Source organism: Kribbella sp. NPDC051952 (assembly GCF_040680855.1).
Classification (GTDB): domain Bacteria; phylum Actinomycetota; class Actinomycetes; order Propionibacteriales; family Kribbellaceae; genus Kribbella.
The window spans coordinates 56318-113386 of sequence record NZ_JBFAXQ010000017.1 but is presented as its reverse complement, the minus strand read 5'-3'; the positions used below and the strand labels follow the sequence as shown (position 1 = coordinate 113386).

55 protein-coding genes and 2 tRNA genes (2 of these 57 only partly in view) are annotated in these 57069 nt (G+C 67.6%); 34 read left to right on the top strand and 23 right to left on the bottom strand.

Annotated features, from left to right (window positions below; all coding sequences use genetic code 11):
* Positions 1–501, top strand: the 3' portion of a protein-coding gene (locus AB0L70_RS28315; protein WP_363689363.1) for a GNAT family N-acetyltransferase. Its footprint begins 384 nt before the window's first position; 501 of the gene's 885 nt are visible here — the last part of the coding sequence; its start codon lies off the left edge, out of view; its stop codon occupies positions 499–501.
* Here AB0L70_RS28315 and AB0L70_RS28310 read toward each other — a convergent pair.
* Entirely contained in the window at positions 498–953 is a 456-nt protein-coding gene (locus AB0L70_RS28310; RefSeq protein WP_363689361.1) for a MaoC family dehydratase, read from the bottom strand. The two genes, AB0L70_RS28315 and AB0L70_RS28310, sit on opposite strands and share 4 nt — an antisense overlap.
* 49 nt (positions 954–1002) lie before the next feature.
* Positions 1003–1758, bottom strand: a complete 756-nt coding sequence (locus AB0L70_RS28305; protein WP_363689359.1) for an SDR family oxidoreductase — start codon at positions 1756–1758, stop codon at positions 1003–1005.
* 144 nt (positions 1759–1902) lie between these two features.
* On the opposite strand from AB0L70_RS28305, the gene AB0L70_RS28300 reads away from it, so the two are divergent.
* Genes AB0L70_RS28300 through AB0L70_RS28285 form a run of 4 tightly spaced genes read left to right on the top strand, consistent with a single transcriptional unit; the run spans position 1903 to position 3584 of the window.
* The gene (locus tag AB0L70_RS28300; RefSeq protein ID WP_363689357.1) at positions 1903–2277 is read left to right on the top strand and encodes a thioesterase family protein; all 375 of its coding nucleotides are present in this window, start codon (positions 1903–1905) and stop codon (positions 2275–2277) included.
* Positions 2274–2693 (top strand): acyl-CoA thioesterase, encoded by a 420-nt coding sequence (locus tag AB0L70_RS28295; RefSeq protein WP_363689355.1) that lies wholly within the window; start codon positions 2274–2276, stop codon positions 2691–2693. The genes AB0L70_RS28300 and AB0L70_RS28295 overlap by 4 nt, the downstream gene beginning before the upstream one ends.
* 15 nt (positions 2694–2708) lie before the next feature.
* The gene (locus tag AB0L70_RS28290; RefSeq protein ID WP_363689353.1) at positions 2709–3128 is read left to right on the top strand and encodes a globin; all 420 of its coding nucleotides are present in this window, start codon (positions 2709–2711) and stop codon (positions 3126–3128) included.
* 27 nt (positions 3129–3155) lie between these two features.
* Positions 3156–3584 carry an OsmC family protein gene (locus AB0L70_RS28285; protein WP_363689351.1) on the top strand — a complete coding sequence of 143 codons (429 nt, stop codon included), beginning with the start codon at positions 3156–3158 and terminating at the stop codon, positions 3582–3584.
* Positions 3585–3645: 61 nt separating this feature from the next.
* Here AB0L70_RS28285 and AB0L70_RS28280 read toward each other — a convergent pair whose 3' ends face one another.
* Positions 3646–4308, bottom strand: coding sequence for a mechanosensitive ion channel domain-containing protein (locus AB0L70_RS28280; protein WP_363689349.1), 663 nt, complete (start codon positions 4306–4308; stop codon positions 3646–3648).
* Between the two features lie 128 nt (positions 4309–4436).
* Here AB0L70_RS28280 and AB0L70_RS28275 point away from each other — a divergent pair, with 128 nt between their 5' ends.
* The 7 genes from AB0L70_RS28275 to AB0L70_RS28245 all read left to right on the top strand — a co-directional run bounded on the left by AB0L70_RS28275 (position 4437) and on the right by AB0L70_RS28245 (position 10329).
* Complete coding sequence (locus tag AB0L70_RS28275) at positions 4437–5438, top strand: hypothetical protein (protein WP_363689347.1); 1002 nt, start codon at positions 4437–4439, stop codon at positions 5436–5438.
* A gap of 63 nt (positions 5439–5501) precedes the next feature.
* Positions 5502–7619 carry a 4-alpha-glucanotransferase gene (gene malQ / locus AB0L70_RS28270; RefSeq protein WP_363689345.1) on the top strand — a complete coding sequence of 706 codons (2118 nt, stop codon included), beginning with the start codon at positions 5502–5504 and terminating at the stop codon, positions 7617–7619.
* A gap of 116 nt (positions 7620–7735) precedes the next feature.
* Positions 7736–8338, top strand: a complete 603-nt coding sequence (locus AB0L70_RS28265; protein ID WP_363689343.1) for a lytic polysaccharide monooxygenase — start codon at positions 7736–7738, stop codon at positions 8336–8338.
* Between the two features lie 81 nt (positions 8339–8419).
* Positions 8420–8923 (top strand): hypothetical protein, encoded by a 504-nt coding sequence (locus AB0L70_RS28260; RefSeq protein ID WP_363689341.1) that lies wholly within the window; start codon positions 8420–8422, stop codon positions 8921–8923.
* Positions 8924–9066: 143 nt separating this feature from the next.
* Positions 9067–9348, top strand: coding sequence for a hypothetical protein (locus AB0L70_RS28255; RefSeq protein WP_363689339.1), 282 nt, complete (start codon positions 9067–9069; stop codon positions 9346–9348).
* Positions 9335–9736, top strand: coding sequence for a DUF5130 family protein (locus tag AB0L70_RS28250; protein ID WP_363689337.1), 402 nt, complete (start codon positions 9335–9337; stop codon positions 9734–9736). Before AB0L70_RS28255 ends, AB0L70_RS28250 begins: the two co-directional genes overlap by 14 nt.
* Positions 9733–10329, top strand: coding sequence for a GNAT family protein (locus AB0L70_RS28245; protein ID WP_363689335.1), 597 nt, complete (start codon positions 9733–9735; stop codon positions 10327–10329). The genes AB0L70_RS28250 and AB0L70_RS28245 overlap by 4 nt, the downstream gene beginning before the upstream one ends.
* Here the strand turns inward: AB0L70_RS28245 and AB0L70_RS28240 are convergent.
* The 3 genes from AB0L70_RS28240 to pepN form a co-directional block, all read right to left on the bottom strand.
* Positions 10299–10868, bottom strand: a complete 570-nt coding sequence (locus tag AB0L70_RS28240; RefSeq protein WP_363689333.1) for a hypothetical protein — start codon at positions 10866–10868, stop codon at positions 10299–10301. The two genes, AB0L70_RS28245 and AB0L70_RS28240, sit on opposite strands and share 31 nt — an antisense overlap.
* A gap of 457 nt (positions 10869–11325) precedes the next feature.
* Positions 11326–11856 (bottom strand): hypothetical protein, encoded by a 531-nt coding sequence (locus AB0L70_RS28235; RefSeq protein WP_363689331.1) that lies wholly within the window; start codon positions 11854–11856, stop codon positions 11326–11328.
* Positions 11857–11935: 79 nt separating this feature from the next.
* Positions 11936–14509 carry an aminopeptidase N gene (gene pepN, locus AB0L70_RS28230; RefSeq protein ID WP_363689329.1) on the bottom strand — a complete coding sequence of 858 codons (2574 nt, stop codon included), beginning with the start codon at positions 14507–14509 and terminating at the stop codon, positions 11936–11938.
* Between the two features lie 111 nt (positions 14510–14620).
* Between pepN and AB0L70_RS28225 the strand changes: the two genes are divergently transcribed.
* The 3 genes from AB0L70_RS28225 (at position 14621) to AB0L70_RS28215 (ending at position 16606) form a co-directional block, all read left to right on the top strand.
* Positions 14621–15217: a DsbA family protein gene (locus AB0L70_RS28225; protein ID WP_363689327.1), complete on the top strand. Its 597-nt coding sequence runs from the start codon at positions 14621–14623 to the stop codon at positions 15215–15217.
* Between the two features lie 107 nt (positions 15218–15324).
* The gene (locus AB0L70_RS28220) at positions 15325–16131 is read left to right on the top strand and encodes a hypothetical protein (RefSeq protein ID WP_363689325.1); all 807 of its coding nucleotides are present in this window, start codon (positions 15325–15327) and stop codon (positions 16129–16131) included.
* 10 nt (positions 16132–16141) lie between these two features.
* A complete protein-coding gene (locus AB0L70_RS28215) occupies positions 16142–16606 on the top strand; it encodes a ribose-5-phosphate isomerase (protein ID WP_363689323.1) in 465 nt (154 codons plus the stop codon).
* Here AB0L70_RS28215 and AB0L70_RS28210 read toward each other — a convergent pair.
* Positions 16573–16770, bottom strand: coding sequence for a hypothetical protein (locus AB0L70_RS28210; protein WP_363689321.1), 198 nt, complete (start codon positions 16768–16770; stop codon positions 16573–16575). The genes AB0L70_RS28215 and AB0L70_RS28210 overlap by 34 nt on opposite strands.
* Positions 16771–16780: 10 nt before the next feature.
* Here AB0L70_RS28210 and AB0L70_RS28205 point away from each other — a divergent pair, with 10 nt between their 5' ends.
* The 5 genes from AB0L70_RS28205 (at position 16781) to AB0L70_RS28185 (ending at position 20229) form a co-directional block, all read left to right on the top strand.
* Entirely contained in the window at positions 16781–17608 is an 828-nt protein-coding gene (locus AB0L70_RS28205; RefSeq protein WP_363689319.1) for a DNA-formamidopyrimidine glycosylase family protein, read from the top strand.
* 63 nt (positions 17609–17671) lie between these two features.
* Positions 17672–18778, top strand: coding sequence for a PP2C family protein-serine/threonine phosphatase (locus AB0L70_RS28200; RefSeq protein ID WP_363689317.1), 1107 nt, complete (start codon positions 17672–17674; stop codon positions 18776–18778).
* A gap of 36 nt (positions 18779–18814) precedes the next feature.
* Positions 18815–19279 (top strand): hypothetical protein, encoded by a 465-nt coding sequence (locus tag AB0L70_RS28195; RefSeq protein ID WP_363689315.1) that lies wholly within the window; start codon positions 18815–18817, stop codon positions 19277–19279.
* 25 nt (positions 19280–19304) lie between these two features.
* Positions 19305–19733, top strand: coding sequence for an SRPBCC domain-containing protein (locus AB0L70_RS28190; protein ID WP_363689313.1), 429 nt, complete (start codon positions 19305–19307; stop codon positions 19731–19733).
* A 55-nt stretch (positions 19734–19788) separates the two neighbouring features.
* Positions 19789–20229, top strand: coding sequence for a nitroreductase family deazaflavin-dependent oxidoreductase (locus tag AB0L70_RS28185; protein WP_363689311.1), 441 nt, complete (start codon positions 19789–19791; stop codon positions 20227–20229).
* Here AB0L70_RS28185 and AB0L70_RS28180 read toward each other — a convergent pair.
* The gene (locus tag AB0L70_RS28180) at positions 20226–20780 is read right to left on the bottom strand and encodes a DUF6609 family protein (protein WP_363689309.1); all 555 of its coding nucleotides are present in this window, start codon (positions 20778–20780) and stop codon (positions 20226–20228) included. The two genes, AB0L70_RS28185 and AB0L70_RS28180, sit on opposite strands and share 4 nt — an antisense overlap.
* Positions 20781–20912: 132 nt before the next feature.
* On the opposite strand from AB0L70_RS28180, the gene AB0L70_RS28175 reads away from it, so the two are divergent.
* The 4 genes from AB0L70_RS28175 to AB0L70_RS28160 all read left to right on the top strand — a co-directional run bounded on the left by AB0L70_RS28175 (position 20913) and on the right by AB0L70_RS28160 (position 24745).
* Complete coding sequence (locus AB0L70_RS28175) at positions 20913–21641, top strand: CDP-alcohol phosphatidyltransferase family protein (protein ID WP_363689307.1); 729 nt, start codon at positions 20913–20915, stop codon at positions 21639–21641.
* Position 21642: 1 nt separating this feature from the next.
* Complete coding sequence (locus AB0L70_RS28170) at positions 21643–22479, top strand: hypothetical protein (protein ID WP_363689305.1); 837 nt, start codon at positions 21643–21645, stop codon at positions 22477–22479.
* A 183-nt stretch (positions 22480–22662) separates the two neighbouring features.
* The gene (locus AB0L70_RS28165) at positions 22663–23547 is read left to right on the top strand and encodes a hypothetical protein (protein ID WP_363689303.1); all 885 of its coding nucleotides are present in this window, start codon (positions 22663–22665) and stop codon (positions 23545–23547) included.
* 46 nt (positions 23548–23593) lie between these two features.
* Positions 23594–24745, top strand: a complete 1152-nt coding sequence (locus AB0L70_RS28160) for an AAA family ATPase (RefSeq protein ID WP_363689301.1) — start codon at positions 23594–23596, stop codon at positions 24743–24745.
* 4 nt (positions 24746–24749) lie between these two features.
* On the opposite strand, the gene AB0L70_RS28155 is transcribed toward AB0L70_RS28160, so the two are convergent.
* The 6 genes from AB0L70_RS28155 to AB0L70_RS28130 all read right to left on the bottom strand — a co-directional run bounded on the left by AB0L70_RS28155 (position 24750) and on the right by AB0L70_RS28130 (position 33866).
* Positions 24750–25613 carry a hypothetical protein gene (locus AB0L70_RS28155; protein ID WP_363689299.1) on the bottom strand — a complete coding sequence of 288 codons (864 nt, stop codon included), beginning with the start codon at positions 25611–25613 and terminating at the stop codon, positions 24750–24752.
* Positions 25614–25838: 225 nt separating this feature from the next.
* Complete coding sequence (locus AB0L70_RS28150; RefSeq protein WP_363689297.1) at positions 25839–27722, bottom strand: ABC transporter ATP-binding protein; 1884 nt, start codon at positions 27720–27722, stop codon at positions 25839–25841.
* Positions 27719–29383 carry an ABC transporter ATP-binding protein gene (locus tag AB0L70_RS28145; protein ID WP_363689511.1) on the bottom strand — a complete coding sequence of 555 codons (1665 nt, stop codon included), beginning with the start codon at positions 29381–29383 and terminating at the stop codon, positions 27719–27721. The genes AB0L70_RS28150 and AB0L70_RS28145 overlap by 4 nt, the downstream gene beginning before the upstream one ends.
* A gap of 346 nt (positions 29384–29729) precedes the next feature.
* Positions 29730–30944: an MFS transporter gene (locus AB0L70_RS28140; protein ID WP_363689295.1), complete on the bottom strand. Its 1215-nt coding sequence runs from the start codon at positions 30942–30944 to the stop codon at positions 29730–29732.
* A gap of 64 nt (positions 30945–31008) precedes the next feature.
* Positions 31009–32781, bottom strand: coding sequence for a hypothetical protein (locus AB0L70_RS28135; RefSeq protein WP_363689293.1), 1773 nt, complete (start codon positions 32779–32781; stop codon positions 31009–31011).
* A gap of 23 nt (positions 32782–32804) precedes the next feature.
* Positions 32805–33866, bottom strand: coding sequence for a MoxR family ATPase (locus tag AB0L70_RS28130; RefSeq protein ID WP_363689291.1), 1062 nt, complete (start codon positions 33864–33866; stop codon positions 32805–32807).
* Positions 33867–34010: 144 nt separating this feature from the next.
* On the opposite strand from AB0L70_RS28130, the gene AB0L70_RS28125 reads away from it, so the two are divergent.
* Positions 34011–35885, top strand: a complete 1875-nt coding sequence (locus tag AB0L70_RS28125) for a hypothetical protein (protein WP_363689289.1) — start codon at positions 34011–34013, stop codon at positions 35883–35885.
* A 34-nt stretch (positions 35886–35919) separates the two neighbouring features.
* On the opposite strand, the gene AB0L70_RS28120 is transcribed toward AB0L70_RS28125, so the two are convergent.
* The gene (locus AB0L70_RS28120; RefSeq protein ID WP_363689287.1) at positions 35920–38970 is read right to left on the bottom strand and encodes a S8 family serine peptidase; all 3051 of its coding nucleotides are present in this window, start codon (positions 38968–38970) and stop codon (positions 35920–35922) included.
* Between the two features lie 497 nt (positions 38971–39467).
* Positions 39468–39538, bottom strand: a tRNA-Gly gene (locus AB0L70_RS28115).
* Positions 39539–39657: 119 nt separating this feature from the next.
* On the opposite strand from AB0L70_RS28115, the gene AB0L70_RS28110 reads away from it, so the two are divergent.
* From AB0L70_RS28110 to AB0L70_RS28080, 7 genes are all read left to right on the top strand, one after another.
* Positions 39658–39730, top strand: a tRNA-Pro gene (locus AB0L70_RS28110).
* A 76-nt stretch (positions 39731–39806) separates the two neighbouring features.
* Positions 39807–41204, top strand: coding sequence for a trigger factor (gene tig / locus AB0L70_RS28105; RefSeq protein ID WP_363689285.1), 1398 nt, complete (start codon positions 39807–39809; stop codon positions 41202–41204).
* Between the two features lie 129 nt (positions 41205–41333).
* Positions 41334–41477, top strand: a complete 144-nt coding sequence (locus tag AB0L70_RS28100) for a hypothetical protein (RefSeq protein ID WP_363689283.1) — start codon at positions 41334–41336, stop codon at positions 41475–41477.
* Positions 41478–41643: 166 nt separating this feature from the next.
* Positions 41644–42267, top strand: coding sequence for an ATP-dependent Clp protease proteolytic subunit (locus AB0L70_RS28095; RefSeq protein ID WP_131349683.1), 624 nt, complete (start codon positions 41644–41646; stop codon positions 42265–42267).
* Positions 42268–42297: 30 nt separating this feature from the next.
* Entirely contained in the window at positions 42298–42909 is a 612-nt protein-coding gene (locus AB0L70_RS28090) for an ATP-dependent Clp protease proteolytic subunit (protein ID WP_363689281.1), read from the top strand.
* A gap of 261 nt (positions 42910–43170) precedes the next feature.
* Entirely contained in the window at positions 43171–44466 is a 1296-nt protein-coding gene (gene clpX, locus AB0L70_RS28085) for an ATP-dependent Clp protease ATP-binding subunit ClpX (RefSeq protein ID WP_363689279.1), read from the top strand.
* Positions 44467–44570: 104 nt separating this feature from the next.
* The gene (locus AB0L70_RS28080) at positions 44571–46196 is read left to right on the top strand and encodes an alpha/beta hydrolase (protein ID WP_363689277.1); all 1626 of its coding nucleotides are present in this window, start codon (positions 44571–44573) and stop codon (positions 46194–46196) included.
* On the opposite strand, the gene AB0L70_RS28075 is transcribed toward AB0L70_RS28080, so the two are convergent.
* Genes AB0L70_RS28075 through AB0L70_RS28045 form a run of 7 tightly spaced genes read right to left on the bottom strand, consistent with a single transcriptional unit; the run spans position 46159 to position 55088 of the window.
* Positions 46159–47466 carry a glutamate-1-semialdehyde 2,1-aminomutase gene (locus AB0L70_RS28075; RefSeq protein WP_363689275.1) on the bottom strand — a complete coding sequence of 436 codons (1308 nt, stop codon included), beginning with the start codon at positions 47464–47466 and terminating at the stop codon, positions 46159–46161. The two genes, AB0L70_RS28080 and AB0L70_RS28075, sit on opposite strands and share 38 nt — an antisense overlap.
* Before the next feature lie 22 nt (positions 47467–47488).
* Positions 47489–48862 (bottom strand): hypothetical protein, encoded by a 1374-nt coding sequence (locus AB0L70_RS28070; RefSeq protein WP_363689273.1) that lies wholly within the window; start codon positions 48860–48862, stop codon positions 47489–47491.
* Complete coding sequence (locus AB0L70_RS28065; protein ID WP_363689271.1) at positions 48855–49655, bottom strand: amidohydrolase family protein; 801 nt, start codon at positions 49653–49655, stop codon at positions 48855–48857. Before AB0L70_RS28065 ends, AB0L70_RS28070 begins: the two co-directional genes overlap by 8 nt.
* On the bottom strand, positions 49652–50521 hold the full coding sequence (locus AB0L70_RS28060) for an amidohydrolase family protein (protein ID WP_363689269.1): 870 nt from the start codon (positions 50519–50521) through the stop codon (positions 49652–49654). The genes AB0L70_RS28065 and AB0L70_RS28060 overlap by 4 nt, the downstream gene beginning before the upstream one ends.
* Positions 50514–52718 carry a heparinase II/III family protein gene (locus AB0L70_RS28055; RefSeq protein WP_363689267.1) on the bottom strand — a complete coding sequence of 735 codons (2205 nt, stop codon included), beginning with the start codon at positions 52716–52718 and terminating at the stop codon, positions 50514–50516. Before AB0L70_RS28055 ends, AB0L70_RS28060 begins: the two co-directional genes overlap by 8 nt.
* Positions 52715–53770 (bottom strand): Gfo/Idh/MocA family oxidoreductase, encoded by a 1056-nt coding sequence (locus AB0L70_RS28050; RefSeq protein ID WP_363689265.1) that lies wholly within the window; start codon positions 53768–53770, stop codon positions 52715–52717. The genes AB0L70_RS28055 and AB0L70_RS28050 overlap by 4 nt, the downstream gene beginning before the upstream one ends.
* Positions 53771–53774: 4 nt before the next feature.
* Complete coding sequence (locus AB0L70_RS28045; protein ID WP_363689263.1) at positions 53775–55088, bottom strand: sugar ABC transporter substrate-binding protein; 1314 nt, start codon at positions 55086–55088, stop codon at positions 53775–53777.
* Positions 55089–55320: 232 nt separating this feature from the next.
* Between AB0L70_RS28045 and AB0L70_RS28040 the strand changes: the two genes are divergently transcribed.
* Positions 55321–56202, top strand: a complete 882-nt coding sequence (locus AB0L70_RS28040; protein ID WP_363689261.1) for a sugar ABC transporter permease — start codon at positions 55321–55323, stop codon at positions 56200–56202.
* On the top strand, positions 56202–57069 hold the 5' portion of the coding sequence (locus AB0L70_RS28035; RefSeq protein WP_363689259.1) for a carbohydrate ABC transporter permease. 26 nt of this gene lie beyond the right edge of the window; the window shows 868 of its 894 coding nt (coding positions 1–868); it begins with the start codon at positions 56202–56204; the stop codon falls past the right edge of the window. Before AB0L70_RS28040 ends, AB0L70_RS28035 begins: the two co-directional genes overlap by 1 nt.

Below are 57069 nucleotides of genomic sequence, written 5' to 3'. Positions count from 1 at the left end.
CAGGTGCACTACGCGGGCATCGATCCGCGGAAGGCGCCGGCCATCCCGGAGGTGCCGACCGGCGTCGAGCTGGTCCCGCTGGTGGAGGTCGACCCACGGAAGCTGTACGCGGCCGATGAAGTTGCCCAGCGCACCAAGCCGGGGGATGCCAAGATCACCTCCCGGCCGTACGAGGACTGGCTGGCCGACATCTGGGAGTCGCCGAACATGGTCCTCGACCTGAGCGTCGCGGCCCTGTACCAGGACGAGATCGTCGCGTTCACCCTGGGCCGCGGCGATCACACCCGGATCTGGTCCCAGATGACCGCGACGATGCCGGAGTACCGCGGCCGCGGCCTGGCCAAGCTGGTCAAGTCGGCCGCCCTGCATCGCGCCCGCGAAGCCGGCGTCCAGGGCGCCTACACCGCCAACTACGACGGCAACACCCCGATGATCGCCGTCAACGAATGGCTGGGCTACGACCGCGTGGCCACCCACGCGGTCATCATCTGCCCGCTCTAAGGAACCAGCAGTACGACGGTTTCGGCGACGCAGGCCGGTTTGGTCGAGTTCTCGAGCTCGATCACCCAGTTGAGGGAGACCTGGATACCGGCCGGGGTCTCGACGGCGTTGGCGATCGAGGCGCCGGCGCGGATGCGGCTGCCGACCGGGACGGGCGACGGGAAGCGGACCTTGTTGACGCCGTAGTTGAGCTTGGCGGTGACTCCGTTGATGGACAACAGCTCTTCACCGAAGCGCGCGATCAGGCTCAGGGTGAGGTAGCCGTGGGCGATGGTTCCGCCGTACGGGCCCTGCTTGGCGCGCTCGACGTCGACGTGGATCCACTGGTGGTCCCCGGTGGCGTCGGCGAACGTGTTCACCTGCTCCTGGGTGATCTCCAGCCAGTCGGTCTCGCCCAGTTGGGTGCCGACGGCATGCACGACCTCGTCGACACCGGTGAACGTCTGCGGCATTCGCTGCTCCTCTAGTGCGGTGTCCAGTTCCGGGGTCTAGTTCCGGGGTCTAGTTCCGGGGTCCGCCGGCGACGTACAGGACCTGACCCGAGACGAAGCCAGCCTCTTCGCTGCAGAAGAACGAGGCCGCGGCGGCGATGTCCTCCGGCTTGCCGGTCCGGTTCACCGGGATGGTCGCCGCCGTCGCCTTCTTGAACTCCTCGAAGTCGACTCCCACCCGGGCCGCGGTGGCCGCGGTCATGTCGGTCTCGATGAACCCGGGTGCGATCGCGTTCGCGGTGACGCCGAACTTGCCCAGCTCGATCGCCAGCGTCTTGGCCAGGCCCTGCAGACCGGCCTTCGCCGACGCGTAGTTCGCCTGGCCGCGGTTGCCCAGTGCCGAGGTGGAGGACAGGAAGACCATCCGGCCGTAGCCGGCGTCGACCATGTGCGCCTGGCAGGCCTTCGACATCAGGAAGCTGCCGCGCAGGTGGACCGACATGACCGTGTCCCAGTCGTCCTCGGACATCTTGAACAGCAGGTTGTCCCGCAGTACGCCGGCGTTGTTCACCAGGATCGTCGGTGCGCCGAGCTCGGCGACCACCCGTGCGACCGCGGCCGTGACCTGGTCGGACTTGCTCACATCGCAGCCGACCGCGATCGCCGTACCGCCGGCGTCGGTGATCGCCTTCACGGTGCCGGCGCAGGCGCCCTCGTCGAGGTCGAGGACGGCGACCGCGTTCCCGTCCGCGGCAAGCCGCTGCGCGACGGCCGCGCCGATTCCCCGGGCGGACCCGGTCACGATCGCCACTCGCTGCTCGCTCATCGCCCACTACTCCTTCGGTCCCGTGCTGTTGCCGGAGATGACATTACCCACGCTCTGTCACCCCGGCAGTACCGTGGATGCGATGATCGCCGTGTGGATCATCACAACCGCCATGTTTACTACTGTCCGCTCCGGTGGGGGGACATGGATGCCTTGGGCCACGTGAACAACGGCCGGTATGTCGATTACCTCCAAGACGCCCGTGTGGACTTCCTGTTCCGGACCGCCAAGGATCTCGGTGCCGACAACCTGGAGACCGGTCTGCTGGTCGCGCGGCACGAGGTGCAGTACCGCGCCCCGCTGCACTTCCGGGCCGAGCCGGTCCGGATCGAGCTGTGGATCAGCGAGATCAAGGCCGCGTCGTTCACCGTGGACTACGAGATCCTGGACGCCGAACCCGAGCGGACCACGTACGTCGAGGCGCGGACCCGGCTCGTCCCGTTCGACTTCGCCGCCAACCGCCTCCGCCGGATCACCCCGGTCGAACGCGAGGCCCTGTCGAAGCTGGTGGGCGCATGAGCTTCACGCATCCGGTCCTGGTCCGCTGGTCGGACATCGACTCGTACGACCACGTCAACAACGTCCGGTACTTCGACTACCTGCAGGAAGCCCGGATCGCGTTCCTGGCCGAGGTTCTCGGCACGCCGGCCGACCCGTTCTCCCAGCACCCGTGTGTCCTGGTCAGCCAGACGATCGACTATCTGCGCCCGATCCTGCTCCGGCATCCGCCGTACGACGTCGACGTCTGGGTGGACGCCGTCGGTACGTCGTCGTACACCCTCGGCTCGTGCATCGTCGACCGCAGCGGCGAGAGCGACGACGTGTACGCGAAAGCGGTCTCGGTGATCGTCGCCGTCGACCCGGAAACCCACGCCAAACGACCACTCTCAGACCCCGAAAGAGCAGCCCTGCTGAAGCACGTTGTGACGACTTGAGAGACTAGATCCGACATGACTGAGCAGCAGAGCTTCTATGACGCCGTCGGTGGGGCGGATGCCTTCCACCGGTTGGTGGCGGCGTTCTACCGCGGTGTGGCCGCCGACCCCGAACTACGCGCGCTGTACCCGGAGGAGGACCTCGGTCCGGCCGAGGTGCGCTTCCGGATGTTCCTGGAGCAGTACTGGGGTGGCCCCAAGACGTACTCCGAGCAGCGCGGACACCCGCGGCTGCGGATGCGGCACGCCCCGTTCGCCGTTACCCCGAGCGCCCGGGACAAGTGGCTCGGCCACATGCGCACCGCGCTGGACGAGCTCGCCCTGACACCTGAACAGGACGAGCAGATCTGGACCTACATGGTGATGGCGGCGCACAGCATGGTGAACACCGACGAACCGAACTACCCGGGCGCGATCGACGTGTCCGGCGCCTGAACCTCTCTCTAAGGAGACAACACGAGCATGGCAACCACGCGCACGGCCAAGGCCCACTGGGAAGGCTCGCTGATGGAGGGCGCCGGGCAGGTCGCCCTGGAGTCGTCCGGTGTCGGCACCTACGACGTGACCTGGGCCTCCCGGGCGAACGACGCGAACGGCAAGACCAGCCCCGAAGAGCTGATCGCCGCCGCGCACTCGACCTGCTTCTCGATGGCGCTGTCCCACGCCCTGGCCGGTGCCGGCAACGCGCCGGAGTCGATCGACACCCAGGCCGACGTCACCTTCCAGCCTGGCGAAGGCATCACCGGCATCAAGCTCTCCGTCAACGGCAAGGTCCCCGGCCTCACCGCCGACGAGTTCGCCGAGTTCGCCGAAGGCGCCAAGAAGAACTGCCCCGTCTCCCAGGCTCTCTCGGCCGTCCCGATCACCCTGGACGTAACCTTCACCGCCTGACCTGAGCCAACCATCGCGTCCGGTGCCCCTCCATGGGTCACCGGACGCGCTGGTTTACGGGTCAGCCCTCGTGGGTCACGGTGTCGTCTTCGGTGCGTTCGGTGGCGCTGCCTACGCCGGAGGAGGCGTTGCTGTTGGGGTCTCGGGTGGTGAGGTTGCCGACCCGGAGGACCTCGCCGTTGCGGACGTACCAGGTTGTGCCGTCCTCGCCGCGCAACGTCGTGATCCGCAGGCCGACCGCGACCACGACCCCGGTCGCCTTCTCCATGTCGATCAGGTCGCCGACGCCGTACTGGTCCTCGAAGATCATGAACACGCCGGCCAGGAAGTCCTTCACCAGCGTCTGCGCACCGAAGCCGAGCGCGACGCCGATGATGCTCGCGGACGCGATCACCGGCAGGATGTTGAATCCCAGCTCAGCGAGCACCATCACCACCAGTACGGCGCTCAGCACGATCGTGACCACGCTGGACAGCAGGGAAGCGATCGTCTCGGCGCGCTGCGTCCGGCGCTCGGTGGCCAAGGTGTTCTCGACGAAGCCCTGGCCGATCTTCGCCTTCGACAGGACCCCGGCGACGGCGCCGTTCCCGGTCCGGCGGGCGAACCGGCGGATCACCTTGTGCAGCACCCAGCGCAGCACGAAGAAACCGATGATCAGGCCGACGATCCGGGCCGGGACCACGATGATCTGGTCGGTCACCTCCAGCTTCCCGTCGTTACCCATCCGGAAGAACGTCGGAAAGGCCTCGGGAAGCGAAAACAGGGGGTGACTGACTGCGGACAGAAGGTAGCTGGTCAGAATAGGCATCTCGCCGCCCGATCTTAGTGAGTCCGACAAGGGGAGACGACTGCATGCCGAGCCGGCTGGATGACGAGTTGTCCAGACTCGTGAGCGCTGGTGTGCTGCGCCAGTACCAGGCCGACTCGATCCGGGACGCGGCGAACGCGGAGATCGACGCGGTGCTGGCGGACCCTGGACGGCCGCAGCCGAAGCCCGCGGCCCAGGAGCCGCCGGCCAAGCCCCGGACGCCGCAGCCAAGCACGCATTCGAACGCCCTGATCGAGGTCCTCGGCTACATCGGCGGCGCCCTGCTGCTCGGCGCGGTCGCACTGCTCACCCTCGCCAACTGGGGCGAGATGGGGCGGGCAGCGCGCATCAGCACCGGTACGAGCGCCGCGATCATCCTGCTCGGCGCATCCGTCGTACTCGCGCTGTTGCGCGGCCGTGGACAGCTCAGCTCGGCCCTCGCGTCGCTGGGCTGTTGTGTGGCCGGCTTCGCCACGTACGTCGCGATCGAAGGGGAGACCGGCCGGGTCGCCGGGGTGGCGGTCGCACTCGCCCTGGTCGCCGCCGGACTGTGGTGGCTGGCCGGGTCGTCGTTGCTAGTGGCAACTTTTGGGATCCTCGCGGTCGGTGTGTTGGTGATCACGGCAGATGTCCTGACTCCGGACACGGGGTCGGCCGCCAACAGCGCGGGCATCGCCGGGACCGGGTTCATCGTGGTCGCGTTCGTCTTCGGGATGCTCGGCCTGGTCCGGGACCAGGTGACCGCGTGGTCACTGGCCGGGGCGGCGATGTTCAGTTCGTCGATCTGCTGGCTGGTCCAGGAGCGTGGCGAAATCATGGCGCTGGCCGTCGGTACGGCGGGTCCGGCCGCACTCCTGGTCGCGTACGGTCGCCGGCGGCATTCGGCGTACGCCGTGGTTGCCTGCGCGATCCTGTTGGTGATCTGGCCGACCGCGCTGTACCAGCTCACCGACAACATGGGTGGCGTGGCGATCGGGCTGGTCGTCGCGAGTGCTGTGCTGCTGGTCGCCGTACTGATCCTCAGTCGCCGCCGCTCGAATGAGTAACACTGTGCCAGTAACACGCGCTGCATTGCGCGTTGTCGGTACTCATACGGCAGACTCGCTGAGGTGACTGCTCCCACTGCGGCCCTTGTCGAGCTGGCGGTTGCCCATGGCGTGGCGACGGAGTACTGGAACTGGCAGGGCGAGCATGTGATCGTCCCCAGTGAGGTTGTGTCCGCAGTACTCGCGGCACTCGGTGTGGACGCGTCGACACCGGACCGGGCCGCCGATGCGCTGGCCGAGCACCAGCAGGACCGCTGGCGTCGTACGCTGCCCGCCACTGTGGTGATGCGGGCGGGCTGGACGCCGTGGTTCGCCGTACACGTGCCGCATGGGTCCTCAGTTGAGGTCTGGGTCGATCTGGAAGACGGCGGTCAGCGGCGGGACATTCCGCAGCAGGAGCACCTGGTCGAGCCGCAGTGGGTCGACGGTGTGCAGATCGGTGAGGCGACGTTCCAGCTGCCGGGCGATCTGCCGCTCGGGTACCACCGGCTGTGTGCGCGCGTCGGGACCAGTCCGGAGATCTCCGTCAGCACGCTGATCGTGACGCCGCGCAAGCTGCAGCCGGAGAAGCTGCACCGCACCTGGGGCTGGGTCCTGCAGTTGTACTCGGTTCGCTCGCGCAGGTCCTGGGGGATCGGTGACCTGCACGACCTCGCCGACATCGCCGCCTGGTCAGCACACGACCTGGGTGCCGGCTTCGTCCTGGTCAACCCACTGCACGCTGCGGAGACGGCCGGCCGGATGGAGCCATCGCCGTACCTCCCGGCCTCGCGGCGCTTCAGCAACCCCATCTACCTCCGCATCGAGGACATCGACGAGTACGGCGACCTCGCGCCGGCCGAGCGGGATCGGGTCCGGGCTCTCAGCCTGCAGACCCGCGCACTGAGCGAGGACGCGAACGCACTGGACCGGGACACGGTCTGGGCGGCCAAGCGCGAGGCGCTGCAGGTTCTGTTCGGCGTCCGGCCGTCGATCGGCCGGATCGCGGAGTACGGCGCCTACTGTGACCGCGAGAGCCAAGGCCTGATCGATTTCGCCACCTGGGCCGCGATCGCGGACGTGCACGGGCCGGAGTGGAGCAAGTGGCCCGAGGAGCTGAGGGAACCGGGCGCACCAGCCGTTGTTGCCTTCCGCAACGAGAACCCGGACGCGGTGGAGTTCCACTGCTGGCTGCAGTGGCAGCTGGACGAGCAGCTCGCGCGGACCCAGTCGCGGGCGAAGGCGGCCGGCATGTCGCTGGGCGTCGTACACGATCTGGCTGTCGGCGTACATCCGGACGGTGCGGACGCGTGGGCGCTGCAGAGTGTGCTGGCGCAGGGCATCCACGTCGGTGCACCGCCGGATGCGTTCAACCAACAGGGGCAGGACTGGTCGCAGCCGCCGTGGCGTCCGAACGCGCTGGCCGAGACCGGGTACGCCGCTTGGCGGGACCTGGTCCGGGCGGAGATGCGGCACGGTGGTGGGCTGCGGATCGACCACATCCTCGGCATGTTCCGGCTCTGGTGGGTGACGTCGCCGGAGCGGCCGACCGAGGGCACCTATGTGCGCTACGACCACGAGGCGCTCATCGGCATCCTCGTCCTCGAGGCGACGCGCGCAGGGGTGACGGTGATCGGTGAGGACCTCGGCACGGTCGAGCCGTGGGTGCGCGACTACCTGACCGAGCGCGGCATCCTCGGTACGTCGGTGCTGTGGTTCGAGCGGGATCCACAAGGCAATCCGCTCGCCCCGGAGTTGTGGCGCGAGCTTTGCCTGGCAACCGTCACCACTCACGACCTCCCGCCGACAGCCGGCTACCTGGCCGGTGACCACGTCGAGCTGCGCAACCGGCTCGGCCTTCTGACCAGACCGGTCGCCGAAGAGCTCGCAGTGGACGAGGCCGAGCGTGACTCGTGGCTGAACGCATTGCGCGAGCGGCATCTGCTCCGGAACACCGATGGCGACGTCGAGCGCATCGTCGAGGCACTGCATCAGTACGTCGCGCACACACCGGCCAAGCTGGTTGGCGTCGCACTCACGGATGCCGTGGGGGAGCGTCGTACGCAGAACCAGCCGGGGACCACCGATGAGTACCCGAACTGGCGAGTGCCGCTCGGTGGGCCGGACGGGCAGCCGGTGATGGTCGAGGACCTTCCGAACAACCACCGACTCCGACGATTGATCGGCGCACTCAACATTTAGTAGTCAGGCGCTCACGAACGGTTGACAATAGATTTGAACGGTTGTTTTCTATTGGTCAACAAGAAGGCGCCTTCCTTCGCTGTCTCACCGCCCCAACAGTTGAAGGAGAACTTCGCATGCTGCTGCGCAATCGCAAGTTCAGCCTGTTCGGAATGGCCGCCGGTGCGCTCGCGCTGATGGTCAGCACGTCCGTTCCGTTGGCGTACGGGCACGGGTACACGACGACGCCGATCAGTCGCGCCAAGCACTGCGCGAACGGCACTGTCCAGAACTGCGGCGCGATCCAGTGGGAACCGCAGAGCACCGAAGGGCCGAAGGGCTTCCCGGCGCTGGGCCCTTCCGACGGCCTGCTGTGTTCGGCCGGCCTGTCGCAGTTCCATGAGCTGGACGACCAGCGCGGGGGAGCCTGGCCGGCGACCCAGTTGACGGCCGGGGCCGCCTACACGTTCAGCTGGCATCTGACCGCCGCGCACGCCACGACCGACTTCAAGTACTACATGACCAAGCAGGGCTGGGATCAGAACGCACCGCTGACCCGTTCGGCGCTCGATCTGAACCCGTTCCTGACCGTGGACATGGACGGCACGCGGCCGCCGAGCGACGTCTCGCACCCCGGAACGCTGCCGAGCGGCCGGACCGGACGGCACATGATCCTGGCGGTCTGGACCATCGAGGACACCGGCAACGCCTTCTATCAGTGCTCGGACGTTAATTTCTGATTCAACCGCACGTTTCGTGAATAACTTTCTTGGGAAGTGCACTCCTTGAAATAACCGCCCCATATTTCAAGGAGTGTCCCCATGAAGTCCGTACTCCGACGTGTCCTCATCCCCGTGGTCGCCGTACTGGCCGGCCTGCTGCCCGGTGTGGTGGCGGTCGAGCAGGCGTCCGCGCTGACCAAGATGACGCACTCGCAGGCGACCGCGATCTTCTCGGCCGCCGGTATCACCTGGTCGTCCAGCGGCAACTGCTCCGACTGGAACAACTCGACCTGTACGTCGTTCACCAACATCAACGACTCGACCGTGTACGGCGTCCGCACGCTGCGGCAGTCGAGTGGGTGCGCGATCCGGATCACCGGTGGGACCGAGACCGGCCACGCGAGTGGTACCTACAGCCACCGCAACGGGTACAAGGTCGACGTCGCGATCACCACGTGTGTCACCAACTACGTCCACAACAACTTCACCCGCATCGCCGACCGCGGCGACGGCTACCCCCAGTGGCGGTCGGGCGCCGGCAACATCTACGCCAACGAAGGCAACCACTGGGACATCACGTACTACAACTGCGGCGGCTGCTAAGAGCAAAAGACCAAAGAGCCGCGCTTCGCGCGGGTTGTGGTGGGAAGCAACTGCGGCGGTTGCTGAGGTTCTTGTAGGACGGGACTGCCCCAGGGTGGAGGCCCTGGGGCGGGCTCGGGTGGGGGAGTACTAGGCTTCGGGGCGTGATCACTGAAGTTTCTGGGCACACCGTGTTGGTGTTTGTCGGGATACCGGTGCTGGTGGCGTCCGTGCTGGCGTTGCTGGTGTTCGCGTCGTCCATCGCGCAGGGGCCGCGGTACCGGCCAGGTCTGTCCTGGTGGGCTCCGCCGGTCTGGATCAACGGTCCGACGGTGACCAAGCCCGACCCGGCCAACCTGCCTGAGCTGCCCGCCGGTCCGACGACCACCGCGACCGCCGGTGCCGGCGTCGCCCGTACGACCGGAGGCGCAAGTGCCAGCTGGTGACGCATTCACCCCGGACCAGCTCTACGACCTCGAGAAGGCGGTCCGGCACGCCGAGGAGGTCTCCGGCCTGCACTTCTCCGTGTACGTCGGTGGCGCGGACTCCGAGACCCGTCCGTTCGCCCTGGAGCTGCTGAACGAGCTGGACGACCCGGACCACACCGTCCTGGTGTACGTCGACCCCGCCGGCCGCCGGCTGGAGATCGTCACCGGCCCGGAGGCCAAGCGGCAGCTGTCGGACACCGCGGCCGGTCTGGCCGCGCTGACCATGCAGACGTCGTTCGCCGCCGGTGACCTCACCGGTGGCCTCGTCACCGGTGTCCAGCAGCTCGGCACGCACGCGCACCAGCCGCCGCTGCTGCACCACGCGAACGAACCGCACAAGCAGTGACCCAGGCCCTGCCGCCACACCGCATCGAGTTGGACGACGTCGTACTGCGTCCGTTCGTCGCGACTGACGAAGCGGCAGTGGCCGAAGCGATGCGGGACCCGGACATCCTCCGCTGGACCGCGGGTACGGCGGTCATCCGCACGCCCGCGGACCAGCGAGCCCGGGTTTGGCTGGAGCCGCGCATCAACGGCTGGTTGCGTGGCAACGCAGTGTTCGCCGTCGCGGACGCCGCAACGGACTACGTGCTCGCCACTGTGTCGATCCGCGACGTGAACCGGGTCCCGGATCAGGCGGTCGTCGCGTACTGGGTCAGCCCGGCCGCCCGCGGCCGCCGGCTCGCGGCCCGTGCACTCGACGCGGCTGCCAGCTGGGCGCTCGCACCCGACGGTCTCCGCCTACATCGGCTGTCGCTGGACCACTCACTCGTCAACGAGGGCTCGTGCCGCGTCGCCGTACGCGCAGGGTTCCGGCTGGAGGGCACCATGCGCGACTACTACGTCGAGCCCTCGGGCGAGCGCCATGACTCGCATCTGCACGCCCGGCTGGCGACAGATGCGGTGGATCAGCCGCCTGGAGCCGCAGCAGGCTCGTAGGTGGGGCAGGCCGGGTTGGCGTACGCACGCTGGGTCTTCGGCGCCAAGCATAAGTTGAGCATCTGCTCTGCTGTCTTCCCAGGGCCCAGGTAGACCACCCAGGTATTGACGACCGGAGCAAACGAGCTGTCCGCGACCCCCGGGTACTGCCCGTTCACCAGCATCGCCCGAGCGGGTACGCCGGCCTTGATCAGCCTCACCGCGGCACCCTTCGCGAGCTGGCTCGCGTCCATGCCGGCATCCGTCGGGTACTTGTCCAGCACCGCGATCCACTGCCCCCGCTTGAACACCGGTGACTCCGCACCCGTGTTCACCGGCGGCGGAGTCGTCGGTGCGACCTTCGGGGCCACCTTCGACGACTGCGGGTTGCGGTCCGCCTTGTTGGTGGTCGCGTCATCGGTCGCCACCGGCACCGACGGCGCCGCCGCACCGGCGTCCAGGCCCGTGCCTAGCCGCAGCCCGTCACCGCTCTCCGACGAGGTCGGCGATCCCTTGGTCAGGATGAACGCGAACACCGCGGCCAGCGCGGCCACCGCCACGACAAGCGCTCCGATCGCGCTGTGGGACCGCTTCTTCCGCGGTCGCCGCGGCGGAGCATCGCCGCGGCGTGCGGGATCCTGCTGTGCGGAGAGCTCGCGCGCGGAAGCGTCACGACGTGGCGGCTCGCTCTGACGTGCCTCGCTCTGGCGTGCCTCGCTGTGACGCGGTTCGCTGTGTCGCGAGGGAGCCTTGTGTGGCCGGCGAACCCCCCGGGCGGGCGGCTTCCGGTGATCGACGGGTGTCACGGCAAGGGCCCCTCCCCAGATTCCCTTGATGGCTGTTCGGCGCCAGCTTAAACCGAACGACCGAATAAGTGAGCGTCCTTCAGGTGGCGAGAATCCTCTTCTGTACAAGGGATCGCGGACCGCGCACATGCCCTCACCGTGTGCCGACGAGCAATCGTTTGATCCCTACAATCAGCACCCGCGCTGCCACTGTCCGGGGCCATGGACCTGACTAGGTGCCGGACGGAATGCCGTCGCGCCGGGGCCTGGGACGGGTGTCGAGGGCGTCGTCTAGCCAGCTGTCGATGTCGACGGCGGCGCTGAGGATGTGCTGCACGTACGCCGAGCGCTCATGGCTGAGGACCTCGAGTTCCCAGACGCAGGGCGCGGCACCGAGCGGGGCCGGACGCAGGTCGTCGACCTCCAGACCGCTGAAGATGCTGAGGCGGGACTGGAAGTCCTTGGCCCAGCTCTGCACGACCAGATAGACGCCGTCGTCGCCGAGATGCAGTACGACGACAGCCAGGCCGATCGCGCCCATCGCGTCGTCGAACTCGAGCTGCCGGGTCGCAGTGGCGCGAGCGGTCTCGACCATGCGGTCGTCCCACTGCCGTCCGCGGGCCGTGACGATGTAGGGCTTCACCAGACGGTGTGGATAGCGCCACGGCATCAACGGCGTGACCGGGCGGGGTCGGTACGCCTCTGCCAGTCCGGTCAGCGCAACAGCTGCCGCACCGGCCAAGGCGGGATCAGAGGCGGGCACCGACCCAGTCTTACCGCACAGAGGGCCGACACAACACTGCCGGTCTCAGCCGTAGTGGCTGAGACCGGCAGCGAGGAGGTCAGACGACGGTGTCCTTGGCCTGGGCTGCGATCGCCCGGGTGAGGTCGGCCTGGGCTTCACTGACGTAGCGCAGCGTCGGAGCGTCCACCGAGTCGGACTCGGCGGCCAGCCACGCGGTCAGGGAGTCCAGCGTCGACTGGTCGGGCAGATTGCGCGGTGACAGGTAGACGAGCACGTTCTCGCCCATGGACGAGCCGAGTCGTGTGTAGACGTCCTTGGCCGCGCCCAGGTATTTCTCGACGTACGGCCGGAGCAGGTCGTCCTGGCCGGGCTGCTGGAAGCCGATGATGGTCCGGAACTGCGTCTCGTTCGGGGTGTCCTCGGACTCCACCGCGATCCGCCAGGCGTCCGCCTTTGCCTCCGCGGTCGGCCGCGCGGCACGGGCCTGGGCGGCACGCTCCTGGCCGGTCATGGTGGTGTCGCGGGTCAGCTCGTCCTCGATCTCGTCCGCACCGATCCGGCCGAGCCGGGCCAGTGCCACGATCAGCGTCCAGCGCAGATCGGTGTCGACAACCAGGCCGGGTGGCAGGTCGCGGTCGTCCACCCAGGCGGCGAGCCGGTCGGCGCCGGACTCCGAGAAGACCGCCGAGCTGTATGCACGGGCGAAGGCGAGCTGGTGGTCACTGCCTGCCTCAGCGTCGGCGAGCAGCCCGGCCACCGCCTCCTCGAACTGAGCCCGCAGGGCGGGCCGGTTGGCGCGAGCGGCGTACGAGTTGATCGCCGTGGTTGCCTGGCCGAGCAGGGAGCGTACGCCGGTCAGGTCCGTCTCGGCCCGGATCCCGCGCAGCACGATGCCGACGTACTGGCTGGCCGGCATCTCCGCGTCCCGGGTCATGTCCCAGGCCGCACCCCAGGCCAGTGCCCGGGGCAACGACTCGGTGAACTGGTCGATCGACTCGACCAGGGTCGCCCGGGAGCGCTCGTCCAGCCGGATCTTGGCGTAGGTGAGGTCGTCGTCGTTCAGCAGGACCAGGTCCGGCTGGGCCGCACCGGTGAGCTCGGGCAGCTCGGTGCGCGGCCCGTCGATGTCCACCTCGAAGCGCTCGGTCCGGACCAGGCCCTCGTCCGTACGCCGGTACAGACCGACCGCCAGACGGTGCGGTCGCAGCACCGGGAACTTCTCCGTCGCGGTCTGCTCGATCGCGAACGACGTGAACGCACCGGACGAGTCGACCGCGAAGTCGGCGCGCAGCGTGTTCACACCGGCGGTCCGCAGCCAGCGCTCGGTCCAGTCGTCCAGGTCGCGGCCAGATGCCTTCTCCAGCGGCTTGAGCAGGTCCGTCAGCTCGGTGTTCCCGAACGCGTGGTCGGCGAAGTACTCCTTCAGCGCGGTGATGAACGTGTCCTCACCGACGAACGCGACCAGCTGCCGCAGCGTGGACGCGCCCTTGGCGTAGGTGATGCCGTCGAAGTTCACCTCGACCGCGTGGAAGTCGACCATGTCGGCCGCGATCGGGTGGGTCGAGGGCAGCTGGTCCTGGCGGTAGGCCCAGTTCTTCCGGGCGTTGCAGAACGTCGTCCAGGCACCGGCGTACTTGGTCGTCGCGACCGCCTGCGCCCAGTGGCTGGCCCACTCGGCGAACGACTCGTTCAGCCACAGGTCGTCCCACCAGGTCATCGTGACCAGGTCGCCGAACCACATGTGCGCGAGCTCGTGCAGCACCGTGTTGGCGCGGGCTTCCAGCTCCGCGTGGGTGGTGCGGCTGCGGAACAGGTACTCGTCCCGCAGCGTCACGCAGCCCGCGTTCTCCATCGCGCCCATGTTGTACTCCGGCACGAACGCCTGGTCGTACTTGTGGAACGGGTACGGCGTACCGAAGGCGTTCTCGAACAGCTCGAAGCCCTGCTTGGTCACCTCGAACAGGTCCTCGACGTCCAGTGCGTCCTTCAGCGATGGACGACACAGCAGCGACAGCGGGTACGTCCCGTTGGCGCCCTCGTAGGAGTCCGTGACGACGTGGTACGGCCCGGCCACCACCGCGGTGATGTACGTCGAGATCCGCTCGGTCGGCGGGAACTCCCAGCGGGCCAGCTCCTCACCGCTGTCACCCTGGTACGGCGTGGGCTCCGGAGTCGGAGCGTTCGAGATGACGACCCAGCGGGCCGGCGCGGAGACGGTGAAGGTGAACGGGGCCTTGAGGTTCGGCTGCTCGAAAGTGGTGAACACGCGGCGCGCGTCCGGGACCTCGAACTGGGTGTAGAGGTAGGTCTCCTTGTCGGCCGGGTCGACCGAGCGGTGCAGCCCTTCACCGGTGCGCGAGTAGAGGCAGTCGGCGACCACGGTCAGCTCGTTGCGGTCGGCGAGCCCGTCCAACTGGATGCGGGCACCGTCGTACACCGTGTCCGGGTCGAGCGCCTTGCCGTTCAGCGTCACCGTGCGGATCTTGTCCGCGATCAGGTCGGCGAAGGTGCTCGCGCCGGCCTCGGCGGCGAACGTGATGGTGGTCACCGACGGGAACGTCGGGGCGCCGGCCGGGGCGTTGGTCAGGTCCAGCTCGACGGTGTAGCTGACGTCACTGACCACGCCGGCGCGGGTACGCGCCTCGTCGCGCGTGAGGTTGGTTCCAGGCATATCGGCATCCTATGCACCCGGTAACCGGCTTGGCCGACGGTTTCCCCGCGACATCGGTCATTGGATACCAAGCCGGTATCAACGATTCTTCAATTTTGTATGATCGAGAACATGACTGCCTCCGCTGATTTCTGGTTCGACCCGGCCTGCCCCTGGGCCTGGATGACGTCTCGCTGGATGCTCGAGGTCGAGCAGGCGCGCGATGTGAAGACGACCTGGCACGTGATGAGCCTGGCCATCCTGAACGACGAACGTATGGAGCACGACGAGAACTGGGACCGCCTGATCGGCCGGGTCCGGGTGCTGATCGCCGCCGAGCAGGCGCACGGCAACGAGGTGCTGCTGCCGCTGTACACCGCGCTCGGCCGCCGGATCCACAACGAGGGTCGTGGTGGCAAGGACGACGCCGTACTGGCCGAGGCCCTCGAAGAGGTCGGCCTGCCCGCCTCGCTGCTCGAGGCCGCCGGCTCCGACCGGTACGACGACGCCCTGCGCAAGTCGCACCTCGCCGGCATGGACCTGGTCGGCATGGAGGTCGGTACGCCGGTCATCGCCGTCGAAGGCACCGCGTTCTTCGGCCCGGTCGTGACACCCGCACCGAAGGGTGAGGCGGCCGGAAAGCTGTGGGACGGCGTCCGGCTGGTGGCGGGAACCGAGGGATTCTTCGAGATCAAGCGCACGCGGGACCGCGGCCCGGTCTTCGACTGATCGACCCGGCCGATTGATTCGTTCTGTGGTTCAAAGCTTGCCTCGGGCCACCTGGGACGGTGAAGGTTGCTCACCAAAGAACTCGTCAAATGGTGAGTAGGTTCCAGATGACCCTGCGTGATCAGCTGCCCGGGCCAAGTGCCGCGGTCGTCACTCCGGCCGGAGTGACGGCCGGCATCGCGGTTTTCGACCGCCGGGCCGGGCAGCTCGTCCAGCAGTTCAACGCCGATCATCAGTTCCGGACGGCGTCGGTGGTGAAGCTGCTGATCGTGCTCGACCTGCTCTGGGACCGCGGACCGGCGTACGACGTGCCGCCCGCGGACCGGACCCGGCTCGAGCTGATGCTGCGCAGCAGTGACGACGATGCCGCGAGCTACTACTGGGATCACCTCGGTGGCGCGGCCATCGTGGACCGGATGGTGGAGCGGCTCGGCCTGACCCATACGGCCGGGCCGCCCGCCACCCATCCGGGCTTCTGGGGGTACGTCGCGATCACACCGTCGGACACTGTCCGGATCTACCAGTACCTCCTGGACAGTGCTCCGGCGTCGGTGCGCGAGTTCGTGATGGGCGAGCTGCACCTGGCCACCCGCAACGGCACTGATGGCTTCGACCAGTACTTCGGGATCGCTTCGGCCTTCGACCCGCCCTTCAGCATCAAACAAGGCTGGTCCGGCTTCCTGGGCGCGAGCGGTTACCGCAAGGACCGTGCCAAGCCGGAGTCCCTCGTCGACCTCGTCAACGAGGCACTCCACACCACCGGGACCGTCGGGCCGGATGATCGGACCATCGTCGCGGTGTACACGTTGCATCCGTCCGGGACGCCGTACGAGCAGGCGTACGCCGACGTGACCCGGCTGACCGCGACTCTGACAGTGCCGGGCGCCGTACGCGCTCGAAACGGCGGACAGTAGATTGCTCGCCATGCGAGTGCACATCGGCTCCGACCACGCCGGCTTCGAACTGAAGAACCACCTGGTCCAGCACCTCATCGCTGCCGGGCACGACGTCCAGGACCACGGCCCCGCCGTGTACGACGCCGTCGACGACTATCCGCCGTACTGCCTGCGCACCGGGCAGGCAGTGGTCGACGATCCGGGCAGTCTGGGCATCGTGATCGGTGGCTCGGGCAACGGCGAGCAGATCGCCGCCAACAAGGTGAAGGGGGTCCGGGCGATCCTGGCCTGGAGCACCGACACCGCACGGCTCGGCCGCGAGCACAACAACGCCAACGTGATCAGTGTCGGCGGCCGGATGCACTCCCAGGAGGAGGCGACCGGATTCGTCGAGACGTTCCTGGCCACCGACTACTCTTGCGAGGAGCGGCACACCCGCCGGATCGACATGCTGTCGGCCTACGAGTCGACCGGCGAACTCCCGCCGGTCTGACCCTCGGACGGATCGTCGGTGGTCGTTGCGGTCGGCCGGCGCTTGACCGGTTGGCGCGGACGGGACACGTCGCGGGCGCGCATCGACCGGCCGATCCCGACCACTGCCGGAGTGGGCGGACCACTCCGCCCCTTGGCGCCTTGCGCTCCACCTGTTGTCCCCATATGAGGAATCATGCCTGAAGGTCATACGCTGCACCGCTTGGCGAACGACGTCTGGGACGCGTTCGGCGGCCGTCCGGTCCAGGCGTCCAGTCCGCAGCTCCGGTTCGTCGACGGCGCCGCACTGCTGACCGGGCACGTACTGCGGCAGACCGAGGCACACGGCAAGCACTTCCTCGCCGACTTCGAAGGCGCCGGCTGGCTGCACATCCACCTCGGCCTGATCGGCAAGATGGACATCAGCCCCGCACCGGTCCCAGAGCCGGTCGGCCAGGTCCGGCTCCGCCTCCAGAACGCGACGTCGTACGCCGATCTGCGCGGAGCGACCGTGTGTGAGGTGCTGACCGACGGCGAACGCGAGACGCTGATCGCACGGCTCGGTCCGGATCCGCTGCGCGACGATGCGGATCCCGAGCTGGCCTGGAAACGGATCCATCGCAGCAAGCTGCCGATCGGCCAGTTGCTGATGGACCAAGCGGTGCTCAGCGGCGTTGGCAACGTCTACCGTGCCGAGGTGCTGTTCCGGGCGAAGCTGCACCCGATGACGCATGGCAACGTCGTCAAGAAGCGTGAGTGGCAGGGCATGTGGGACGACCTGCTCGCGCTGATGAAGTACGGCGTCGAGACCGGGCGGATCGATACCGTCGCCGACGACCACACTCCGGAAGCGATGGGACGTGACCCACGGCGTGACGATCATGGTGGCGAGGTGTACGTCTACCGGCGGCAGGGGCAGCGGTGCTATGTCTGTCATTCGGTGATCCGGACCGAGCTGCTGGCCGGGCGCAATCTGTTCTGGTGCCCGAAGTGCCAGCGCACCGGACTCACCCGCAAGAACTGACAGTTATCAGTTGGATGACGACGTGATGCGCGGACCGGACGGTGCCGTTATGTTCATCTCACCATGAGGTCGAGCGGCGGATTCGCTGAACTGCGACGGGTCGGCCGCCGGGTCGATTCGCTGATGCGTCGCGTCTACCGTCGCGCGCGCCGATCACACCAGATGGCGTTCGCCACGCTGGTTCTGATCACTCTGATCTTTGCCTTCGGCAGCCTGGTCTGGCCCCAGCTGTTCCCGGCCTCGTTGCTGATCATCCCGCTGCTGCTCGGCGGTCTACTGGTCCGCTTCCGCCAGTTGCTCGTGCAGACCCTGGTCACGGTGGTCGCCGGTTCGTACGTCGTCCTGTCGCGACCTGGTCCGATCCCGAAGACCGGGTTCGTGCTGGTGCTGATCGTGGTCGGGTGGATCGTCATCACCGGAGCCAGAGTGCGCAGCCGGCTCGGCGTACCAGGCACTCGCGGCGAGTCGATGCTGATGGAGCTGCGCGACACCCTCACCGCACAAGGCGAAATGCCGACGCTTCCGGCCGGGTGGCTGGTCGAGGTGGCGATCCAGTCCGCCGGTGGGTCCACGTTCTCGGGTGACTTCGTCGTGTCGACGACTCGTGACGAGGTGCTCGAGGTCGCGCTGGTCGATGTCTCGGGCAAGGGAATCGACGCGGGGACCCGGGCACTGCTGTTGTCGGGTGCGTTCGGCGGCCTGCTCGGCGTCGTACCGGTCGAGCAGTTCCTGCCGTCGGCGAACCGATACTTGCGCCGGCAGGACTGGGACGACGACTTCGCCACGGTCGTCCATGTCGCGATCGACCTGCGGACCGGGGACTTCGACGTACGCACGGCTGGGCATCCGCCGGCGATTCAGTTCGACGCGTGGTCGGGGCGGTGGCAGACCGTGGACACGGACGGGCCCTTGCTCGGGCTGATGGAGACGCCGGAGTTCGAGGTGAGCCACGGGCAGCTGAGGCTCGGCGACGCGATCTTCCTCTACAGCGACGGCATGGTCGAGACGCCGCGGCGCGATATCGGCCGCGGTACCGACCGCCTGATCGGGCACGCGGAACGCCTTGTCGGACAGGGCTTCCAGGGCGGAGCGGCCGACCTGGTCGCGTCCGCGGGCGGGCCTGGAGACGACTCGGCGATCGTCGTCATCCACCGGATGGCCCACGGGTGACGGATTTGTCCCACTGATGGCGTAGCGTGCTCGCTCGTGACGATCGACGGGCTGGGCGACTCCTTCGGTTCCGCTGTTGACCGGGCCGCGCCGGACGTGTCGTTCGAGGAACTGGTCGCGCTGATGCCGGACGCCGTCCGCGCGGTGTTCCCACCGGACCGGTGGCAGCTGGAGAAGCTGTGGGCGCTCGACCTGAAGGTCGAACCGGTCGAGGTCGCGGACCTGGTCTGGATGTTCGACCTGCCGCTGTGGCAGTTGGGCGGCGAACGGTTCAAGGTGACGCCGAACCAGATCGCCGAGACGCCGATGAACTTCCGCGCCCACTACCAACGCGTGATGGACGCGGACCTCGATCACCCGATCAACCTGGTCGCTTACCGCGGCCGGCTGGTCGTCCTCGACGGGATGCACCGGCTGCTCAAGGCGCACTTCCTCCGCCGCCGCTGGATCGAGGCGACCATCGCCACCGCCACCCAGTTGCAAGCCTGCGCTCCCGCCTAGGCAGCCGGACTGGCAGGCTAGGCGCATGGAGAGCAGGGTGGAACGAGAGGTGTACGTGGAGGCACGGCCGGAGGTGGTCTGGAGCGCGGTGACGCAGGCAGACATCGTCGCCCGGTGGTACGCGTTCGGTGGCGCTGAGATCGACCTCAAGCCCGGCGGACGGTTGGTGCTGCGATGGGACGAGCACGGGGACTTCCTCGGCTTCGTCGAGAAGGTCGAACCGGGCCGCCGCTTCGTCTATCGGTACGCCGTGGTCCCCGGAGTCGAGCCGACTCCGGCGAACTCGAACCAGGTCGAGTTCACCCTCACGCCCGAGGCCGAAGGCACCCGGCTGCAACTAGTTGAATCAGGCTTCGAACTGCCCGAGGCGGAGCGAACCGAGCACGCCGCGCAGGCGGAGCAGGCGTGGGACGGCTCACTCGCCGCCCTGGCCGAACTGGTGCCCACGCTCTGAACCGACAGGCGAACGGATTGTCGATGATGACGCATCACCGATTAGGATCGGTGATATGACAGCCAACAACGACGAGTACGCACCGAGTACCGCTGGGTGGGTCCGGGACCAGGTCGACAAGGTCACCGCGGCCGGCACCACCGATGTGGTCGATATCAAGGGCATGCCGGTAGTGCTGCTGACCATGCGCGGCGCCAAGTCCGGCAAGATCCGCAAGGTCCCGTTGATGCGGGTCGAGCACAACGGGGTCTACGCCGCGGTGGCGTCGCTCGGCGGTGCGCCGAAGCACCCCGTCTGGTACTTCAACCTCAAGGCCGACCCGAAGCTCACCCTGCAGGACGGTGATGTCACCAAGGAGTACGTCGCCCGCGAGATCGAGGGCGCCGAGTACGACGAGTGGTGGCCGCGGGCCGTCGCCGCGTACCCGCCGTACGCCGAGTACCAGACCAAGACCACGCGGAAGATCCCGCTGTTCCTGCTCGACCCGGTCCGCTAGGGCGCGGAGTCAGCAGCCACGCCCAGGTAGCTGAGCCAGACCATGACGGTTCCGGCGGCGACCTTGAGGACGCCGTCGGACACCCACAGGGCCCGGTAGGGGATACCCGGGACGAGCAGGCCGAGGCCCGCGTTCAGGATGCAGAGCAGGCCGAGCAGCCCGCAGATCGGGCCGTGCGAGAACGCGAGGATCAGGAAGTGGACCCCGACCACGAGCAGGATCCACAACCAGAACTCGCGTGACTCGCGGTCCGGAACCTTGGCCACGACCAGGTTGACCAGTCCGACCTCGACCACGACGCCGATGCCGAAGGCGACGTACTGGTAGATCGCCGGGTAGCCGAGGCCGGAGAAGACGGTCTTGGTGATGCCGCCGACCATCAGGACGAGCACGGACACAGCGGCGCCGGTGATCAGACCGGGCAGCAGCCAGCTGCGGCCGCCGGCGCCGCCGACGATCAGCCCGAGGCCGACCAGGACGAGCAGGGCGCCGCCGCCGCGCATCAACGGGAACGTCCGGGCCATCCCCGTAAGGTCTGTGAATAGATCCACGCGGGAACGGTACAGGCTGAACGGCCGGAACTGCCTCCTGTGAGACGCTGGGCCTCGGCCTGGTTTCAGTGACCTGGCACGGCGCGCTGCGCCGACCGAGTTCGGGGAGTTGTCCTGACCACACACGACGCGGTGCGGGAACCGTTCGTCGGGTCGACGCGGTTGCGTCTGGCCGGACTGGCACTGCATGCCTATACCGCGAGCGGAACGGTGCTCGCGCTGCTGATCGTCATCGCCGCCATCGACGGCGACGCCGTCCGCGCGCTCTGGCTGGGCCTGGCGGCCCTGGTGATCGACGGAACCGACGGGATGCTCGCGCGCCGGCTGCGGGTGAAGGAAACGATTCCGTGGTTCGACGGCGCGATGCTCGACAACATCGTCGACTACCTCACCTACGCGTTCGCCCCGATCGTGCTGCTCTGGACCGGGCACTACCTGCCGAACGGCGTCTGGGGCGGGATCCTGGCCGCGCTGCCGTTGCTTGCCTCCAGCTACCAGTTCTGCCGGGTCGACGCGAAGACCGACGACCACTTCTTCCTCGGTTTCCCGAGCTACTGGAACGTGGTCGCGTTCTACGTGGTCGTGCTCGGCCTCAGCCCGTTCAGCACCGGCCTGATCCTGGTCGTCTGCTCGGTGCTGGTGTTCATCCCGGTGAAGTACGTCTACCCGTCCCGGACCAAGGCGTTCCGCTCGATGAACCTGCTGACGACCGCGATCTGGCTTGCGGCGTACGCCGTACTCCTGGCCCAGATGCCGAACCCGAACCCGGTCGTGGTCGCGGTCTCGCTGGCCTACCTCCTGTACTACGGCATCCTCAGCCTGTACCTCACCTTCTGGGTCCCGCGGCGCAAGGTCGGCTGAGGTGGTCCTTGGTCTCGGCGCGGCACTCGGTGCCGCGGTGCTCTTCGGCGTCGCCTCGATCCTGCAGGCGGTCGGTTCCCGGAAGGTCCCGACCGAGTCGGAGCTCGACCCGCGCCGGCTCGGCGGGTTCGTGGTCGCGCTGCTCAAGCAGCCTGCGTTCCTTGGTGCGCTGGTCTTGAACCTGGCCGGCTTCGGTCTGCACTTTGTTGCTCTGCGCCTCCTTCCGCTGTACCTGGCTCAGGCGGGAATTGCGGCCAGTCTGGTCGTTACTGCTCTGCTCGCTACTCGGTTGATGTCTGATCAGCTGAGTGCGTTGGAGTGGTCAGCGGTGATCGCGGTCTGCGTCGGTCTGGGGCTGCTGGCTGTGTCGGCCGGCGACGCCGGCGACAGCGACAAGCACCACGGTCTGACGGTTGGCCTCATCATCGGTCTGGTCGTGATCGCGGTCCTCGGTGCGCTTGCCAGCCGGTCGAGGCATGGCGTGTCGACGGCTCTGCTGGGGTTGCTCGCCGGTCTTGGGTACGCCGGGGTCGCGATCTCGGCGCGGTTGCTCCAGGACGGATCTGTCGGCGAGCTGCTCCGCGGGCCGACGACGTACACCTTGCCGATCAGTGGGGCGCTGGCGTTCATCCTTTATTCGTTGGCGTTGCAGCGTGGCTCGGTGACGCTCGCAACCACCCCGATGATCGCTCTCCAGACCATCACCCCGTCCGCCGTAGGCGTCTTCGTCCTCGACGACGCGGTCCGTTCCGGTTGGTGGCCCGGCGCCATCGCCGGCTTCCTCCTCACGGCCGTCGGTGCGCTGATCCTGGTCCGCTTCGAATCCGTCAAAGCCTGACGGTTTCCTGCGGTTCCGGGGAGGGCATGGCTTCTACACAACCCGCCCCTGGAGGACCGCCCCATGCTCATCAGGATTCTTGCTGCCTCAGTGTTGCTTCTGACCTCTGTCTCGGTACCTGCTGCCGCTGAGGCTCCACCCTCGGATCCGGCGCGTGCCGAGCTGCGGGGGATGGTGGAGAACGTGAGCGGAGCGACCGGCAAGAGGTACGCCGTACACGACGATGCCGGCCACGTGATGGACACGGTCAAGATCATCCAGGACACGACCGGCGGCTACCTCGCCGTCTCGCACCACCTGGCGGCCGACGGGCACTTCCGGGTCAATCTCGCCACCTCGACCGACCTGCTCAGCTGGCACTGGGTTCGCGAACTGGCGGGGAGCAACACCGGCCCCGCGTCCCAGCCGACGATCGTGCAGGCCTCCAACGGAGGCTTCGTACTGGCGTGGGAGCAGGAGCAACCCGGCGGCGGCAACAACCACCTCGCCATCCGGTACTACGCCAGCCGCGCCGACCTTCTGGCCGGCAACGTGGCCCGGTCCTTCGACGCGTCCCGCCAACTGTCGTCGTGCGCGGAGGGTACGCCGAACATCTACAGCGTCACGCTCTCTCCCGACATCGACCACTCGACCATCGACGTCGGCGGGCACTACTGGTGGAACTGCGACCGGGACCGGCAGCAACGCGGACGGCTCACCAACTTCAGTTCGTGGAGCACGTCGGCCCAACCGAACTACGACAACGCGCTCCTCTACTGGGGCGTCGGCGGCAACATCGGTGACCGCGACCAGGCCGTCTTCCGCGGTTTCAGCTTCGGCCTGATCGAGGGGCAGTACGCGAAGGGCGACTTCGGTTCGTGGCGGACGTTCGTGTACGACTACCAGACCGGCAACGCGGACCAAACCGCCATCCACACTGACGGCGGCAGCACGGCCTTCGCCAACCCGACGATCACCGCGCTCCGGGCCCCGAACGGCCAGCCCGCGATCCTCACCACGCTCTTCATCCCCAGCCAAGGCGCAGCCGCGGGCGAATCGGGCGAACTCATCTACTACCACACCTACTGACGCTGTGTGGTGAGGAACTGTCGGGGGCCCTCGGTAGGTTGATCGTGTGTTGACCACCTTGGCGGTCGAGAACTACCGGTCGTTGCGGCGGGTGGTGATGCCGCTGCGGCGGTTGAACGTCGTGACCGGGGCGAACGGGACGGGGAAGTCGAGCCTGTACCGGGCGCTCCGGCTCCTCGCCGACGCGTCTCGCAACGGCGCGATCGCGGCGCTCGCTCGTGAGGGCGGGCTGCCGTCGACGCTGTGGGCCGGGCCGGAGCAGGTCCGCAAGGATCGGCCGGTGCAGGGGACCGTCCGGACCGGGCCGGTTGCGTTGCGGATGGGATTCGCCTCGGACGACTACGGCTACGCGATGGACTTCGGCCTGCCGCGTCCGACCGACAGCGCATTCCACCTCGACCCGGAGATCAAACGGGAGTCGCTGTGGGCCGGACCGTTCCTGCGACCTGCCTCGCTGTTGATGGAGCGGGTCAACGGCCGAGTGCGCATCCGGGGCGATGACGGCAAGTGGCAGGACGGCGGTCACGTACTGCAGACCTTCGACAGCATGCTCAGCGAGTTCGCCGATCCGCAGCGGGCGCCGGAACTGCTCGCACTACGCGAGCGAATCCGGGCCTGGCGGTTCTACGACCACCTGCGCACCGATGCGGACGCTCCCGCCCGAAGAGCACAGATCGGCACACGTACGCCGATCCTCGATCCTGACGGCGCTGATCTCGCCGCCGCGCTGCAGACGATCCGCGAGATCAGTCCGAAGGGAGTGCTCGAGGAGGCGATCGAGCTCGCGTTCCCGGGCAGCCACGTGGAGATCGTCAACGCCGCCGGACGATTCGAGCTCGCATTCCGCCAGCACGGTCTCCTGCGCCCCTTGTCGAGCGCGGAGCTCTCAGACGGCACCCTCAGGTACCTCCTCTGGGTGGCAGCCCTCCTCACGCCGCGACCTCCCGAGCTGCTGGTCCTCAACGAACCCGAGACCAGCCTGCACCCAGATCTCCTGCCGGCGTTGGCGAATCTAGTAGTGACCGCCTCGAAGGGCGCCCAGGTAATCGTGGTAACCCACTCCCGCCCCTTCGTAGCCTCTCTCGAAGCCCTGGCCGACGACCTACACACCCTCGAACTACTCAAAGCCCAAGGCGCCACCGCCCTCGCCCACCAACACCCCCTAGAAGAACCCCCCTGGAAATGGCCCACCCGCTAACCCCCTAAAGCTGGGCATATCCGCATCCCTCAGAGCTGCAGTCCGCCTGATGATCCCTACCCCACAGCACTAGATCGCGCCCGAGCAGCCGGGTGGTGACGACGAGGCGGCGTTGGAGCCGACGCGGCACGGTCGACGGCAAGGCGAGAAACGTCTCCGGCAGCACCGCCAGTGAGCTGGATACCTGCTCACCATCGGACATGACCAGAAGTGCCCGGCACTGCCACCAGCTGATCGGTCCATCCTCGCTCGGCCAGTAGTACTCGGCCGGATCGGGGAACAGGAAGTGCACGGCAGTTGCGTCGAGGTGCGCCCGCAACCACGAACTGTCGGAACCTAAGCCCAGCCGTAGCTCCCCGGCTTCTCGATGCAGTGCAACGATCCCGTCAGCATTAAGGGCTTTGAGTACGAACGCCTGCCGAGGAAGCGGCTCGCACCCAGCCGGCACCTTAACCGGCCAGCCGACCAAGCTACTGATCCGTTGACGAGAGCTAAGTCTGGGAACGCCTCTGCGCGGCTCCGGCAGCGCAGCCGGAGGCATCCACCGGTGCCCGGACTTTTCGACCTGGTCGGTGATCCAGGCCTGCCCCTCCGGTCCGCAGGTGTTCCAGGTCCAACTCATCGGCCGTTCTTCCAGCGCGCGTTCTCGCCGGCTTAACGGCCTCGCACGCCTCGGCAGCCTGGCAGGAGCTCGAACGACGTGCGGCAAGTTGTGAACGAGGTCAGCCAGAAACCTGATGTGCTCCAGCGCCTGACCAGGCGCACGCTCGTCCGGCCTCTGACTGGCCTGGAACGCCGCGAGGCGGATCTCGGCCAGCGCAGCGCTGAGCAGCAATTCAGCCACCCGCCGGTCGTCGATCCACCCCATGCCCGCGAGCATAACCACGGCGCAAACACCGTCCTTCCGATGGAGCTCTGCGTGGTTGGTCTCTGTGCGTAAGGACAGGTAGTGGTCGCGGTTTGGGGGGAGGGGGTGGAGGATTCGCGCTCAGGCGGGCGGATGCGTAGACGACTACGTCCTGTTCTTAGGTACGCCGAAAGCAGAGCGGGCGCGTGGGAGATCCCACGCGCCCGCTGAGCAACCAGTAGATGGCTAGGCCAGGGAGTCTTCCCAGGCTTGGTGTAGGCCGGCGTAGTGGCCGCTGGCGGTGACCAAGTCGTTCGGGGCGCCGTCCTCTATGATGCGGCCGTACTCGAGCACGATGACCCGGTCCGCGGTCTCGACCGTGGACAACCGGTGGGCGATGACGATCGCCGTACGGTCCGCCAGGATCGTCTTCAGGGCCCGCTGGATGAGGCGTTCGCTGGGGATGTCCAGGCTGGACGTCGCCTCGTCCAGGATCAGTACGGCGGGGTCGGCCAGGAACGCCCGGGCGAACGCGACCAGCTGCCGCTGACCGGCGGACAGCCGGGAACCGCGCTTCTCCACCGCGGTCTCGTAGCCGTTCGGCAGCGCCATGATGAAGTCGTGGGCGCCGATGTTCTTCGCGGCTTCCACGACCTCCTCCATCGTCGCGTCGGGCTTGCCGAACCGGATGTTGTCGGCGACCGAGCCGGTGAACAGGAAGTTCTCCTGCGTCACCATGACCACCCGCTCGCGCAGGTCGTCCTCGGTCAGGTCGCGCAGGTCCACGCCGTCGAGCAGCAGATGGCCGCTGGTCGGGTCGTAGAACCGCGCCACCAGTTTGGCGATGGTGGTCTTGCCGGCACCCGTCGTACCGACCAGTGCCAGGGTCTGACCAGCCGGCACGTCCAGCTGCAGACCGGGCAGCACCGGTACGCCGTCGACGTACTCGAACCGCACGTTCCGCAGCTCCAGGTGGCCGTGCGCCTTGCCTGGCTTGGCCGGCTCGATCGGCTCCGGGACGTCCGGGGTCTCGTTCAGCACCCCGGACAGCTTCTCCAGCGCCGCCGAGGCGGACAGGAAGGTGTTGTAGAACTGCGTGATGTCCTGCAGCGGCTCGAAGAACTGCCGCAGGTACAGCAGGAACGCGGTCAGCACGCCGACCGTCACGTGACCGTGGTACGCCTGGTAACCGCCGTACGCCAGGATCGCGACGATGGTGATGTTGCCGACGCCCTTGATCGCGGGCATGAAGACCGCGTTTAGCCGGAACGCCTCGAGGTTCGCCTTCCGGTAGCGGTCGTTGACGCCGTGGAAGATCTCCTCGTTGCGCGGCTCCCGGCGGAACGCCTGGACCGCGCGGATCCCGGTCATCGACTCGACGAAGTGCACGATGACGAGTACGACGGCCTCACGTGTCTGCCGGTAGACGACGGCGGACCGCTTCCGGAACCACGCCGTCAGGACCAGCAGGATCGGGAACGATAGCAACGCGAGCAGACCGAGCTTGACGTCCAGCGTGAGCAGGATGATCGCCGTACCGACCAGGGTCAGCGCGGCGGTGACCAGACCGTCGAACCCGCTCGCCAGCATCTCGTCGATCACCTGCACGTCCGACGTCAGGCGCGAGATGACTCGGCCGGACGTGAACTTGTCGTGGAACGCTGGGCTGAGCCGCTGGAAGTGGTCGAACACCCGCTTCCGCAGGCCGAGCAGAATGGTCTGGCCGAGCCGGCCGGACCGCATCAGGAAGATCTGCCGGGCCCAGGCCTGCAACAGTGCCGAGAACAGCACGGCGATCACGATCGTGATCAGTTGCTTCGAGCCCTCACCGGCGAGGATCGGCGGGATGCCGTTGTCGATGCCCAGGTGGACCAGGTACGGCACGGCGAGCCGGGCGCCGTTCTCGACGACGACGATCACCACCAGCAGCCAGATCAGCTTCCGGTACGGCCGGAGCAACTCCCCGAGCAGCTTGCGGGAGTCCTCCTTGAGCCGGATGGTCGTCGCCCGCGAGATCTCCCTGTCGGGGTCGTCCTCGAAGACACCCCGCCACTTCTGCTCCGCCGGCTGCCTGTCGTTGTTCGGCTCGTCACTCGAGGCCTGGGGAGGTGTTTGCTGGGTCGTCGTCATGCGTGCACCTCCTCTTCCTCAGCCGCGAGCAGATGCCGGTACGCCGGCACTGTCGCGAGTAGCTCGTGGTGGGTTCCGACGTGGGTGATCGTGCCGTTCTGCAGCAAGGCGACCTGGTCGGCCAGCATCACTGTGGACGCGCGGTGCGCCACCACGATTCCGGTGGTGTCGGCCAGCACGTTCTGCAGTGCTTCCTCGACCAGGGCCTCGGTGTGGACGTCGAGAGCGGACAGGGTGTCGTCCAGCACCAGTACGGCGGGCTTGGCGAGCACTGCCCGTGCCAGTGCGAGCCGCTGCCGCTGACCGCCCGACAGCGACATGCCCTGCTCGCCGACGCGGGTCTCCAGACCCCACGGCAGGTCGTTGGCGAACTGCGCCTGGGCGACCTCGAGCGCCTGCTGTACGTCGGCCTCGCTGGCGTCCGGACGGCCGAGCGTCAGGTTCTCCCGGACGCTCATCGAGAACAGTGTCGGGTCGTCGAACGCGGAGGCGACCGCCGTCCGCAGTGACACCAGGCTCAGGTCCCGGATGTCGTGCCCGTCGATGGTGATCCGCCCGGACGTCACGTCGTACAGCCGGGGGACCAGAGCGGTCAGAGTGGTCTTGCCGGACCCGGTGGCGCCGACCAGTGCGAGCGTCGTACCAGGGGTCAGGTCGAGGTTGATGTCGTGCAGCACCTCGGCGGAGTCGTCGGAGAACCGGAACCCGACGTGCTCGAAGCGCAGGTGACCACGTGAGTGGGTGAGTTCGTCCGGACCGGACTTGATCACCGAGTAGGTGTCGAGGATCTCGCTGATCCGGTCCGCCGCGGTCATCGACTCCTGCGCCATCGCCAGGATCGCGCCGAGCGAGGTGATCGGCCAGACCAGGGACAGCATCAGCGTGATGAACGCGACCAGGGTGCCTAAGGTGATCGCCTCCCGGCCGACCGCGAGCGCGCCGAGCAGCAGCACGATCACCAGGGTCAGGTTCGGGATGACGCCGAGGAAGCTCCAGAACCGGGACGCGAGCCGGACCTTCGCGACCTCGGTGTCGTACAGCGTGGTGGCCTCGTCGTCGAACTGACGCTGTACGTGCGGCCGCCGGCCGAAGGCCTTGATCACGCGGAAGCCGAGCGCCGACTCCTCGATCCGGGTGGCCAGGTCACCCTGCTGGTCCTGGACCTTGCGGGAGATCCGCAGGTACTTCTTCTCGAACTTCAGCGACACCATCACGACCGGCACGGCGGCCACCAGGACCACGATGCCGAGCGGCCAGTACAGCTGCAGCAGCAGGATGGTCACGACGACCAGTTGCAGGATGTTCATCACCAGGAACAGCAGACCGAAGCCCATGAACCGGCGGATCGTGGACAGGTCGGTGGTGACGCGGGACAGCAGCTGACCACTCTGCCAACGGGTGTGGAACTCCATCGGCAGTGACTGCAGCCGGACATACAGGTCGTGCCGGAGTGTTGCCTCCAAGTCACTGACCGTTCGGGATTGCGCCCACCGGCGCATCCAGACCAGGATGACCTCGGAGATGCTCAGACCGAGGGCCAGCAGTGCGAGCGGGACGAGCGCGCTCAACTCACGACGGGTGACCGGACCGTCGATGATGGCTCGGGTGACCAGCGGAACGGCGAGGCTGACGCCGACGCCGAGCATCGCGGTGGAGAACATCACCGCGAGACGCCAGCGGTGTGGCTTCAGATAAGGACGGAGTCGCCAGAGGTTACGGCTACGCTCAGGGGCTCGGGTGGTAGGGGCAGCGATCGACGGCGCTTGGGCAGGGTGCTCTGAGGGCATCTGGAGGGGCGCACTTCCCAACATGCTCGGTTCAAAAGGGGGCTCGCGACCTGAAACAGGCGCACTTTCCAGTATCGCTTACTGGGTAAGCGCTTGTCCTCCCGATTCCATTCCCCGCCGATGAATTACCGCTAGTTGCAATAACCAACGACCGCCCCACGCGGTGACCCCAGTCACAGCTATCACGTTTCGCGATTAGTACGCCGCCACCGATCGCCCATCAGCTGGCGACGGGTTCCCCTTCGGGCAGAGTTTCGAAGCTGCGCAGGGGTGAGACGAGGGCGATCAGGACGCCCGCGAGCATGCCGGCGGTGGCGATCAGGAGGGTCGGCCGGATGCCGATCGCGGTCGCGAGCAGGCCGGAGGTGGCCGCGCCGACGGCCTGGCCACCAATGACCAGGGTGCGCCAGCTGGAGGTGACCTGGGCGACCAGGTGCGGTGGGACGAGGGCCTGACGGAGAGTGCGCTGGGGCACTCCGAAGAGCGACATGCCGAGGCCTGCGAACGTCTGACCGAGCAGGATCAGCGGAGTGAGTCCGGTGAACAGTGAGACCGGGGTGAGCGCGGCCAAGAACACGCCGGAGACGTACGCACGCCCGATACCCACCCGTCGGCACCACGGGCCCGCGACGAAGGTCCCGAGCACCGCGGCCAGCCCGAACGTCGTGACCGTGGCCCCGACGAATGCCGGCGACCGGTGCAGCTCCCGGACCAGGTAGAGCACGACCAGCGGTCCCTGGAGTGCGCCGGCCATCGCAGCGACCGTGGCTGAGAGTGCGAGCGGCGTCAGGATCCGGTGACCGAACAGCGTCCGCAGGCCGGTCAGCAGCTGCACCTCGGATCGCTCCGGCGCGGGTGCCCGCTCCGGCTCCCGGATGACGTACGCCGCCACCGCGGACACGACGTACGACGCAGCGTCGAAGAGGATCGCGAACGGTGCCGTCAGCACCTGCACCAGGAGCCCGGCCACGGACGGACCCGCGGTCGAGGCCAGGTTGAGGTTGAGCAGGGCCGCACTGTTTGCCCGCATCAGGTCCTCGCGCGGCACCAGCGACGGAATCATCGTCTGGGACGCGGTGTCGGACAACAGCGTCAGTACGCCGGTCAGTACGGCGACGACGTACAGCTGCTCGATCCCCAACAGGTCGAGTGCGGCCGCGGCCGGGACCGAGCCGAGCAGGACGAGTCGTCCGAGGTCGGTCCAGATCAGGACGCGGCGCAGCGACCACCTGCCTACCCAGACGCCTGCCTGCAGTCCGAAGACAAGGTGTGGCGCGATGGTCAGTGCGGACAGCGCACCCATCTGGACAGCCGAGGCCTGCAACGTCAGGACGGCGACAAGTGGGAGGGCAACCGACGTAATCGCGCTGCCGGACGCGGACACCAGCTGTCCGATCCACAGCTTGCGGAACTCGCCCCTCACGACCCACGCCATGTCCATGAACCTGTCACGCATCAGAGTCGCCCGACTACACCTGTTCGCCGTCGGCAGAGGGTGTTCACTGCACGCGAAACACAGGACCCCTTGCAGTGAAGGGCAGTGACGCACCGGCCGGGATCAGCCAGGCGTGCTCGCGTCGTACCCGGACTACGTCGCACTGCCCGTCGGTGATGAGCAGAATCGGTCCGTGCGCCGGGAAGTCGTCCGCACGCTCCAGCAGATCCACACCGGGCTGCAGCACGGTCCCGCCGCGACCGCGGACCTGCATGCGACCGGCGATGTCGTCGACGGGCACGTAGCCGGCGTCGTACGCAGCCGCGTCGCAGTACACGACGCGGGCGGCCGGTACGTCGCGAGCCCGCGAGTACGACGCGATTGCGCCGAGTGCCTTGCCCAGGAGCTGCCGGTCCATCGACCCGGAGGTGTCCAGGATGACGCCGTACGTCGGGAGTCGCTCCAGCTCGACCGGGCGGATCCAGCCGGGCCGTGGGATGTCCGGCGTACCGGACTGGCGGCGGGAGGCGCGGGCGTAGGTGCGGACCTTGTGGACGGCCGGGACGTGCTCTTCGAACCAGCGGGCCAGTTGTGCGTCCCAGGCGAGCGGTGGATGGTCCAGTGCACGGATCTCCTCGACCAGTCCGGCGGGGAGCAGTCCGCAGGCAGGGTCGTGGTACGCGAGCCCCGTGCTGAGTGCGCGTCGGTAGATGTCGTCGAGACCGGAGGCCCGCGCGGCCTCGCCAGTGTGGGGAAGGGGATGCCCGAGGACGTCGCCGAGACCGACACCGCGCAGTGTCGCCAGCTTGCGGTAGCGGCGCAGGTCCGTCGTGATCCGGTCGTACACCGTCTCGACGGACATCCCCTTGAGCACCGGATCGTGCAGTGCGCCGTCGGGCATGCTGCCGACGCCCATCTCCAGCAGCCAGCCGTTGATGACCAGATCGGCCGCCACGTTCCACAGGTAGTGGTCGCGGCCGCCGACCCGCTCGCCATGGCGCAGAGCGGCGTGCAGCATCTCGTGGGCCATCACGAACCGCCACTCGTTCTGCGTCATCCCGACCAGCGGGTTCACGTAGATCTCGCCGGCCGTCGCATTCACGGCAGCGACCTGGATGTCCCAGCCGCGGGCGAGCTCGGCCTCCGCCACCACGGTCATGCTGGACGCGATCGCACCGAGCAACGGGTACGACGAGATGAACCACGCCAGCGCCAGATCCCACTCGTGCCGACCACTCCGCGAATCCGCCAGGGACGACCGTGCGCCACCCGCCACGTCCACCGCCGCAGCGGCTGCCGCGGACAGGCCGGCCGCGAACCGCTCGGACCAGTTCTCCGGCTTACCGAACCCAGTCCGCGAGATCAGTACGTCGGCATGCCGGCCGGCTACCCCGAGTCCGTCGTACTCGGGTGGCACGCCCGCACCGCGCCAGAGCCGGGCCAGCACCTCCTCGTCCTGACTTGGGAACGTCGGGGGTAGTCGGACGACCGGTGTGCCGAGTTTGAGCGACTGCAGGTACCTGTTGACTGCTACGTCGCAAGCGGCGCTCGCGGCCGGGTCGGGTGCCGGCCGGGTCTGAGTGGCGTGACCGAGGCCGAGGTGGATCAGCAGGTGCGCGAACACCCACATCCACTCCTCCGGCGTTGCCCGGCGGGTCGGGTGCGTGACGATCTGCCCGTAGGAGTCGATGACCGCCCAACCGTCCGGGGGGCAGTCGTCACCGCGCTGCGGCGTACGGCCCCAGCGCACCATCGGTGCGAACAGCGGGTGGGCGACGACCCGTTGCCAGGCGAGCTGGATCGCCTCCAAGGCCGGATCCTTCTTGCGCTTAGGCACGCGCGGCCACCAGGCGCGGGTGCTTAGGCACGCGCGGCCACCAGGCGGGGGAGGTCGCGGCTGACCTCGACCAGGAACCAGGTGGGCAGGACCGGGCGGCCGTCGTCGTCGGATGCGATCACCAGTTGCGCCACCTCGAGCGAGATCTCGGCCAGCTCGACCAGCAGCGCCTTGCCGCGGTGCGCGAGTTGGCGGGCCGCCGGAGAAGCGGAGGCCTTGTCCGCGGCGAGCTCCTTGACCAGGCGGGCGCGGAAGCTCTCGGCGAGGAAGTACAGCAGGTCGCGGTCCTCCGGAGCGGCCGGCCAGCCGGTCTCACCCTTGAGTACGGCGTCCAGCCCGAAGGCGTTCCGGACCGTCTTCACGTACGCGCGGAAGGCGGACGCGTGCCCGGCGGACAAGGTGCCGAAGGCAAGGACCCGCAGCGTCTCGTCGGAGATGTCGTCGCCGTACGAGTGCAGTGCGTCCGAGAGCATGTGCCAGCTCCGCGGCGTCGAGAACGGCTCCTCGGTCTTCGGCGGTGCGGTCCACAGGTGGTCCGGGCGGTTGCGCAGGTAGTCGTGCACCCACTGGTGGATGCCCGCCGTACCGGCCCAGCGCAGCCAGTCGCTTGCGGACGCACGCAGGTGGACGTGAACGAGGCGGTTGACCAGGGCGCTCGCCATCGGCCGGGCCAGCGCGTTGTCGGTGGCGCGGTTGCCGGCGCCGATCACGACAGATCCCTCGGGCAGCTCGTACTCACCGATGCGGCGGTCCAGGATCAGGGAGTAGAACGCCTTCTGGACCTCGGCCGACGATGCGTTCAGCTCATCCAGGAAGAGGCAGTACGGCTCGTCCAGGGCGATCGCCACCGGCGGTGCGAACCGGCTGCGCCCGTCCACGATCTGCGGTACGCCGATCAGGTCCTCCGGCGCGAGCTGGGTCCCCAGGAGCGTCACGCATTCCAGCCCGAGCGAATCGGCGAACGCTCGTACCAGACTGCTCTTGCCGATCCCCGGTGCGCCCCAGAGGAATACCGGGCGCACGACAGCCACGTGCAGCAGCACTTCCGGCAGTTCCGCCGCCGTCACCGTGATCCCCGCCTGCATCCGTCCCTTTCGCTCGTTCGGTCAGCGTTTCAGGATCCTCCCGGGGCTTGGGCGTGTCACATGGTTTTCGGACGGCGCTTCCGTTACCAGTGGTTACTGACTAGGGTGCGGCCCGTTGTCTTTGGAGTACCGGGGGGAGTTCTTGTGCTGAGATTTCGGGTGGTGGCGGTCGCGTGTTCCGTCGTACTCGTGCCGCTGCTGTCTGCCGGTCAGGTGATGGCGGCCGATCCGCCGACGCACCTGGGGGAGGGTGTGCTGGTCCCTGGCCACACCGCGACGGACGTCGGGTTGTCCGGGGCGCGGGTGGTCGTTTCGGACCCGTCGAGCCACGCTGTCTACGAGACGAGCAACAACGGCACCACGTGGACGGCCAATGGATCGAGCGACACCAAGCAGCTGCAGGTGGAGGGTTCCTCGCTGCTCACCTTTGCCGGCGGTACGGCGAAGGTCGGCGGGCTGACGTTCCCCGCGGCGGATGAGGTCGTACTCGGGAAGGGCGGCAAGCTGGTGTCCCACCGCGCCGCCAGCTCCCCGACTGCTGAGGTGTACGACGTCGCGACCAAGACGAAGCTGGCCGACTATGCGCCGCCGTTTGCTATGTCCGACAGCACTGTGTGGAAGGTGACCGAGCCTGGTCATCTGGACGGCAAGGACCTGACCACAGGTGTTGTGAAGACCGTCCTGGTGGCTAGCGCGTGTTCAGTCGGTCCGGATCGTGTGAACGGTCGCTGGGCGCTGCTGAGCGGCTGCAACCAGGTCGTCGACGTGAAGGGGCCGGAGGCTCCGCGCAACCTGACCGTGGCTGCGGACGCCCAGGTGGGCAACGGCTTCACCGCGCAGGCGTCCGGCTCCGACCTGCTGGTGACTGACCTCAACGACCAGGCACTCGGCCAGCGTCGCTACGGACCGCTTCGGGCGACGCCAAGCAGCTTCCGGGCTGACGGGTCTGGCGCCGCCAAGATCGTGTACGCCGATCCGGACAGCAAGCCGCGCGTGGCCAGCCTGACTTGGCTCACCGCGGATCCGCAGCAACACCCCGACACGGTGGCGCCGGTGCTGACCAGTGCGTCCGCGGGTGCGCGGATCCGGGACAACACGAGCCTGTCGTTCGAGTGGCTCTACACCGACCCGCAAGACCCGAACTCTCCCGCGACGGGCGTTAATTCGTACGACCTGCGGATCCAGCAGCGGCCCAACCGGACTGCGCCGTACGGGGCCTGGAACCAGGTGCCGGCGTGGCAGGGCCTCAAGACGACGGGCGCCAGCCTGAGTGCGGCGATCGGCACGGACACGTGCTGGCAGGTCCGCGCGCGTGACTATGCGGGCAACCTGAGCGCGTGGAGTGTGTCGTACTGCAGTGAAGTCGACGGTACGGCGCCATCGCTGGTGACGTGGCGGATCGGCGACCGGGTGGAGCTCGGCAACCCGACAGTGCTGCGGTGGGCGTACAAGGACGACACCGACGTGGCGTCGTACGACGTGGTCTACAAGGTGGCCGCACCGGGCGTTGCCCTGGGCAAGTGGATGTACCCGGTGACGTGGCAGAACACGACGATGACGTCGATCACGTACGCACCCCGCCTCGGCTGGGACGAGTGCTTCATGGTCCGCTCCCGCGACTACCTCGGGAACCTGTCCGCGTGGTCCCCGCAGATCTGCTCGGTAGCTCCCCAGGACGACCGCGCCTTCACCTCGGCCGGCACCGTCACCCGCTCCACCAGCACCCTGGCCTTCCAAGGCACCACCACGATCCTCAAGGCCAACGGCGCCTACCTGACCAAGGCCACCGAGAACGCGACCCGCATCGCGGTGATCGCCCTGGTCGGACCGGGTCAAGGCCGGGTTGACGTCTACCACGCCAACATCAAGATCGGCACGATCTCCCTGGCGGCCACCACCACAGCCCGCAAGGTCTTCTACCTCCCGATCACCCCACTCCGCACCGGCGCGGTCAAGATCATCTCCACCTCAACAGCCCCCGCCACCATCGACGGAGCAGCCTTCCTGCGAGTCAACTAACCCGCGTCACCACCGACCCCAGTTCTCGTCCGCGTCAGCCTCCGGACACGACATACGCGCCGAGGGTTGTCTGGGTCGCCGTCGTTCCCGCCGCGTCGGTGACGGTGGTGCGGAGTGAGACCGCACCGTGTGGCGTGGCGAAGGTCGCCTGATACCTGCGCTCTCCGACGCACTGAACCTGCGCAGCTCTCCAGGTCTTACCGCCGTCGCCGGAGACCTCGACCCGGACGCTCTTGAGTGCGTGAGAGCTCTGACCCGCTGGGGTGCTGGGCAGGACCGGGAGCTTGGTCGTCGGCGTCCACGTGCCGACGTTCAGATTGTTGACAATCGGCTGATAGCCCACCGTCCACAGCGGGGTGACCGCGTCACCGGCTTGCGATCGGAACGTCGCGCGGTAGTCGATCTTGGCCGGGTTCGAAGGCAGCGTCGCCGTGGTCTCGAGACGGATCGTCGCCTGCTCCGGCGGCAAACCTTCTGCCGATACAAGCCCGTAGTCCTCCGACTCGCCGACCAGGACGTCATTGCGGTAGAGCCGGGCGGCCCCGGCGTCGATCGCCGCGTAGCCGCCGTGCCCGTCCGCGTCGGCGATCCGGGCGAGGTCCACCTCCAGTTGGTCACCGCTCCTTCTGGCGGACACGTCGCGGATCCCGCGAGCAGCCGCGTTCCAGCGCTCCTGATAGGACCGGCCGGCCCGGTACGACGTACCGTCCGTCGTCGCCAGGGTGGTCAGGACGGTGTCGTCCGGCCCGGTCTCCTCGACCGTCTGGTACCAGCTGACCGCTCCGCTCTCGAGATGCTGCACCAAGGTCCCCGGGGCATCGAGGGCGCGGGCCATGCCGAGGATCGTGTGGCCGTCGACCGATGGCGATGCGGACAGCTGATAACCGTCGCCGGTACTGCGGTTGAGATTGGTGCGGACGGTGGCCAGTTCGTTGTCGTGGACGGTTCGCTGCAGCCCGGTGGGGAAGCGGCCGGCGACCACCTCGACCGGCCGGTAGGAGTACGGCGTACCGGCCAGCTCGCCGTCCCAGTGCGACGCGATCATGGTCGTCAGCTGGTCGGCCGGAAGTGTGGATCCAAGGCCCAGTGTGTAGAGCTCGGTGGCGCCGACGGCACCGAAGTACTGCTCGTAGCGATGTTCTCCGTCCGGCGAGGTTCGGATGTAGTCCGCCTCGACGAACGACTGCTGGGCGTCCGGTGCGGGGACGTCGATCGCCACTTTGCGTGCCTGCCGTGCATCGAGGACGACAGTCGCGTTCGCGGTCAGGTGGATGTTCGGCGCAACCATGGCATAGGCCGCGTCATCCTGGTCGGACACGTCGACATCGAGGGTGTAGTCACCAGGCGGTAGGCGCAAGTGCTCTGTTCCCGTGCTGGAAAGCAGGAAGGTCTGGGGAGTCGAACCATCGACCGCAGCGAGACTTACCTGCGCCCCGATCGCAGGAGTGCCGTCCCGGCGGAGCATGTTCACAGTGAGGTCATAGGCCTCGATGTCCTTCAGTACGGTGACCGGGACATGCATCGTGCCGCCCGGCCAGGTCGCCACCACCTGGCCGCTGTACCGACCGTCCGGACCGTTGTGATTGGTCGCGGACGTCACCTGGACCGGCGCCGAACCGCCGGCCGGAATGGTCAGCTGGCTGGTGCTGGTGGTCAGGGCACCGGCCGGGGCAGGCGCTCCGGTGGGATCGGTGAACTGCGTGCTGAGAGTCAGCGTCACCGGTTCGGTGCTGGTGTTGCGGTAGGTCAGGGTCTGAGCGACGGACTTGTCGTCGTTGTGCGGCCAGTCCGCCGTACCGAAGGCGATGCTCGACGGGCCGGCCAGGACCGATTGCGTGATCGCCCGGGCGACGTCGATCCGCCCGGCGCCTTGGTCGAAGATCCCTTGGCCGGCGCCGGGCTTCGCCGAGTTCGTCAGCGCACTCTTCAACTCCGCGGCCTTCCAGTCGGGGTGCTGCTGGAGCAGGAGAGCGGCCGCGCCGACGGTGTGCGGTGCGGCCATCGAGGTGCCGGAGAACCGGGTGTAGTAGTCGTTGACCGGTTCGCCCGTGGTCGCTTCGGACGAGCGGGCGGCGACGATACCGACGCCCGGCGCGGTGACGTCGGGCTTGATCGTGGTCGCGCCGGGAACCGGGCCGCGGCTGGAGAACGGCGCGATCGCGTCGTCACGGTCGACCGCTCCGACGGTGAGAGCCGCTGCGGCGCTGCCGGGGGAGTTGATGCCGACGTTGTGATCGCCGCCGTTGCCGGCGGCAACTACGAAGAGGGTGCCGGTCTCGGCTGTCAGGGTGTTGATCGCCTGCTCGAGCGGATCATCCTGCGGGGTGTCCTGGAAGCCGAGGCTGATGTTCACCACCTGGGCGTGGACGTCGCGGGCCGCCCAGTCGAGGGCGGCGATGATCGCGGAGTCGTCGCAGACGATGTCCGTGCACGCCTTCGCGTCGTACAGTTCGGCGTCCGGCGCGACGCCGCGGTACTGACCGCCGGAGGCCGCACCGGTGCCGGCGATGATCGAGGCGACGTGGGTGCCGTGGCCGATCTGGTCGCCGGGCAGGTCGTCGCCGAACGTCTTCACCTCGGCGACCCGGGAGGCCAGATCAGGGTGCGCCTTGTCGATCCCGCTGTCGACGACGGCGACGCGTACACCCTTGCCGGTGTACCCGGCCTGCCAGGCCGCCGGCGCACCGATCTGCGGAACCGAATGATCGAGCAGCAGGTGCCGCTTGGCGTCGAGCCAGATCCGGCCGCTGGGGAGCTGGCTCAGGAAGGTGGCTGCCGACTTCTTGGCGACCTTGCCGGCGGTCGACTTGATCACCGGCAGGGCTCGGGTGGCGGTCAACCCGGCCGGCTGGGCCTTCGCGCCGGAACCGGTGACGATCACCGGGATCGAGTCGGTGTGCGCGTCGTCGTACCCGGCATCGATCAGTCCGGTGACGTCGAACAGCCGCCGGTCCAGCCGGCCCGAATCCACCAGACCACGGACGTCCGACGGGATCACCGTCAACCGACCGTCGACCCTCGTCGCGCTGAACCGCATCCGCTGTCGCCCGGGCCCCGGCACGATCGAAGGCGCATCACCCGTCACCGACACCCGATCCCCGGTGATCAACGTAACCGCTGCCGTCCGCCCCCCACCCGGTACGCCGTAAGCCGCTCCACCACCCCGACCCCCGCCCGCCGCCGCCCCCACACCACCAGGCACCACAGCAAGAACCGCAACCCCCAACGCCACCGCCCCACGAACACCCACAACAACCTCCACCGAAGCACCAACCTGTCCCCGGCAATACCCCCCAACCACCCCCCAAGGTTGCATCCCCCACCGGGCAAGCGAGGGCAGAACCCCGACCCGGCCGGTGAAGGGCGTGCAAGTGACAAAGCCCCCGCCCGTGCCGCCGAGCGAAGCGAAGGCATGACCCCGCCGAGCCGAGCGAAGCGAAGCGAAGGCGGAAGCCACCCCGGCCACGTGCCCGGGGGGTGCGGGTGGCGGAGCCCCCGCTCGCGCCGAGCGAAGCGAAGGCGCAAAAAAGGAGGGCGAGGCAAAGTCCGCGCTCTCCGCGGACACTCCTCAGCCCTCAACCGAGCGGGTGACGAGAATCGAACTCGCGTAGTCAGTTTGGAAGACTGGGGCTCTACCATTGAGCTACACCCGCGTGCGCCTTGCGGCACTCCGACATGATTCCACATCGACCCCGGTCGACTCAAAATGGGTTTCGTGACGGGGTGGTGGCGCGAGCACTGGTTCGGGTCGACTAGACTCGTGCGGTCACTGCGGGGCGTAGCGTAGTGGCTAGCGCGCCTGCTTTGGGAGCAGGAGACCGCAGGTTCGAGTCCTGTCGCCCCGACAAACCCCCTGTAGCACCCTGCAGCGCGGGCTGTCGCCCGTGCTGTGAACGTCAATGATCAAGGAGAACCGCCACCGTGAAGAGCACCGTCGAGTCCTTGAGCCCGACCAAGGTCAAGCTCATCGTCGAGGTGCCGTTCGAGGAGCTCAAGCCGAGCCTCGACGCGGCGTACAAGAGCATCAGCCAGCAGATCACCGTGCCGGGCTTCCGCAAGGGCAAGATCCCGCCGCAGGTGATCGACCAGCGGGTCGGCCGTGGGCCGGTGCTCGAAGAGGCGATCAACGACGCGCTGCCGAAGCTGTACTCGCAGGCGGTCTCCGACAACCAGGTCAAGGCGATCGGCCGGCCTGAGGTCGACGTGACCGAGTTCAACGACAAGGAGAGCCTGCAGTTCTCCGCCGAGGTCGAGGTCCGCCCGGAGATCACGCTCCCCGACCTCGAGGGCCTGACCGCCGAGGTCGAGGACATCGCGATCAGCGACGACGAGGTGACCGAGCAGATCGAGTCGCTGCGCCAGCGGTTCGGCTCGCTGAACCCGGTCGAGCGCGCGGTGCAGGACAACGACTTCATCACCCTGGACCTGTCCGCCAGCAAGGACGGCGAGAAGGTCGAGGAGGCGCAGGCGACCGGCCTGTCGTACCAGGTCGGCAGCGGTCAGCTCCTCGACGGCCTGGACGAGGCTGTCCTCGGCCTGACCGCGGGTGAGAGCAAGACCTTCGTGACCCAGCTGGTCGGCGGCGCGCTCAAGGGCGAGGACGTCGACGTGCAGGTGACCGTCACCGCGGTCAAGGAGCAGGAGCTCCCGGAGTTCGACGACGAGTTCGCGCAGACCGCGTCGGAGTTCGACACCGCCGACGAGCTGAAGGCCGACGTCCAGGCCCGGCTCGAGCGCGGCAAGCGGCTCGAGCAGGCCGGCGAGGCGCGCGACGCCGTACTCGAGAAGATCCTGACGATGGTCGACGTGCCGGTGCCGGAGGGTCTGCTGACCGACGAGCTGGCCGCCCGCAAGGAGAACCTGGAGCAGCAGCTCGGGTACTCCGGGATGAGCTTCGAGCAGTTCCTGGAGGGCGAGGAGCAGTCCCAGGAAGAGTTCGACGAGGACCTGAAGAAGCGCTCCGAGGACGCGATCAAGGCGCAGTTCGTGCTCGACCTGGTGGCCGAGCAGCAGGAGCTGAGCGTGAACGACCAGGAGCTGACCGAGCACATCGTCCGGCACGCGCAGCGCTCCGGCGTCAGCCCGGACCAGTTCGCGCAGCACGCGGTCGAGAACAACCTGGTCCCGAGCCTGGTGTCCGAGGTCGTCCGCGGCAAGGCGCTCGCGCACCTGGTCGAGAACGCGAAGGTCACCGACGCCTCCGGCAACGAGGTCGAGCTGAAGACCCTGCAGCCGGACGGCACCTACGCCGAGGAGACGGACGAGGCGGCGGCTTCGGCCGAGGCCGAGACCCCGGCCGAGGAGCCCGCAAAGGCTTGATACGTACGCGAACGGCCCGGAACCACTGTGGTTCCGGGCCGTTCGCACGTTCGGACCTCGGCTGAAAGCGTTCTGAAAGATCGCCCGACTAGCGTGATCAGCACCGAATCCCATCCCGGAAGGACGGTTGTGGCCGCGCTCCTGCACGAGCCCGAGGTACGGCGTACGCCCTGTCAGCAGCCTGCACAACCGCAGCTGCTGCCGGCCGAGGACGAAGTACCTGACGAGGCAGTGAATGAGGAGTTCGGGTCCGCCGTGCTGTGTGGATGGTGACCGGCCGGATGAGCAGCAGCCGCCCGTGCCTGGCGCCGCAAACCCCGCGGGCGGCTGCTCCCCGGAACCTGCTGACAGCAGCCTGATCGCGGTGAGAGGTGCGCCGTGAGCGAACACCTGTGGCCCAGCCTTAGGTCTGTCGCCCCGGGCCAGTAATGTCGGCTTCGTGAACGAGACATTTGCAGCCAGCCCCACCGCCGCGGGCGGCAACGGTTCCGGCGGACTCGACGACCACATCTACCAGCGCCTGCTGCAGAACCGGATCATCTTCCTGGGGTCCGAGGTTCGCGACGACAACGCGAACGCGATCTGCGCGCAGATGTTGCTCCTCAACGCCGAGGACCCCAACAAGGACATCTGGCTGTACATCAACTCGCCGGGTGGCTCGGTGGACTCCGGCATGGCGATCTACGACACCATGCAGTGGATCTCCAATGACGTCGCCACCGTCGGGATGGGCCTGGCCGCCTCGATGGGCCAGTTCCTGCTCTGCGCCGGTGCGAAGGACAAGCGGTTCGCCCTCCCGCACGCGCGGATCATGATGCACCAGCCGTCCGGCGGTATGGGCGGTACGGCGTCCGACATCAAGATCCAGGCCGAGCAGTCGCTGCACATCAAGGCGCAGCTGTTCAAGCTGATCGCCGAGCACACCGGCCAGCCGCTCGAGCAGGTCGAGAACGACGCGGACCGGGACCGCTGGTTCACCGCCGACGCGGCCAAGGACTACGGCTTCATCGACCACGTGGTCGCCAGCGCCGCGCAGCTCACCTCCGGCAGCCCGAACTCCTGATCTCCCACTCCGTCAGTTAAGGACGCACCCATGAACTACTTCATCCCGCAGTGGGAGGAGCGCACGTCGTACGGCATGCGCCGGATCGACCCCTACACGAAGCTGTTCGAGGACCGCATCATCTTCCTCGGTACGCCGATCACCGACGAGATCGCCAACGCGGTGATGGCACAGCTGCTGTGCCTGCAGTCGATGGACTCCGACCGCGACATCAGCATCTACATCAACTCCCCGGGCGGCTCGTTCACCGCGCTGACCGCGATCTACGACACCGTCCGCTACATCAAGCCGGACGTGCAGACGGTCTGCCTGGGCCAGGCGGCCTCCGCCGCCGCGGTCCTGCTCGCGGCCGGTACGCCGGGCAAGCGGCTCGCGCTGCCGAACAGCCGGATCATCATCCACCAGCCGGCCACCGAGGGCACCTACGGGCAGTCCAGCGACATCGAGATCCAGGCGAACGAGATCCTCCGCCTGCGCGCGCTGCTGGAGAAGATGATCGCCGAGGCCAGCGGCAAGTCGCTGGAAGAGGTTTCCCGCGACATCGAGCGGGACAAGTTCCTCACCGCCGACCAGGCCATCGAGTACGGCCTGATCGACGACGTGCTGCAATCCCTCAAGGCCCCGGTTCCCGCCGGCGTCTGAGCAGGCTCCGGGACGCCGGCTCCGGCCGGTGTCCCCGCCTGCGACCCGCCCTGGTAGGCCGGATACGGCACTGTCAAGGGCTCGGCGCGTTCGCCACCGGCGTAGTCACAACCCGGCGGTGGGCGCGGCGTTTCGGCCCCGGACGGGGTACCGTCGAATTCGGATCGGGGTAGTCCATGATCGACCGGTCGGCCCCGGCCCGAGCGGCCCTACGCCCTCCCGGCCCACGGTTCGACTTGCGCATAGAAGGGATCTGTCCCGGTGGCACGCATAGGTGACGGCGGCGACCTGCTGAAGTGCTCGTTCTGCGGTAAGAGCCAGAAGCAGGTCAAGAAGCTCATCGCCGGTCCCGGCGTTTACATCTGCGACGAATGCATCGATCTCTGCAACGAGATCATCGAGGAGGAGCTGAACGAGGGCTCCGAGGTCGGACTCACCGAGCTGCCGAAGCCGCGGGAGATCTACGACTTCCTCAACGCGTACGTTGTCGGACAGGACGTGGCCAAGAAGGCCCTCGCGGTGGCGGTGTACAACCACTACAAGCGGGTCCGCGACGGCCAGGGCAGCTCCAGCGCCGGCCGGCACGCGAAGGACGAGGCCGTCGAGCTGGCCAAGTCGAACATCCTGCTGATCGGCCCGACCGGCTGCGGCAAGACCTACCTCGCCCAGACGCTGGCCCGGATGCTGAACGTTCCGTTCGCCATCGCCGACGCCACCGCGCTGACCGAGGCCGGGTATGTCGGTGAGGACGTCGAGAACATCCTGCTCAAGCTGATCCAGGCGGCCGACTACGACGTCAAGAAGGCCGAGACCGGGATCATCTACATCGACGAGGTCGACAAGATCGCCCGCAAGAGCGAGAACCCGTCGATCACCCGCGATGTCTCCGGCGAAGGCGTGCAGCAGGCGCTGCTGAAGATCCTGGAGGGGACGACGGCCTCCGTGCCGCCGCAGGGTGGCCGCAAGCACCCGCACCAGGAGTTCATCCAGATCGACACCACCAATGTGCTGTTCATCGTCGGTGGCGCGTTCGCCGGTCTGGACCACATGGTCGAGCAGCGCGTCGGCAAGAAGACGCTCGGCTTCAACACCTCCCGCGAGCCGGAGAAGCCGAAAGAGGCCGGCGGGTACGCCGACGTCATGCCGGAGGACCTGCTCAAGTTCGGTCTGATCCCCGAGTTCATCGGCCGGCTTCCGGTGATCACCACGGTGTCCCCGCTGGACCGCGACGCGCTGATCAAGATCCTCTCCGAGCCGAAGAACGCGCTGGTCAAGCAGTACCGGCGGCTGTTCGAGATCGACAACGTCGAGCTGGAGTTCAGCGACGACGCGGTCGAGGCGATCGCCGACCAGGCGCTGCTGCGCGGCACCGGTGCCCGAGGGCTACGGGCGATCATGGAAGAGGTTCTCCTCAACGTGATGTACGAGGTGCCGAGCCGTGAGGACGTCGCCAAGGTCGTCGTCACCGGCGAGGTCGTGCTGGAGAACGTGAACCCCACGCTGATCCCGCGCGACCAGATCGAGCGCAAGCGCGAGCGCCGCGAGAAGACCGCGTAACTCAGACTCCACAAGGGAGGCCGGAAGTCCGCTGTACGGCGGACTTCCGGCCTCCTTCTCGTGGTGGACGCGACCGGAGTGGTCACCCGCCTACGGTCGGTGGCATGAAACGCAGAAGAATCCTCCGAAGACTGTGTGTGGCCGGTGTTGCGTTGGTCCTTCTGACTCCTGCAACGTCCGCCGTCGCCCAACCGACCCAGCCCGTGGCTGTGGTCCCGAAGATCGCGTGGGGGAGTTGTGGCACCGCCCCGGCGCTCAAACCGTTCCAGTGCGCGTCGGTCGAGGTGCCAACCGACTACGACAGACCGCGAGGTGCGACCACGACGATCGCGTTGACCCGGCTGCCTGCGACCGATCCGGCGCACAAGATCGGGACGTTGTTCACCAACCCGGGTGGCCCAGGTGGTTCCGGTGTCGACTTCGTCCAGCAGGCCGGCCAGTCCGCCTACACGCCAGGCGTACGGGCGAAGTTCGACATCCTCGGGTTCGACCCTCGCGGTGTCGGCAAGTCGGATCCCGTGACGTGCTATCCGACCGCTGCAGAGGAGTCTGCCGCGCTCGCGAACGAGCCGCCGTTCCCGCTGGGGGCGAAGGAGGAACGGCAGTTCATCGTGGCGGGCGCGAAGCTCGCGGCCAACTGCCGGCTCACCTCGCCGGACCGGCTCAAGCACTACTCGACATCGAATGTGGCCCGCGATATGGACCTGCTCCGGCAGGCCGTCGGGGACAAGAAGCTGAGCTACGTCGGCTACTCGTACGGCACGTACCTGGGCGCGACGTACGCCAAGCTGTTCCCTAACGACATCCGTGCGCTGGTGCTGGACGGAACCCTCAGCCCGGAGTGGTACTCGGGGTCGAACGGCGACTCCAGTCCGGTCGGCGTACGCCTCAAGCAAGGTGAAGGGGCTTCGGACACCTATGAGCAGTTCCTTGCCGAGTGCAAGAAGGCGGCCGGGAACTGTGTGCTGAACGACCTCGGCGATCCGAAGACCGTCGTCGAGGGCCTGCTCGAGCGGCTGAAGACGCAGCCGATCGACGTCCCGCTGCCGGACGGAACGAGCCTGAAGGTGACGTACGCGATCGCTGTCGCGTTCACGTTCTCCAGCCTCTACGATCCGATCGGCTATCCCGATCTCGCGCAGTTCTTCGCAGAGATGGTGGGCTTGTCGACGAACAAGGCCAAGGCCGCGCGGCAGGCGCCGAACGCCTTGGTCGAGTGGAACCGCCGCAAGGAGGACTACTCCTCGGTCGGCACCGCCTTGCAGCCGTGTGTCGAGGCTCGGCAATCCGGCCGGCCGCTGGCCTATCCGGCGTACGCCGATGCCGCCGACCAGCGGGCACCACACTTCGGCCGGTACCGCTCGTGGGTCGGTCTCCAGTGTGAGTTCATGGGTGTGCGCGACAACGACGCGTTCCTCGGTCCGTGGCCGAACAAGGTGAAGCAGCCTGTCCTCGTCTTCGGCACCCGGCACGACCCGGCCACGCCGTACGAGGCGACCCGCCCGTACGCCGACCTGTGGCCGGACGCGCGGATGGTCATGGTGGAGGGCTGGGGTCACACCACGCTCGGCAAGAGCACGTGCGCCGATGCGATGATCACCAACTACCTGACCCAGCTGAAGGCGCCCGCGGACGGCTCGACCTGTGCCCAGGACCGCAAGCCGTTCGACCCGCTGCCTAGCGGCCAGTCGTCTACAGCGAGGCGAGCACTGAGTCTGCTACCGCAATAGTCTCGTCAATCTGCTCCTCGGTGTGCTCGGTGGACAAGAACCAGAGTCCGCGCGGGACGATGTTGACCCCGGCCGCGTACAGACCCGCGTGGAACCGCGCCATCGTGGCCCGGTCGCAGGCGGCGAACGAGCGGTAGTCAGTCACCTCGGCCTGATCGGTCACGCAGGTCTGGAACACGGGGCCCGGGCCATCGACGAGCAGCGGCACACCGTGCCGCTCGGCTGACGCGCGCAGGCCGGCCATCAACCGCCGGCCTGCCGCGTTCAGCGGTGGGTAGACGGTGTCGCGGTGCTCGTCGAGGTGACGCAGCACGGCGTCCGCCGCGGCCATCGCGACCGGGTGCGAGTTGAACGTGCCCGCATGGGCGACCTTGCCATCGGCGATCGACCCCATCACCTCGCGCGTGCCGACGAGTGCCGAGACCTGCATGCCGCCGGCCATCGCTTTCCCGAAGGCGGCCAGATCGGGTACGACGCCGAGTAGTTCTTGCGCGCCGCCCGGAGCGACTCGGAAGCCGGAGATGATCTCGTCGAAGATCAACAGGGCACCGTGCTGTCGGGTCAGGTCCCGTAGGCCTTCGAGGTAGCCGGCCTTCGGGGTGATGCAGCCGGTGTTGCAGAGCAGGGGCTCGAGGATGACGGCCGCGATCTCGTCGCCGCTCGTGCTGAACACCTCGGCGACCGCGGGCAGATCGTTGTAGGGCAGGACGATCAGGTCGTCGGCGTCGTGGCGGGGCTGGCCGGCCGTGCCGCCGACCGCGGTGGGATGCCGGGCATCACCGGCCAGCGCGAGGTCGGGGTGCACGCTGTACAGAACCGGGTCGAGCCAGCCGTGGTAGTTGCCTTCGAACTTCACGATCTTCGGCCGGCCAGTGTGCCCACGCGCCAGCCGGATCGCGCCGTGCACGGCCTCCGAACCGACGCTGTTGAAGCGGACCAGTTCGGCTGCGGGGATCATGCTGCAGAGGCGTTCGGCGACGACCGCTTCCAGTTCGTGCTGAGCGGCGTACGCGACGCCTCGGCTGACCTGAGCCGAGACTGCCTCCGCGACCAGTGGTGCGGCGTGGCCGAGGAGGTTTGGGCCTTGCCCGAGCACGTAGTCGAGGTATCGGTTGCCGTCGACGTCCCACAGCTCGGCGCCACGGGCGTGGTCGACGAACAGTGGCTGCTCGGCGCGCCGGGCATCGCTGGACACCCCACCGGCGATCACCTGACGGGCACGCTCGTACAGCTTGGTGCTGCGTTCGTAGCCTCGGGCAACGGTTTGCACAATCTCCTCCAAGGGGCGGGGATCAGTCGAGCTTCTCGGTGAGCAGGCGGAACTGCTGGCGGGGCCGGCCACCGCCGGTCGATCGCGCCGGTGGGAGCGGCCAGGCGAGACCCGCCTCGACCAGCTCCTTCAGCATCCGGAGTCCGGTTCGCTGGGTGACCTGCATGATGTCGGCGACGCTCTCGACGTCGACGACGACCTGCTGGCCGGGCGCCGGTGTGGTCGCGGCGGCGATCGAGGTGACGATCTCGAGTGCCCGCGGATCGATCCGTGGCGAACTGTCGACAGGCATGGCTTCGGTCGCGACCGCCGCCGCGGGTGGCAGCTCCGTCCGCGCACTCGTGTCGTCGAGGTACACCGCGACCTTGCCGTCGCGGCTGGCCGAGTCCTCCACGGCCATCAGCGCGTTGGACTCAGCGTCCCGCGCGGTCTGCCCGGCGCCGACCCCGATCGCGACCGGTACGCCGAGCTGCGCGGTCAGTGCGCCCAGAAACGGCGCCACGGTGAACTGTTCGGTCAACCGGACCAACGCGCCGTGCGTGGTCGTGACGAGGTACAGCGTGTCCGAGCGGCGCGTGACCGTCGCGCCGACCTGGCGAGCCTCGGAGAGCAGTCGTTGGTGCGTCATCAACGCGAGCTCCTGCTGCCAGTAGTCGCCGGACTCGGCCCGGGACAAGCCTGCCGGAATCGGCTGTACCGCGATCATCGCCAGCTGGTGCGCACCCATCCGGGTGCCCTGCCCGAGCAGGATCGCGGTCTCGAGCGCATCGCGCACACTCGATCGGATGGGCGCGATTCGCAGCACCGGAATGCCTTGCGCCCGCAGCTCTCGCTCGACCGAGAGGATCGTGGTCAGCGCGACTGTGGTGTGCCGCTGCTCCCACTTCTCCCGGTGGAATGCGGCGAACCCGGCGACCGAGTCAGGACCCTGGTACGGGATGTCGAACACGTCGGCGGTGTCGAGGCCGATCTCGCCGTACGCCTCCTCGACGTCGGCCGCGGAGAGCGAGTCGATGCTGACCCGGCTCAGGTCGACGTCCTCGACCGTCAGGCTGGCCCGGAGCAACGCGGCGTACAGGGCGGCGCCGGTGAGGGGGAGGTGGGTCGATGGGACCGTCAGCCAATGCCCGTCGGTGGCGATGTCGAATACCCACGGACCGGGGAAGACGGCCGAGTCGATCCGGTCGCGGAACTTGAGGTACCGCTCCTCGGCGTCGGCCTGGTCGTCGTACCCGGCGCTGATGAACCGCACCCGGTTGGGCGTCCGCAGCGCCATGTCGAGCCCGACCTCCGCCATCGTCCGCACCAGCTTCTTCGGTCCGAACAGGCCGACCGTGACGGCGGGCAGTCGTTCGCCGGTCGTCGACGGTTCGGCCGGCTGGTTCAAGTCACTCATCGTCAACCCCTGGTCCTTCCGGTAGCGGACGCCACCGGAACAGTCTGCGCGCATTCGCGCTCAGAACATCTTGGCGTTGACTGTCTGTCAGCGGTGCACAGACCACCCGGCCGAGTGACATCCGCTGGTCGATGAAGGGGAAGTCCGAACCGAACAGCACCCGCTCCGCGCCGACCTGCTCGACCATCGCCATGATCAGCGGCCCGGTCATCTGCGAACCGCACACCTCCAACCACAGCGACTCATGTCGTCGGGCGGCCTCGATCGCCTCGTCGACACCGGCTGGGGTGATGCCGGCATGCCCGAGGATCACGGAGGCCCGTGGGTACTTCGTCGCAACCGCCTCGAACAGCGCGGGAGCGTCGTACGCCGATCGATGCTCGGAGTGACTGAGCACCGGGCAGCCTGACTCCTCGGCGAACGCCCACACCGCGTCGTACCGCGCACCGGTCACGGGGTACTTGTGCAAGCTGGGATGCACCTTGATCCCGACGAACCGCTCGTCGTTCGCGAGCCGGTCGAGCTCGCGCTCGGGGTCCTGCCACGGGTTGACGACTGCGTACGCCGCGATCCGGGTGGGGTGCGCGTCGACGGCGGCGAGGGCCTGGGAGTTGCCGAGGTGGGCGTCCTGCTGGATGGCGCGATTCGCGGCGACGACGGTGAACTGGGTCCCGGTCCGATCCATCACGTCGACCATCGTCGAGGCGTCCGGGTCCGGGATGTAGAACAACGAATACGGGCCGAGGTGCGCATGCACATCCACGACTGAGTACGCCGACCGCCGCCCGATCACGCCCGTCCTCCCACTTCGTCCCAAGCCCCGCCGGCGGCGACACCAGCATCCGACGCCCGGGCGTCGTGCGGACCGGCCCCCGGCCGCTCATCGCCCCGCCGCTCGGGTTCGTGGGTGGCGCGCTTGAACAGTTGGAGGGCGTTTTGGGAGCCGATGTGGGTGACTGTTTCGTCGTCGACGCCTGACCAGGCGAGTCGCACGATGCTCTCGCCTGGATCACGGATGCCGAGGCCCGTCGCGAACACCAGCCGGTCACTCAACCCCTGCGCGGCCAACCACTCCACCCCTTGATGGGAAGCAAAGTCGACGAGATCGACGAACAACCGATCGTGATCCCGTAGCGCCGCCCACAGACTGCGCAACTTCCGGTACCCGAGGCTCGAGATCACGATCGACAACGACGGAAACCTCCGCGCAATGTCATCAAGCTCCGACCAACCGATCTCCGCGGCATCCACGCACAGCGGCAACCCGTTCGCCTCCAACCCCGCATACAGGTCGTCGAGCAACGCGGGGGCGTACCCCTGCGAGTGAGGATGGATCCTGAACGCCGCAACGCCTTCATCAACGGCCTGATCGACCAACTTGGCCAGCGAATCCAGCTCACCAGGTGTCGCGGGCACTGCTGTCCAGCAAGCCAGCACACCGCGATCAGCAAGGCTCTGCGCCACCGCAGTGGCCTCAGCGTTTCCACCCAGCGGATCGTGCAACCACGACGCCATCGCGCTCACCAGGGCGCCCGACATCCCGTACGTATCCAGATGGGCCGCGATCGCGTCGCGATCGGTCGGCGGCAGAAGGGATGCCGGATGCGCCCCCGTCACGATCCGGGCATCGAACCAGCCACTGGTGGCGTCGTCAGTCATGGCGCGCCCCCTGGATGGTCCAGCTGCCGGCGTAGGGCAGCGTGAGGTGCACCCAGTCGCGTTCAGCCGGCTCCGCGTCGACGTGCACACCGTCGACCAAGACATGACCCGTCGGCCGGATCCACACTCCACAGCGACCGCTGCAGGTCACGATCAGCCGCATTGCACCATCGACGACGCCGGCGGTGACGTCGACATCCTCGGAGGTCCGCAGCAGCTCGTGATCGCGGTCGACGAGGGATCGCACCTGCCAACCCATTGCCCAGGACAACAACTCCGTCAGCACGTGCGTCCGGGTTGTGCGCACCCAAGTGGAGGACCGCACCCGATCGACCGTGTGCCCGTGGTCGACGGTCAGCTCGTGATCGTCACGGGTGACCCGAACGTTCGGCAACTCCGCCGTCGCATGCGGAACGAGAACAGTGGTGAAGACCCCGGCCTCGCGCTTGAGGGCCAGCGAGTGCAGCGGCCCGTACTCCGCAACGCGACGATCGACCAGCGGACGCCGAGCCGTACCTTCGGACACCTCGGCAGTAGTGGTCGACGCGTCACCTACCTCGACCAGCAGCAGTCCCGGTCCGTCGGCGGACGATGCGTCGTACGTGAGTGGTTCGAGCTCACGCCACGGGTGGACAGAGTGCCAGCACGCGCGGAACGTGTGCGACTCGGCCGGGCTGCTGTCCGAGACTACGACGAACGCGGGCTCCTCCCGAACCAGCGCGATCGTGCGGGACTGCGGTACGCCGTTGCCTTGGTGATGACCGGAGAAGATCGCCAACTGCTCGGTGTCGACCAACGGATCGACGGTCACGCCGCGGTCTGTACTGAGCTCGCGATCGTCCACGAGCACCGTGTTGTGTCCCCGCCCGGATTGATACCAGGTCAGGTACTCCGGATCGTCATAGCTCGGCGGACCACCCGCCTCCCACAGCAGCGGCTGCTGCCACCCGTCGATCGTCAGATCGAGTACGGCGCGATGCGAATGCGACTCGAGCTCGTGCTCGATGTGCGGGCCGTAGTTGATCACCGCCCGCACATCGTTGCCGTGCAGGATCGCATAGCCGGAGTCGGGCAGCACTGTGGTCCTCGGCTGCGACGCCACCGCGGATTGGTCGGCAAGGGTGGCGGCCCAGCGTCGCTGCCTGGCCGGATCCCTCCACTCGGGGAGCATCGCCGCCTCGGCCGCGAACTCCTCAGGCGTCAGCCACTGTGCGGCGATCCGTGCCAGCGCGGGGTTGTCGAGAAGGTAGCTGCCCCGGAGGAGGGCGGTCGCCGGCCACTCGACCTGGCTGTCCTGAAGGTGCGGGATCCAGCCGCCGGAGGAGACCAACGCGCCCAACCAGTCGTGCATGGCCGCCACCTTGGGGTGCGAGGCCAGCTCGGGATCGATCACTGCGACCATCTGCAGCGCGGTCAGGCACATCTTGTGATAGCCGGGTGAGCGCTCGTAGTGCCCGCCGTCCGGGTAGATATCGAGCAGCAGGTGCTCGTCGATCCGTGCGCGTGCCCGCGCCGCCCAGCTGTCGCCTTCGACCAGATCGGGCAGCACGGAGCTGATGTGCAGCAGCTCGGCCGCCGACACCAGCTGCCAGTTGCCGTGCCGGAAGACATCGTGCTCGTCGTACGCCCACCGAGCGCCACCGACCAGAGTGGCGACCATGCGACCCCACACCCGGTCCGACAACGGTGAGTCGGTCAGAACCTCCAATGTGGGAAGGAGATTCCTGCATCGCGCCCAGGTGCCCAGCGAGTACCAGATGACGTCGAGTCCCGGCCACTCACCGGTGAGCGAGTCGCGCTGCTCCACCCAGTCATCCAGGTGCTTCTCGAACGCACGGAGATAGCGGTCCTCGCCGGTGAGCAGCCAGGCGTGGACACCCGGCGACAGCCAGCCCAGGTAGTGGAAGCCGTACCGCCGCGAGCGTCCGTGCTCCCGTCCGGTCACCTCCACCCCGGTGAGCAGCGGCGCCGCCTCGGCCAGAACCGCCTCGGCAGCCGGCGTCGACCGGATCGCCTCGACCCACTCCCACAACGGCCAGGCCGGCCGGCGCTGGTGCTCCGCCACGAACGACCGCAGCGTACCGAGATCGTGGACACCCGGAGGTGACCCGAACGCCTTGATCAGGTCGTCGGTCCCGATCCGGTTGATCCGATCGTCGATATGCCGCGGCTTCTCCGGGCTTGATGTGGCGTTCATGCGTTCCCTGGATCAGGCATCATCGAGACGTCGACGGGCTGCCGGGTCTCGATCGAGGTGTGAGCGGCTTCCAGTACGGCGGTGACGTTGCGGCTGCTCTCGATCGTGATGAGCGGTTGCTTGCCGGTGCGGCAGCACGAGACCCAATGCGCGATCGCGTCGGCGTACGCGCCGGCCGGGATGCCGTGCATGACGCGCTGCAGCATGTTTCTCGGGTACGTGTAGCTGTCCGGCCGAGCGACGACGACGCTCTCCTTCTGCCGGTCCAGCTGGACCACGCCGTCGCTCGCGACCACCGAGACATACGAGTCGACTGTGGTCGGGAAGGTGTTCGGATAGATCCACGCCGACTCGAACGTGGCCACCGCACCTCGTGAGTACTCGGCCTGGATCTGGATGGCGTCCGGCGTCTCGATCCCGAGCGACCGGAGCTTCCCCCATCGAGCAGTCGCGTAGACCCGCTGCACCTGGTCGCGCAGCAGCCAGGAAACCAGGTCGATGTCGTGACTGGACAAGAACCACGCGCACGTCGTCCGGTCCGCCCAGGACAGCATTTCGGTCGGAACGAAGATCGTGTCGTCCTTACGCGCGTACGCAACTGCCCCTTCGCCGAGGTCCGCGAGCAGGTCATGGGCCTGCGCGTACGCCGGAACCCACCGGTGATTGAACAAGCACATCGCCACGACGCCGTTCGCCCGGATCGCCTTGACCGCAGCGTCCGCCTCGGCGACCGAGGTGGTCAAGGGCTTCTCGACCAGGATGTGTTTCCCCGCTGACGCGGCCCGCACCATCATGTCGCCGTGCAGATCATCCGGTGTGGTCAGCACGACGGCATCAACGGACTCGTCCGCCAGCAAGGCATCCAGATCCGGGTGGATCGCCGGCCGGGACGCACCGCGCCCCTCGATCTCGTCGGCCAGCCGACCGGCAGACTCCGCCGAGCGGCTGGTCACCGCCGTGACCTCGACCTCGGGCAACCCGGACAGGGACAAGGCGTTGCCTCGCCCCATGATCCCGGCGCCGACGATCCCGATTCGCACCCCGTTGGTCATCTGCTCATCGGCCCTTCGAGAGAGTGTCGTTCCATGCCTTCTCGGCGGCGTCCAACGCTTCCTTCACCGTCTTCGTACCCGACATGTAGGCCCGGATCTGGTCATCGAAAAGCTGTCGCAACTGGTCGTCGTTGCCGGATCCCATCGAGGCGTCCACGCTGTTCTTGAAGGTCTGCAGCAAGACCTTCCGGGCCTGGTCGGCCGGGGTGTTCCCGGCGATCTGGGTGAAGAACGGATCGGCCAGAGCCTTCACCGACGACGGGTAGATCGGCACCAGCTTGCACAGCGCGAGCTGCTGCTCCGGCGCGGCAACGTACTTCAGCCACGCGGCTGCCGCGGCCTGGTTGTCCGACTTGGCCGGGATGCCCATCACCTGCTGACCGGGCATGTAGAACTTGCCGTCGGCACCGACCACCGGTGGGCCGACCACGATCGAGCCGTAGACGGCGGGGGAGTTCTTCTGGATGTTCAGCAGCGTGCTGGACACGGCAGCTGGGTTGAACGCGATCTGCTTGTTCTCCAGTGACTGAGGCAGGTTGCGCTGGTCCGTGCTGAGGCTCCCTGGAGCGATCGCCCCGGAGCTGAAGGCGGTCTTGAACTTCTCCACCAGCGCGATAGTCTCCGGCGTGTTGAAGGCCGCGGTCTTCCCGTCCTCCGACAGCAGCGGGATGCCGTTGGCCTGCACGACACTGGAGTAGGCCATGAAGTTGGTGGCCGACTTCCCGGTCGCGTCGTGGTAGGACTTCGCCAGCGCGAGCGCGGCGTCGTACGTGGCGGGTGGTTTGGCCGGGTCGAAGCCTGCCTTGGCGAGCAAGTCCTTGTTGTAGAACGCCAGCGACGTGCCGCCGTTGTACCAGGGGATCGCGATCCGCTTGCCGTCGGCAACCAGTGGGTCGGCCAGGTTGGGCAGGTAGGCGGCTACGTCGTCCTTGCTGAACAGGCCGTTCAGGTCGCTCATCGAGCCGGCGAACAGGCCGGTGGTCGCGGAGGTGAAGTTGACGACGTCCGGAACCTTGCCGCTGGCGATCGCGGCCAGCAGCTTGGTGTTGATGTCCTGGCCCGGTACGTCGACCCAGTTGATCTTCACCTTCGGGTGTTCCTTCTGATAGGCGTCGATCCACTTCTGGATGTCCGGCCCGTAGTTCTTCTGGAGGTTGATCGTCCACCACTCGACGTCACCGGAGTAGGCGTCGCCGGACTGCTTCGGGTCGTCGCCGCCGGCCGGACTGCCGGAGACGCAGGCGGACAACGCCAGTGGCAGGGCCAAGACCAACGCGGCCAAGGGCACGAGGCGGCCCTTCAGTAAGGATCGTGCCATCGCGAGCTCCCTTGGGTAGAGCGGATGTCCTAAACGCGGCTTACAGACATCACAGTGTTCGGCATCGATTCGCCGCCGTCAACTCGTTCTCCCCAGCTTTGTGGAAAAGAAGTCGACAGCGGGCCGGGAGAATCGGCTGTGGATTACTGCTTCCGGCTCGGCGCGATGTGAGCTACGGTTTTCGTTAACTCTGAATCTGAAAGCCAGGTTTCGGACAGGAGAGGAGGTCGGTATGCCGAGCCTCACTGGCCGCACGGTCGGTCAGCGCTGGTACACGCCGTATGTGTTCATGCTGCCCGGGCTGCTGTTCTACGCCGCGATGTTCGCCTGGCCGGCCGTGATCGCGATCCAGCTGGCATTCTCCGACTACGACATCGTCAGTCCGATCCGCTTCTCCGGCCTGGACAACTTCGCCCGGCTGCTGCACGACCCCAGGGTCGGGATCGCGCTGCGCAACTCGGCGCTCTTCGTGGTGATGTTCCTGCCGCTGACGGTCGTCGCGCCGCTGTTCCTGGCGATGCTGGTCAACATCAAACTGCGCGCGATCCAGGCGTTCCGGATGCTCTACTACCTGCCGGTGATCACGTCGATGGTCGCGGTGGCAGTCGCCTGGAAGTACGTCTTCAACCGTGAAGGCGTCGTGAACTGGCTGCTCGGCCTGTTCGGTGCCGGACCGATCGACTTCCTGCTCGACCGGCATTGGGCCCTGCCGACCGTCGTGCTGCTGGAGGCCTGGAAGAACGCGGGGCTGTTCATGATGATCTACCTGGCCGGCCTGCAGGCGGTCCCGTCCGAGCAGGTCGAGGCGGCCACGATCGACGGTGCGAACAGTTGGCAACGACTGCGACACGTCATCGTCCCGGCGTTGCGACCGACGTTCGCGGTCACGCTGATCCTCAGCATGCTCGAAGCGATGCGCGCCTTCGAGTCCGTGTACGTGATGACCCGTGGCGGCCCACTCGATTCGACCTTGACCCTCGGCTACTACATCTGGTCGAAGGCCTTCCAGGACTACGACATGGGCTATGCGAGCTCGGTCGGACTGCTGCTGTGGGCGATCATGCTTGTGCTGGCCGGCCTCAACCTTGTAGTGACGCGGCGGAGGGACGGCTGATGGCGGCCCGGCGCCGGCTCGGCCGCACACAGCTGCGGACCAAGCTGCCAGGACGTCCGTCCGCGCAGACTCCTGGGCGGAGGGCGCGGCGGATCGGTCTGTATGTCCTGCTGATCGCGGTAGCAGCGCTCTTCATCGGGCCGTTCCTGATCCTGTTGAGCTCGGCAACCAAGCCGGCCAGCCAGGACGTGTTCGGCTTCCCACCGGACCTGATCCCACGGCCACCGGTGGGCGACTGGTTCCGCGAGGCTTGGACAACGATCCCGTACGCACGCTTCCTGGTGAACTCACTCATCTACGTCGGCATCACGGTCCCGGTCTACCTCGTCGTGTCCGCGCTGACTGCCTACCCGCTGGCCCGGATCGCATTCCGTGGCCGGGGTCTGTTCTTCATGCTGTTCCTGTCGATCATGTTCCTGCCGGGCGAGCTGATGCTGATCCCACGCTTCCTGGTGATGAGCCAGCTCGGCCTGACCGACACGTTCGCCTCGGTGATCCTGCCGGCCGTGCTCTCGTCGCTCGGCATCTTCCTGCTCCGGCAGGCCTTCTCGCAGATCCCCGACGAGATCGTCGAGGCGGCCCGCGTGGACGGCGCGAACGAGTTCGCGATCTTCTGGCGGATCGCCATCCCCATCGTCGCGCCGACACTGGCGGTGCTCGCGATCCTCGGCTTCGTCTCGGTCTGGAACAGCTTCATCTGGCCGATGATCACGCTGACCAGTCAGTCCAAGTTCCCGATCGCGCTCGGTATCGCCTACCTGAGCGGCGTCAGCGGGACCGATGTGCGCGGCCTGGCCGCGGGCACGGTGATCTCGCTGATCCCGGTCGTCGCGGTCTTCCTCCTGCTTCAGAAACGCATCCTCGACA

Bases quoted from the DNA above. Each gene is read 5' to 3' on its own strand.
- AB0L70_RS28310 (WP_363689361.1), bottom strand. From the start codon at position 953: ATGCCGCAGACGTTCACCGGTGTCGACGAGGTCGTGCATGCCGTCGGC.
- AB0L70_RS28305 (WP_363689359.1), bottom strand. From the start codon at position 1,758: ATGAGCGAGCAGCGAGTGGCGATCGTGACCGGGTCCGCCCGGGGAATC.
- AB0L70_RS28300 (WP_363689357.1), top strand. From the start codon at position 1,903: ATGGATGCCTTGGGCCACGTGAACAACGGCCGGTATGTCGATTACCTC.
- AB0L70_RS28295 (WP_363689355.1), top strand. From the start codon at position 2,274: ATGAGCTTCACGCATCCGGTCCTGGTCCGCTGGTCGGACATCGACTCG.
- AB0L70_RS28290 (WP_363689353.1), top strand. From the start codon at position 2,709: ATGACTGAGCAGCAGAGCTTCTATGACGCCGTCGGTGGGGCGGATGCC.
- AB0L70_RS28285 (WP_363689351.1), top strand. From the start codon at position 3,156: ATGGCAACCACGCGCACGGCCAAGGCCCACTGGGAAGGCTCGCTGATG.
- AB0L70_RS28280 (WP_363689349.1), bottom strand. From the start codon at position 4,308: ATGGGTAACGACGGGAAGCTGGAGGTGACCGACCAGATCATCGTGGTC.
- AB0L70_RS28275 (WP_363689347.1), top strand. From the start codon at position 4,437: ATGCCGAGCCGGCTGGATGACGAGTTGTCCAGACTCGTGAGCGCTGGT.
- AB0L70_RS28265 (WP_363689343.1), top strand. From the start codon at position 7,736: ATGCTGCTGCGCAATCGCAAGTTCAGCCTGTTCGGAATGGCCGCCGGT.
- AB0L70_RS28260 (WP_363689341.1), top strand. From the start codon at position 8,420: ATGAAGTCCGTACTCCGACGTGTCCTCATCCCCGTGGTCGCCGTACTG.
- pepN (WP_363689329.1), bottom strand. From the start codon at position 14,509: ATGCCTGGAACCAACCTCACGCGCGACGAGGCGCGTACCCGCGCCGGC.
- AB0L70_RS28225 (WP_363689327.1), top strand. From the start codon at position 14,621: ATGACTGCCTCCGCTGATTTCTGGTTCGACCCGGCCTGCCCCTGGGCC.
- AB0L70_RS28220 (WP_363689325.1), top strand. From the start codon at position 15,325: ATGACCCTGCGTGATCAGCTGCCCGGGCCAAGTGCCGCGGTCGTCACT.
- AB0L70_RS28215 (WP_363689323.1), top strand. From the start codon at position 16,142: ATGCGAGTGCACATCGGCTCCGACCACGCCGGCTTCGAACTGAAGAAC.
- AB0L70_RS28210 (WP_363689321.1), bottom strand. From the start codon at position 16,770: ATGGGGACAACAGGTGGAGCGCAAGGCGCCAAGGGGCGGAGTGGTCCG.
- AB0L70_RS28205 (WP_363689319.1), top strand. From the start codon at position 16,781: ATGCCTGAAGGTCATACGCTGCACCGCTTGGCGAACGACGTCTGGGAC.
- AB0L70_RS28200 (WP_363689317.1), top strand. From the start codon at position 17,672: ATGAGGTCGAGCGGCGGATTCGCTGAACTGCGACGGGTCGGCCGCCGG.
- AB0L70_RS28190 (WP_363689313.1), top strand. From the start codon at position 19,305: ATGGAGAGCAGGGTGGAACGAGAGGTGTACGTGGAGGCACGGCCGGAG.
- AB0L70_RS28185 (WP_363689311.1), top strand. From the start codon at position 19,789: ATGACAGCCAACAACGACGAGTACGCACCGAGTACCGCTGGGTGGGTC.
- AB0L70_RS28155 (WP_363689299.1), bottom strand. From the start codon at position 25,613: ATGGGGTGGATCGACGACCGGCGGGTGGCTGAATTGCTGCTCAGCGCT.
- AB0L70_RS28150 (WP_363689297.1), bottom strand. From the start codon at position 27,722: ATGACGACGACCCAGCAAACACCTCCCCAGGCCTCGAGTGACGAGCCG.
- AB0L70_RS28145 (WP_363689511.1), bottom strand. From the start codon at position 29,383: ATGTTCTCCACCGCGATGCTCGGCGTCGGCGTCAGCCTCGCCGTTCCG.
- AB0L70_RS28140 (WP_363689295.1), bottom strand. From the start codon at position 30,944: ATGGCGTGGGTCGTGAGGGGCGAGTTCCGCAAGCTGTGGATCGGACAG.
- AB0L70_RS28130 (WP_363689291.1), bottom strand. From the start codon at position 33,866: ATGCAGGCGGGGATCACGGTGACGGCGGCGGAACTGCCGGAAGTGCTG.
- AB0L70_RS28090 (WP_363689281.1), top strand. From the start codon at position 42,298: ATGAACTACTTCATCCCGCAGTGGGAGGAGCGCACGTCGTACGGCATG.
- AB0L70_RS28080 (WP_363689277.1), top strand. From the start codon at position 44,571: ATGAAACGCAGAAGAATCCTCCGAAGACTGTGTGTGGCCGGTGTTGCG.
- AB0L70_RS28070 (WP_363689273.1), bottom strand. From the start codon at position 48,862: ATGAGTGACTTGAACCAGCCGGCCGAACCGTCGACGACCGGCGAACGA.
- AB0L70_RS28060 (WP_363689269.1), bottom strand. From the start codon at position 50,521: ATGACTGACGACGCCACCAGTGGCTGGTTCGATGCCCGGATCGTGACG.
- AB0L70_RS28055 (WP_363689267.1), bottom strand. From the start codon at position 52,718: ATGAACGCCACATCAAGCCCGGAGAAGCCGCGGCATATCGACGATCGG.
- AB0L70_RS28050 (WP_363689265.1), bottom strand. From the start codon at position 53,770: ATGACCAACGGGGTGCGAATCGGGATCGTCGGCGCCGGGATCATGGGG.
- AB0L70_RS28045 (WP_363689263.1), bottom strand. From the start codon at position 55,088: ATGGCACGATCCTTACTGAAGGGCCGCCTCGTGCCCTTGGCCGCGTTG.
- AB0L70_RS28040 (WP_363689261.1), top strand. From the start codon at position 55,321: ATGCCGAGCCTCACTGGCCGCACGGTCGGTCAGCGCTGGTACACGCCG.